The organism is Streptomyces sp. ISL-96 (assembly GCF_018614035.1).
Classification (GTDB): domain Bacteria; phylum Actinomycetota; class Actinomycetes; order Streptomycetales; family Streptomycetaceae; genus Streptomyces.
Genome location: NZ_JAGGPA010000041.1, coordinates 112,711 through 170,381, shown reverse-complemented (window position 1 = coordinate 170,381; position 57,671 = coordinate 112,711). Strand labels below are relative to the sequence as shown.

General features: G+C 69.2%; 45 protein-coding genes, 1 tRNA gene, 2 pseudogenes and 1 riboswitch (1 of these 49 running past the window's edge). Of the genes and pseudogenes, 20 read left to right on the top strand and 28 right to left on the bottom strand.

The genetic code is table 11. From position 1 onward, the window contains the following. Positions 1-25 precede the first annotated feature (25 nt). Positions 26-110, bottom strand: a tRNA-Leu gene (locus J7E96_RS25620). Positions 111-521: 411 nt separating this feature from the next. Here J7E96_RS25620 and J7E96_RS25615 point away from each other — a divergent pair. Further along, positions 522-1,298, top strand: coding sequence for an ABC transporter ATP-binding protein (locus J7E96_RS25615; RefSeq protein ID WP_215134230.1), 777 nt, complete (start codon positions 522-524; stop codon positions 1,296-1,298). A gap of 71 nt (positions 1,299-1,369) precedes the next feature. Then, positions 1,370-3,898 carry an ABC transporter permease gene (locus tag J7E96_RS25610; protein WP_215134228.1) on the top strand — a complete coding sequence of 843 codons (2,529 nt, stop codon included), beginning with the start codon at positions 1,370-1,372 and terminating at the stop codon, positions 3,896-3,898. A 60-nt stretch (positions 3,899-3,958) separates the two neighbouring features. Here J7E96_RS25610 and J7E96_RS25605 read toward each other — a convergent pair whose 3' ends face one another. From J7E96_RS25605 to J7E96_RS25540, 14 genes are all read right to left on the bottom strand, one after another. Then, positions 3,959-5,200, bottom strand: a complete 1,242-nt coding sequence (locus J7E96_RS25605; protein WP_251070396.1) for a phospholipase D-like domain-containing protein — start codon at positions 5,198-5,200, stop codon at positions 3,959-3,961. A 158-nt stretch (positions 5,201-5,358) separates the two neighbouring features. Beyond that, positions 5,359-6,678: a cyclopropane-fatty-acyl-phospholipid synthase family protein gene (locus J7E96_RS25600; RefSeq protein ID WP_215134226.1), complete on the bottom strand. Its 1,320-nt coding sequence runs from the start codon at positions 6,676-6,678 to the stop codon at positions 5,359-5,361. 221 nt (positions 6,679-6,899) lie between these two features. Beyond that, entirely contained in the window at positions 6,900-8,297 is a 1,398-nt protein-coding gene (locus J7E96_RS25595) for an NAD(P)/FAD-dependent oxidoreductase (protein WP_215134224.1), read from the bottom strand. Between the two features lie 347 nt (positions 8,298-8,644). Next, on the bottom strand, positions 8,645-9,586 hold the full coding sequence (locus tag J7E96_RS25590; protein WP_215134222.1) for a Ppx/GppA phosphatase family protein: 942 nt from the start codon (positions 9,584-9,586) through the stop codon (positions 8,645-8,647). Between the two features lie 29 nt (positions 9,587-9,615). Then, entirely contained in the window at positions 9,616-10,149 is a 534-nt protein-coding gene (locus J7E96_RS25585) for a DUF501 domain-containing protein (RefSeq protein ID WP_215134220.1), read from the bottom strand. A gap of 45 nt (positions 10,150-10,194) precedes the next feature. Continuing rightward, positions 10,195-10,677: a septum formation initiator family protein gene (locus J7E96_RS25580; protein ID WP_215134218.1), complete on the bottom strand. Its 483-nt coding sequence runs from the start codon at positions 10,675-10,677 to the stop codon at positions 10,195-10,197. 107 nt (positions 10,678-10,784) lie between these two features. Continuing rightward, a complete protein-coding gene (gene eno / locus J7E96_RS25575) occupies positions 10,785-12,071 on the bottom strand; it encodes a phosphopyruvate hydratase (RefSeq protein ID WP_215134216.1) in 1,287 nt (428 codons plus the stop codon). A gap of 225 nt (positions 12,072-12,296) precedes the next feature. Next, complete coding sequence (locus J7E96_RS25570; RefSeq protein ID WP_215134214.1) at positions 12,297-12,998, bottom strand: transglycosylase family protein; 702 nt, start codon at positions 12,996-12,998, stop codon at positions 12,297-12,299. A 3-nt stretch (positions 12,999-13,001) separates the two neighbouring features. Beyond that, a riboswitch (cyclic di-AMP (ydaO/yuaA leader) is annotated at positions 13,002-13,176 on the bottom strand. Positions 13,177-13,444: 268 nt separating this feature from the next. After that, the gene (locus J7E96_RS25565; protein WP_215134212.1) at positions 13,445-14,377 is read right to left on the bottom strand and encodes a transglycosylase family protein; all 933 of its coding nucleotides are present in this window, start codon (positions 14,375-14,377) and stop codon (positions 13,445-13,447) included. A 112-nt stretch (positions 14,378-14,489) separates the two neighbouring features. Further along, positions 14,490-15,743: a cytochrome P450 gene (locus tag J7E96_RS25560; RefSeq protein WP_215134209.1), complete on the bottom strand. Its 1,254-nt coding sequence runs from the start codon at positions 15,741-15,743 to the stop codon at positions 14,490-14,492. Positions 15,744-15,808: 65 nt separating this feature from the next. Further along, positions 15,809-16,795 (bottom strand): nucleoside triphosphate pyrophosphohydrolase, encoded by a 987-nt coding sequence (locus tag J7E96_RS25555; RefSeq protein ID WP_215134207.1) that lies wholly within the window; start codon positions 16,793-16,795, stop codon positions 15,809-15,811. Positions 16,796-16,844: 49 nt separating this feature from the next. Further along, a complete protein-coding gene (locus J7E96_RS25550) occupies positions 16,845-17,501 on the bottom strand; it encodes a SurA N-terminal domain-containing protein (RefSeq protein WP_215134205.1) in 657 nt (218 codons plus the stop codon). Positions 17,502-17,572: 71 nt separating this feature from the next. Then, on the bottom strand, positions 17,573-18,031 hold the full coding sequence (locus J7E96_RS25545; RefSeq protein WP_308296133.1) for a GtrA family protein: 459 nt from the start codon (positions 18,029-18,031) through the stop codon (positions 17,573-17,575). Further along, positions 18,028-19,008, bottom strand: a complete 981-nt coding sequence (locus J7E96_RS25540) for a glycosyltransferase family 2 protein (RefSeq protein WP_215134203.1) — start codon at positions 19,006-19,008, stop codon at positions 18,028-18,030. The genes J7E96_RS25545 and J7E96_RS25540 overlap by 4 nt, the downstream gene beginning before the upstream one ends. Before the next feature lie 200 nt (positions 19,009-19,208). Between J7E96_RS25540 and J7E96_RS25535 the strand changes: the two genes are divergently transcribed. Then, on the top strand, positions 19,209-21,926 hold the full coding sequence (locus J7E96_RS25535) for a YfhO family protein (protein WP_215134201.1): 2,718 nt from the start codon (positions 19,209-19,211) through the stop codon (positions 21,924-21,926). 63 nt (positions 21,927-21,989) lie between these two features. Continuing rightward, complete coding sequence (locus J7E96_RS25530) at positions 21,990-22,901, top strand: class I SAM-dependent methyltransferase (protein ID WP_215134199.1); 912 nt, start codon at positions 21,990-21,992, stop codon at positions 22,899-22,901. A gap of 5 nt (positions 22,902-22,906) precedes the next feature. Here the strand turns inward: J7E96_RS25530 and J7E96_RS25525 are convergent, their stop codons facing one another. From J7E96_RS25525 to J7E96_RS25515, 3 genes are all read right to left on the bottom strand, one after another. Continuing rightward, on the bottom strand, positions 22,907-24,451 hold the full coding sequence (locus J7E96_RS25525; protein WP_215134197.1) for a serine/threonine-protein kinase: 1,545 nt from the start codon (positions 24,449-24,451) through the stop codon (positions 22,907-22,909). Continuing rightward, the gene (locus tag J7E96_RS25520) at positions 24,448-25,101 is read right to left on the bottom strand and encodes a hypothetical protein (protein WP_215134195.1); all 654 of its coding nucleotides are present in this window, start codon (positions 25,099-25,101) and stop codon (positions 24,448-24,450) included. The genes J7E96_RS25525 and J7E96_RS25520 overlap by 4 nt, the downstream gene beginning before the upstream one ends. 129 nt (positions 25,102-25,230) lie before the next feature. Then, positions 25,231-27,282, bottom strand: coding sequence for an N-6 DNA methylase (locus J7E96_RS25515; protein WP_308296132.1), 2,052 nt, complete (start codon positions 27,280-27,282; stop codon positions 25,231-25,233). A gap of 201 nt (positions 27,283-27,483) precedes the next feature. On the opposite strand from J7E96_RS25515, the gene J7E96_RS25510 reads away from it, so the two are divergent. Beyond that, positions 27,484-28,323, top strand: coding sequence for a DUF4190 domain-containing protein (locus tag J7E96_RS25510; protein ID WP_215134193.1), 840 nt, complete (start codon positions 27,484-27,486; stop codon positions 28,321-28,323). A 61-nt stretch (positions 28,324-28,384) separates the two neighbouring features. Here the strand turns inward: J7E96_RS25510 and J7E96_RS25505 are convergent. Further along, positions 28,385-28,588 (bottom strand): annotated as a pseudogene (locus J7E96_RS25505) (DUF1524 domain-containing protein); the annotation flags it as partial. 83 nt (positions 28,589-28,671) lie between these two features. Here J7E96_RS25505 and J7E96_RS25500 point away from each other — a divergent pair. The 10 genes from J7E96_RS25500 to J7E96_RS25455 all read left to right on the top strand — a co-directional run bounded on the left by J7E96_RS25500 (position 28,672) and on the right by J7E96_RS25455 (position 41,620). Continuing rightward, positions 28,672-30,162: a tyrosine-type recombinase/integrase gene (locus J7E96_RS25500; RefSeq protein WP_215134191.1), complete on the top strand. Its 1,491-nt coding sequence runs from the start codon at positions 28,672-28,674 to the stop codon at positions 30,160-30,162. Further along, positions 30,159-31,967, top strand: a complete 1,809-nt coding sequence (locus J7E96_RS25495) for a hypothetical protein (RefSeq protein ID WP_215134189.1) — start codon at positions 30,159-30,161, stop codon at positions 31,965-31,967. Before J7E96_RS25500 ends, J7E96_RS25495 begins: the two co-directional genes overlap by 4 nt. Then, positions 31,964-33,496: a hypothetical protein gene (locus J7E96_RS25490; RefSeq protein ID WP_215134187.1), complete on the top strand. Its 1,533-nt coding sequence runs from the start codon at positions 31,964-31,966 to the stop codon at positions 33,494-33,496. The genes J7E96_RS25495 and J7E96_RS25490 overlap by 4 nt, the downstream gene beginning before the upstream one ends. 90 nt (positions 33,497-33,586) lie before the next feature. After that, positions 33,587-35,056: a site-specific integrase gene (locus J7E96_RS25485; RefSeq protein ID WP_215134185.1), complete on the top strand. Its 1,470-nt coding sequence runs from the start codon at positions 33,587-33,589 to the stop codon at positions 35,054-35,056. Next, positions 35,056-36,777, top strand: a complete 1,722-nt coding sequence (locus J7E96_RS25480) for a hypothetical protein (protein ID WP_215134183.1) — start codon at positions 35,056-35,058, stop codon at positions 36,775-36,777. Before J7E96_RS25485 ends, J7E96_RS25480 begins: the two co-directional genes overlap by 1 nt. After that, entirely contained in the window at positions 36,774-38,963 is a 2,190-nt protein-coding gene (locus J7E96_RS25475) for a site-specific integrase (protein WP_215134181.1), read from the top strand. The genes J7E96_RS25480 and J7E96_RS25475 overlap by 4 nt, the downstream gene beginning before the upstream one ends. Next, positions 38,960-39,421 (top strand): hypothetical protein, encoded by a 462-nt coding sequence (locus tag J7E96_RS25470; RefSeq protein ID WP_215134179.1) that lies wholly within the window; start codon positions 38,960-38,962, stop codon positions 39,419-39,421. The genes J7E96_RS25475 and J7E96_RS25470 overlap by 4 nt, the downstream gene beginning before the upstream one ends. Before the next feature lie 122 nt (positions 39,422-39,543). Then, positions 39,544-40,305 (top strand): metallophosphoesterase, encoded by a 762-nt coding sequence (locus J7E96_RS25465; RefSeq protein WP_215134177.1) that lies wholly within the window; start codon positions 39,544-39,546, stop codon positions 40,303-40,305. A 200-nt stretch (positions 40,306-40,505) separates the two neighbouring features. Continuing rightward, positions 40,506-41,093 (top strand): hypothetical protein, encoded by a 588-nt coding sequence (locus J7E96_RS25460; protein WP_215134175.1) that lies wholly within the window; start codon positions 40,506-40,508, stop codon positions 41,091-41,093. Continuing rightward, a complete protein-coding gene (locus J7E96_RS25455; RefSeq protein ID WP_215134173.1) occupies positions 41,090-41,620 on the top strand; it encodes a hypothetical protein in 531 nt (176 codons plus the stop codon). The genes J7E96_RS25460 and J7E96_RS25455 overlap by 4 nt, the downstream gene beginning before the upstream one ends. Positions 41,621-41,624: 4 nt before the next feature. On the opposite strand, the gene J7E96_RS25450 is transcribed toward J7E96_RS25455, so the two are convergent. The 3 genes and pseudogenes from J7E96_RS25450 to J7E96_RS25440 form a co-directional block, all read right to left on the bottom strand. Further along, complete coding sequence (locus J7E96_RS25450) at positions 41,625-42,134, bottom strand: NUDIX domain-containing protein (RefSeq protein ID WP_215134171.1); 510 nt, start codon at positions 42,132-42,134, stop codon at positions 41,625-41,627. Between the two features lie 64 nt (positions 42,135-42,198). Then, entirely contained in the window at positions 42,199-42,903 is a 705-nt protein-coding gene (locus J7E96_RS25445; RefSeq protein WP_374196719.1) for an HNH endonuclease family protein, read from the bottom strand. 184 nt (positions 42,904-43,087) lie between these two features. Then, a pseudogene (locus J7E96_RS25440) lies at positions 43,088-43,660 on the bottom strand (HNH endonuclease family protein); the annotation flags it as partial. Between the two features lie 193 nt (positions 43,661-43,853). Between J7E96_RS25440 and J7E96_RS25435 the strand changes: the two are divergent. Beyond that, a complete protein-coding gene (locus J7E96_RS25435) occupies positions 43,854-45,170 on the top strand; it encodes an SGNH/GDSL hydrolase family protein (protein ID WP_308296130.1) in 1,317 nt (438 codons plus the stop codon). 55 nt (positions 45,171-45,225) lie between these two features. Here the strand turns inward: J7E96_RS25435 and mfd are convergent, their stop codons facing one another. Beyond that, a complete protein-coding gene (gene mfd, locus J7E96_RS25430) occupies positions 45,226-48,756 on the bottom strand; it encodes a transcription-repair coupling factor (RefSeq protein WP_215134165.1) in 3,531 nt (1,176 codons plus the stop codon). Positions 48,757-48,966: 210 nt separating this feature from the next. Here mfd and J7E96_RS25425 point away from each other — a divergent pair, with 210 nt between their 5' ends. Together J7E96_RS25425 and J7E96_RS25420 are read left to right on the top strand one after the other, a co-directional pair. Then, entirely contained in the window at positions 48,967-49,212 is a 246-nt protein-coding gene (locus J7E96_RS25425; RefSeq protein ID WP_215134163.1) for a type II toxin-antitoxin system Phd/YefM family antitoxin, read from the top strand. Beyond that, positions 49,209-49,583 (top strand): type II toxin-antitoxin system VapC family toxin, encoded by a 375-nt coding sequence (locus tag J7E96_RS25420; protein WP_215134161.1) that lies wholly within the window; start codon positions 49,209-49,211, stop codon positions 49,581-49,583. Before J7E96_RS25425 ends, J7E96_RS25420 begins: the two co-directional genes overlap by 4 nt. Before the next feature lie 55 nt (positions 49,584-49,638). On the opposite strand, the gene J7E96_RS25415 is transcribed toward J7E96_RS25420, so the two are convergent. Beyond that, complete coding sequence (locus J7E96_RS25415; RefSeq protein ID WP_215134159.1) at positions 49,639-49,977, bottom strand: helix-turn-helix domain-containing protein; 339 nt, start codon at positions 49,975-49,977, stop codon at positions 49,639-49,641. Between the two features lie 356 nt (positions 49,978-50,333). Here J7E96_RS25415 and J7E96_RS25410 point away from each other — a divergent pair, with 356 nt between their 5' ends. Further along, positions 50,334-50,873 (top strand): phospholipase A2, encoded by a 540-nt coding sequence (locus J7E96_RS25410; protein ID WP_215134158.1) that lies wholly within the window; start codon positions 50,334-50,336, stop codon positions 50,871-50,873. Positions 50,874-50,972: 99 nt separating this feature from the next. Here J7E96_RS25410 and J7E96_RS25405 read toward each other — a convergent pair whose 3' ends face one another. Then, positions 50,973-53,552, bottom strand: a complete 2,580-nt coding sequence (locus J7E96_RS25405; RefSeq protein ID WP_215134156.1) for an ABC transporter permease — start codon at positions 53,550-53,552, stop codon at positions 50,973-50,975. Further along, complete coding sequence (locus J7E96_RS25400; protein WP_215134154.1) at positions 53,549-54,337, bottom strand: ABC transporter ATP-binding protein; 789 nt, start codon at positions 54,335-54,337, stop codon at positions 53,549-53,551. The genes J7E96_RS25405 and J7E96_RS25400 overlap by 4 nt, the downstream gene beginning before the upstream one ends. Positions 54,338-54,725: 388 nt before the next feature. Here J7E96_RS25400 and J7E96_RS25395 point away from each other — a divergent pair, with 388 nt between their 5' ends. Further along, positions 54,726-56,279 (top strand): MDR family MFS transporter, encoded by a 1,554-nt coding sequence (locus J7E96_RS25395; protein WP_308296138.1) that lies wholly within the window; start codon positions 54,726-54,728, stop codon positions 56,277-56,279. A gap of 53 nt (positions 56,280-56,332) precedes the next feature. Here J7E96_RS25395 and J7E96_RS25390 read toward each other — a convergent pair whose 3' ends face one another. Continuing rightward, the gene (locus tag J7E96_RS25390) at positions 56,333-57,226 is read right to left on the bottom strand and encodes a cellulose-binding protein (protein WP_215134152.1); all 894 of its coding nucleotides are present in this window, start codon (positions 57,224-57,226) and stop codon (positions 56,333-56,335) included. Between the two features lie 236 nt (positions 57,227-57,462). Next, positions 57,463-57,671, bottom strand: the end of a protein-coding gene (locus J7E96_RS25385) for an SUKH-4 family immunity protein (RefSeq protein ID WP_215134150.1). 2,455 nt of this gene lie beyond the right edge of the window; the window shows 209 of its 2,664 coding nt (coding positions 2,456-2,664); its start codon lies beyond the right edge, outside the window — the gene reads right to left on this strand; its stop codon occupies positions 57,463-57,465.

Sequence of the window (57,671 nt, the reverse complement as noted above, 5' to 3'; positions counted from 1 at the left end):
GGTCGGGCGGCCCATCGGCCGTGCGTGGTGCCCGGAACCGGACTCGAACCGGCACGCCCCGAGGGGCAGCGAGGTTTAAGCTCGCCGTGTCTGCATTCCACCATCCGGGCAAGGTGCGCGGCTCCACAATTCGCGGGTCAGAGCCTATCCGGACGCTTCCCCCGTACAGCGGAACACCGGGCTGATGTTGTCTTATTTTATTGGCGCCTGAGGGTGTGTCAGTGGACGAATGGGCTGTCGGCACATGCCGGGAGGGGTGGGCGGGCCTGAAGGGCCGCCCACGGGAAAGGCGGAAACTCGACTGCCCGCGCCGTTGTCTTTGCCCTGCCCGTGCCCCTTCCCGTACCTGCCCCGACTCGGGGGCGGCCTCAGGGACGGCGTCATACCAAAGGAGGACGGGCGTGCCCCGCGATGCGACTCAAGACGGCCACGGGAACGGGCACGAGGGCTGATCCGCGGGCGCCGATCGGACGGGACCATGAAGGAGTCCCTTTAAACGTCCCCGACAGGAGTGCCCTCTCGTGACCACCACCCCCACCGCCACCGCCCACCGCGCCACCGCGGTGGCCGCACGCGCCACGGAGCTTTCCAAGGTTTACGGGCAGGGCGAGACTCAGGTTGTCGCTCTGGACCGGGTCACGGTGGACTTCCGCCAGGGTGAGTTCACCGCGATCATGGGCCCGTCGGGCTCCGGCAAGTCGACGCTGATGCACTGCGTCGCGGGTCTCGACTCCTTCAGCTCCGGCTCCGTACGGATCGGCGAGACCGAGCTGGGCACCCTCAAGGACAAGCAGCTCACACAGCTGCGCCGGGACAAGATCGGCTTCATCTTCCAGGCGTTCAACCTGCTGCCGACGCTCACCGCCGCCGAGAACATCACCCTGCCGATGGACATCGCGGGCCGCAAGCCCGACCAGGAGTGGCTGAAGACGGTCATCGACATGGTGGGCCTGGCCGACCGGCTGAGCCACCGGCCCGCCCAGCTCTCCGGCGGCCAGCAGCAGCGCGTCGCCGTGGCCCGCGCCCTGGCGAGCCGGCCGGAGATCATGTTCGGCGACGAGCCGACCGGAAACCTGGACTCCCGCTCGGGCGCCGAGGTCCTCGGCTTCCTGCGCAACTCCGTGCGCGAGCTCGGCCAGACCGTCGTCATGGTGACGCACGACCCGGCAGCCGCGTCGTACGCGGACCGCGTGATCTTCCTGGCCGACGGCCGGATCGTCGACGAGATGCTGAACCCGACCGCGGACGGCGTACTCGACCGGATGAAGGAGTTCGACGCCAGGGGCCGCACCAGCTGACCACCGGCTGATCCCCGGCTGAGCGCCCCGTTCCTTCCCATCCGGCCGCCCCCACCCCAGGACTGACAGAAATGTTCCGTACCGCCCTGCGCAATGTGCTCGCGCACAAGGCCAGGCTGCTGATGACCGTGCTCGCCGTAATGCTCGGCGTGGCCTTCGTGTCCGGCACCCTGGTCTTCACCGACACCCTCTCCAACGCCTTCGGCAACCAGTCGGCGAAGAGCTACAAAGACGTCGCCGTAGCGGTCACGACGTACCCCGACTCCGAGAACAGCAAGAAGGAGCAGGGCATAGACGCCCGGACCCTGGAGAAGATCCAGGGCCTGGACGGCGTCGCCGCCGCCACCGGGCGCGTCTCCGGCTTCGCCGGCGTCGCCGACCCCGACGGCAAGCTCATCGGCAACGGCTGGTCCAACACCGGCGCCAACTTCGAGCCCGGGAAGGGCGGCAAGGATGCCGCGTACGACTTCACCGACGGCTCGGGTCCGGCGAAGGCCGGTGAGATCGCCCTCGACAAGGCCACGGCCGACAAGGGCAAGTACAAGACCGGTGACACCGTGCGGGTCGCGACCAACGGGCCGGTGAAGGAGTACACCCTCTCCGGTGTCTTCACCACCGAGGACGGCCAGGTCAACGCCGGCGGCTCGCTGGTGCTCTTCAGCACCCCCGTCGCCCAGCAGCTCTACCTGACGCCCGGTCACTTCAAGGACGTCACCATCACCGCCGCCTCCGGCACGTCCGAGCAGCAGCTGCTCGGCGCCGTCAAGCCGCTGCTGCCCGAGGGCGCCGAGGCCCAGACCGGCAAGGAGCTCGCCGACGACCAGGCCAAGATGATCGAAGAGGGCCTGAGCGCGCTCAACCAGGTGCTGCTCGGCTTCGCCGCGATCGCGCTCTTCGTCGGCATCTTCCTGATCTCCAACACCTTCACCATGCTGGTCGCCCAGCGCACCAAGGAACTGGCGCTGATGCGCGCCGTCGGCGCCTCCCGCCGCCAGGTCAAGCGCTCCGTGCTGCTCGAAGCGATGGTCGTCGGCGCGATCGCGTCGGTGGTCGGTTTCGCCCTCGGTCTGGGGCTCGCGACCGGGTTGCGTTCGGCGATGTCCGCCTTCGGCGCGAAGGTGCCGGCCGGTCCGCTGATCGTCTCGCCCACCGCCGTCGCCGCCGCCTTCGCGGTCGGTGTGCTGGTCACGATGCTCGCCGCCTGGCTGCCCGCCCGCCGGGCCGCCAAGATCGCGCCGGTGGCGGCGATGAGCAGCGTGCACGCCGTCGCGACCACCAAGTCGCTCGTCGTACGCAACTCCATCGGCGGCGCGATCACGCTGCTGGGCGCGGCCGGCATCCTCGGCGGCGCGGCGGTCGGCAAGGACGGCCGGATGCTCATCGGGGCCGGTGCGTTCTTCGCGCTGATCGGCATCATCGTGCTGATCCCGCTGCTGTCGCGGCCGGTGATCGCGCTCGTACGCCCGCTGATCAGCAAGCTCTTCGGGGTGTCGGGCACGCTGGCGGGCCAGAACGCGGTGCGCAATCCGCGGCGTACCGGAGCCACCGCCTCCGCGTTGGCGATCGGCCTCACCCTGGTCACCGGACTGTCCGTGCTCGGCGTCACGATGGGCCGGGCCGTGGACAAGATGACCACGGACAACATCAAGGCCGACTACATGTTCACGATGGCCGGCGGCGGTTCGCTGGACAGCTCGGCGCTCAGCGCGCTGGAGAAGGCGCCCGGCGTATCGGCGCTCTCCCCGCAGACGGCCGCCAATATCGAGCTGAAGGGTGAGTGGGCCGCGTTCTCCGGTGTCACGCCGGGCGACATCGAGCGGGTCATCAACGTCACGCCGGTCTCCGGCTCGCTGGACTCGCTGGCCAAGGGCGCCATCGTGGTCGACGACAAGACCGCGAAGAACGGGGACCTGAAGGTCGGCGACAGCGTGCCCGTGAAGTTCGCGGACGGCAAGGAGTCGAAGCTGACGGTCGGCGCGACGTACAAGGGGAATGAATTCCTCTCGTCGGTCCTGATCGACCAGAAGACCGTGAACAAGCACGAGGCCAAGCCGTACATCCGGGAGATCTGGGTGAAGACGGACGGCGGCGCGAGCGCGGCGAACGAGAAGGCGCTCGTGGACGCGCTGGGGCAGAACCCGGCGATCAGCGTGATGGACCAGCAGGACATCCGCAACCAGTTCGGCGGCATGATCAACACGATGCTGAACATCATGTACGGGCTGCTCGGCATGGCCCTGCTCATCGCGGTGCTCGGCGTCATCAACACCCTGGCGATGTCCGTCTTCGAGCGCCAGCAGGAGATCGGCATGCTGCGGGCGATCGGCCTCGACCGCCGCAAGGTCAAGACCATGATCCGGCTGGAGGCCGTGGTCATCTCGCTCTTCGGAGCGGTGATCGGCATCAGTCTCGGTACGTTCCTGGGCTGGGCCATCGGCCAGACGGTCAAGGACTCGGTCCCGGGTTACGCCCTGGTCGTGCCGTGGGACCGGATCGGCGTCTTCCTGCTGCTGGCCGGGGTGGTCGGCGTACTCGCGGCGATGTGGCCGGCGCGCAGTGCGGCGAGGCTGAACATGCTCGACGCCATCAAGGCCGAGTAGGCGGCAGCACGCTTGCGCGATGAAGGGCCGGTCCCCGGGGGACCGGCCCTTCGTCGCGTGTCAGGAGCCCGCGCAGTAGCTCATCAGCTGGGCGTGGTTCGTCTTGTACTGACCGAAGAGCGTCGCGTTGTCGATCTTCAGCAGCGTCTCGTCGTTGGCCCGCAGCGCGGGGTACGTGTAGTTGTGGCTTCCGGTGAAGACCAGCTGCTGGTCCGCCGCACCGGCGTACGTGCCGTCGATCAGCAGGTACTTGGAGTGCAGACCGGCCTTGGGCAGGCCCGCCCCGCGGTCCTCGTAGCACTGCACGCGCTCGGTGAGCTTGCCGTAGACGGCCGACTCGACGGACGCGCTCATCGAGCCCGGCGCGCCGTCGTGTGCCAGGAGCACCGAACAGCCCGCCGTCTTCAGCGACACGAGTTTCTTGGCGACCTCGTCCCGCGTGAAGAGGTTCGCCGCCATCCGGACCTGGGTGCCGCCCGTGCAGCTGACGTTGTCGAGGATCAGCTTGACGGTGTCGGTCGAGGCGTCGTTGTTGTACTCGGCGCCCGAGGCTTCCCGGCGCGGGAAGAAGTAGGTCTTGTACGCGCCGCTCGAGGGCGTCTCGTAGTAGTGGCTCAGCCCGCTCGCCGACGCCCCGTACTTCATCAGATCGGCGAAGTACGCCTGGTAGATGCCGTAGAGGCCGGCGTCGGTGATCGTCACCGCGTTGTTGAAGAGGTCGGTGCGCTGGGTGTTGGTCATGTTGGCCGAGGTCTGCACCACCACGTTCGCCGACCCTCCCACCGAGGAGAAGAGGAAGAACTTGTTGTGGTTGATCGGCCCGTCCGCGTCGCCGGGGAGCATCCGCGTGCCGATACAGCCGCGCCCCGCCGGACAGGCCAGCACCCACGACGGCTTCGTACGGTCGGTACCGAGCCCGGTGGCAAGGGTGTCGTACTCGCCGCCGGTCATGGTGGCGGAGGTGTGGTCGAGGATCACCTTGACCGAAACGCCGCGCTGCTTGGCGGCGACCAGGGCGTCGGCGACGGTGTCCTCGGTGAAGGTGTACATCGACACCGTGATCGTGGTGCCCGCCGCGGCCTGGTTGATCAGGCCGGTGATGTGGTCACGGACCCTGCTCTGTTCGGCCGCGGTTCCGGCGGGATTGTTGAAGGTGGCGCCGGTCGCGACGGCCGCCGCCGAGGCCGAGGCCGCCGGCCGGCTTTCCGGCTGCGCGGAGGAGGCTGCCGGGGCGTTCAGCAGGGCGGTGGTCATGAGCGTGGCTGCCAGGACGGGCAGCCACGCCTTTCTGAGGCGGAACAAGTGGGTCCCCCTTGGTTCGTGACGCATTCATGACGCTGCGGGCATGCGAAAAGGCGGGGCACAGGCCGGTCAGGTCCTGTGCTCCCGCCTCGTTCGCCAAGCCCGAAGTGCTGAACGTATCCAGCCACCAAAGGGGTTAGAAAGTCACAATCAGGCCGTTATCGGAATGTCGGATTCCAAGTCCGGGCACGCAGCGGCATACCCGACGCACCCCCCTCCCCCGGCCGTACGGCGAGGACCTGGTTGACGCCGATCTTGTTGCGCTCGAAGGAGAGCGCGGAGGCCGCCATGTAGAGCTGCCAGACGCGGGCCCGCCCCCGGGAGGTCGCCCGTACCGCCTCTGACCAGTTGGCTTCCAGGTTGGCGACCCACTGGCGCAGCGTCAGGGCGTAGTGCTCGCGGATGGACTCGACGTCACGCACCTCGAAGCCCGCCTCCTCCAGCGTCCCCACGGTCCGGCCGAGCGGCGCGAGTTCGCCGTCCGGGAAGACGTACGAGTCGATGAACTCGTCCACGTGATACGCCTCTTCGTTCGGCTCCGGGCGCCGCGCGATCTGGTGGTTGAGCAGCCGCCCGCCGGGCTTGAGCAGGGCGAACAGATCGTCGGCGTACTCCCGGTACCGCGCCGAGCCGACATGCTCGGCCATCCCGATCGACGAGATGGCGTCGTACGGACCGTCCCTGACGTCCCGGTAGTCCTGCACCCGGATCTCGATGCGGTCGGTCAGGCCCTCGTCGGCGATGCGCTTGCGGGCGTACGCCGCCTGCGCGGTGGAGATCGTGATGCCGGTGACGTGGGCGCCGTACTCGCGCGCCGCGTGCATCGCCATCGAGCCCCAGCCGCAGCCCACGTCCAGCAGCCGCGTCCCTTCCTTGAGCGCCAGCTTGCGGCAGATGAGGTCGAGCTTGGCGCGCTGGGCCTCTTCGAGGGTCCGCCCCTCAACGGAATCGGGGGAATCGTCGAAGTACGCGCACGAATAGACCATCGACGGGCCGAGCACTAGCCCGTAGAAGTCGTTGCCCACGTCGTAGTGGTGGCTGATGCTTTCCTTGTCGCGGCGCTTGGTGTGCAGCGGCCCCGTGCGGCGTCTGACCTCTTCGGCGGGCGGGGGCGGCGGTGGCCAGGGGCCCGCGAGTGCGAGCAGGCCACGGGCGGCGGCGCGCACACGGGGGTCGCGCACCGGGTGGATGGCGGACTTGGTCTCGGCGCCGCAGTCCCAGAGCAGTCCGGCGATACGGTCGAGGGCCTCGTACAGGTCGCCCTCGATGTCGAGCTCACCGGCCACCCACGCACGGGCCAGGCCGAGTTCGCCGGGCTTCCACAGCAGGCGGCGCAGGGCGCGGCGGCTTCGGACGACGAGGACAGGGGCATCGGCCGGGCCGGATTCGCTTCCGTCCCAGGCGCGGATACGGACAGGCAGGGGAGTCCCGAGAACTTCCTCGGCAAGCGTGGTCAGCCGCAGGGCGGCGTCGGCCATGGTGCACACCTCCGTGACAGTGTTGCCCGGATTACTGAGCGTTCACCAGAGATAACACCGACGGGGGTCTCGCAGCATCCCCATGGCGGGCAATGGATCAGCAAAGTACATGGCGTGCACATGCATCAGGGTGCGGATACGCCGAAGGGGCCGCCCGCACCACGGATGGCGGGCGGCCCCTTCGGGCTGCGCTGCTGTGCTTACTGCGGACTACTGGGGCGTCAGGACGCCTTGGCCTTCTCGCTGCCGGCGGGCGCGCCCGCCTTGGCGGCGGCGGGGGCCGGCGCCGGCTTGGCGGCCTCGTAGAACTCCTCGCGCGGAGTCTCCATGGCGCCGAGCGAGACGACCTCGCGCTTGAGGAACATCGCCAGCGTCCAGTCGGCGACGACGCGGATCTTGCGGTTCCAGGTGGGCACGGCCAGACCGTGGTAGCCACGGTGCATGTACCAGGCGAGACGGCCCTTGAGCTTGATCTTCATCTTGCCCATGACGATCATCGCGACGCCCTTGTGCAGGCCGAGACCCGCGACAGCGCCCTTGTTCGCGTGGCTGTACTCCTTCTGCGGGAAGCCCCGCATACCGGAGACCACGTTGTCGCCGAGGACCTTGGCCTGACGCAGCGCGTGCTGGGCGTTCGGCGGGCACCAGGCGTTCTCGACGCCGGCCTTGCGGGCGGCGACGTCCGGGACCTGGGCGTTGTCGCCCGCGGCCCAGATGTAGTCCGAGCCCTGCACCTGAAGCGTCGTCTGGGTGTCCACGTGGCCGCGCGGGCCGAGCGGCAGGCCGTAGCGGGCCAGAGCCGGGTTCGGCTTCACGCCGGCGGTCCACACGATGGTGTTGGAGTCGACTTCCAGCCCGTTGTTGAGCACCACGTGGCCGTCCACGCAGGAGTCCATGCCGGTCTTGAGGTAGACCTCGATGCCACGGCCCTCAAGGTGCTCCTTGCCCCACTTGCCGAGCTCGGGCCCGACCTCGGGGAGGATCTTGTCGGCCACGTCGACGAGCAGGAAGCGCATGTCTTCGCGCTTGACGCTGGTGTAGTACTTGGCCGCGTCGCGGGCCATGTCCTCCACCTCGCCGATGGTCTCGGCGCCGGCGAAGCCGCCACCCACGAAGACGAAGGTCAGCGCCTTGCGGCGGACGTTCTCGTCGGTCGTGGAGTCAGCCTTGTCGAGCTGCTCCAGGACGTGGTTGCGGAGGCCGATGGCCTCCTCCACGCCCTTCATGCCGATGCCCTGCTCGGCGAGGCCGGGGATCGGGAAGGTGCGGGAGACTGCGCCGAGCGCGACGACGAGGTAGTCGAAGGGCAGCTCGTAAGCCTCGCCGACGAGCGGCGCGATGGTGGCGACCTTGCGGTCCTGATCGATGGTCGTGACCCGACCGGTGAGCACCTCGGCCTTGGGCAGGACGCGTCGCAGGGGTACGACGACGTGCCTCGGCGAGATGCTGCCGGCGGCAGCTTCGGGGAGGAAGGGCTGGTACGTCATGTACGAGCGCGGGTCGACGACCGTGACGGTCGCTTCCGCATAACGCATCTTCTTGAGGATGCGTCGTGCTGCGTACAGGCCTACGTACCCACCGCCTACTACGAGGATCCTGGGACGCTCCGTGGTGCTCATGCCATCGAGTATCCACCCCTTGGAGGGGGGTGGCTCGTGAGCCCCTTCACAAGCTCCTTGCCCCCCTCTGCTACACTCCGCCGCCCACGTGACCCAGGTCATGGCGCGGCGGGGGAACCACGGTGTACGACCGGACGTTGAAAACCCCCCGTGAGCTGGACGCACGGGGGATTTCGGGGGGTGTACCACCGGCCCCACGCGGGTCCGGTTCACACTGGCGTAACGCTCCCGGAGGAGCCCGAAAGGGGAGCCGCACCGCCTAGTTGAGGCTCCAAAGGGCCTCTGGGCCCACATTCGTAGGCCAAGAGGCCCCAATTCCTTGTGAAGAACTTCACGAAGTTGCTTCGTCAGGCGATGGACCAAGCGATTCCGTCGAGGATGTCGTGCTCGCTGACCACCACTTCCCGGGCCCCGGTGCGCTCCATGATCTCCAGCAGTACGAGCGCTCCGGCCCCGATCACGTCGACCCGGCCGGGGTGCATGACGGGGATCGAGGCCCGCTCGTCGTGGGTCGCGGCGAGGAGCTCGCCGGTGATCTCCTTGACCTGCTCGTACGGGATGCGGGAGTGGTGGATCGCCGCCGAGTCGTACGCCGTGAGGCCCAGCGCGATCGCGCCCACGGTCGTCACCGAGCCGGCCAGCCCGACGAGGGTGTGCGCCTCGCGGATCGGCACCGTCTCCTCGGCGAGGTCGAGTGCGGCGCGGATGTCGTCCCGTATGGCGGCGATCCGGTCGGGGGTGGGCGGGTCGGAGACGACGCCGTCGCGCACGAGGTGGCGCTCGGTCATCCGTACGCAGCCGATGTCGACGGAGCGGGCGGCCCGCACGTGGCCGTCGCCGACCACGAACTCCGTGGAGCCGCCGCCGATGTCCACGACGAGGTACGGCCCCGACAGGTCCTCGCGGCCCGCCAGCTCCTTCGTCGCGCCGGCGAAGGAGAACTCGGCCTCCTGGTCACCGGTGATGACCTCGGGCTCGACGCCCAGGATGTCGAGGACGCCGCGCACGAAGTCTTCGCGGTTCCCGGCGTCGCGGGAGGCGGAGGTGGCGACGAACCTGAGCTTCTCGGCCCCGTGCTCCTTGATGATCTCGGCGTACTCGCGGCAGGCGGCGAAGGTACGTTCCAGCGCCTCGGGGGCGAGGCGGCCGGTACGGTCGACGTCCTGGCCGAGCCGGACGATCTGCATGCGGCGGTCGATCTCGACGAGCTCGCCGGTCTCAGGGTCGGCGTCTGCGACGAGCAGCCGGATGGAATTGGTACCGCAGTCGATGGCGGCGACGCGCGTCATGCGTGCTCCTGGTGTGGTGGTCGTGGGGTTCAGTCTGCCGCCGGGGCCTCGCACGGCGTCACGCACGGCCCCTTCGCCCACCACTCCGGCAGCAGCGCGAGCGCCTCGTCCCCGAACGGGTTCACGCCCGGCCCGGCCGCGAGCGAGTGGCCGACCAGCACGTGCAGGCACTTCACCCGGTCCGGCATGCCGCCCGCGCTCGGGAAGCCCTGAAGCACCTCGATCGCGTCCCGGCGCCGGATGTAGTCCTCGTGCGCCGCGCGGTAGGCCGCGGCCAGCTCCGGGTCCTCGGCGAGCCGGTCCTGCATCTCCTTCATCAGGCCCGAGCCTTCGAGCGTGCCGATCGCGCCGGACGCGCGCGGGCAGGTGAGGTAGTACAGCGTCGGGAACGGCGTGCCGTCCTCCAGACGCGGGGCCGTCTCGACCACGTCCGGCTGTCCGCACGGGCAGCGGTGCGCGATGGCGCGCAGTCCGCGCGGCGGGCGGCCGAGCTGCAGCTTGAACGCGGCGATGTCCGCCTCGGTGGGCTCGGTGCGCGGGGTGGTCGGGGGTGCGGCGTCCATGCGTGCGTTCGTGCCTTCGTGTTGGTGGGGGTGGGTGATGAGTGATTACTGCTGGTTTCCCGTACGGTCGGCCTTGTCGACGCCGTCCCAGAGGTTGCTGTACCAGGGGCGGTCGGCGCCGCCCTGGTCGTCGCGGCGCCTGTCGCGGGCACCGGGGTCGTAGACGGTGAAACCCGTCTCCCCCGGCCGTACGAGGTGAAGGTGCTCGCGGGCGAGGCGCTCGATGTACGCGTCGTCCTTGAGCCGGGCCTTCTCGTCGCGGAGCTCCTCGACGCGTCGGCCCGCCTCCCGCATCCGCTGCTGCTGGTCGGCGATCTCGCCGCGCTGCGACACGTACTGCCGCATCGGGTACGCGAGGGCCACGACGAGCGAGCACACGACCAGGACGAGAAGCGCGGCCCGGCCGGTGAGCCGGGAGCGGCGGGCCTGCCGGCGGGTCTGCGAGCGGTAGACACGGGCGGCGGTCTGCTCGCCGAGCAGCCGAATCCTGGTCGCAGTGGAGAACCGGTCCCGTTCCTTCCCGGCCATGTCTCCCGCCTCCCCTGCCGTTACGCACGTACGTCCCCGGACACGGTACGGGACCGCGGCCGGGGACGTACGTACGACTGGCTGAGCTGGGGTGTCAGCCCCTGCTGTCAGCCCCTGAAGCGGGGGAAAGCGGAACGGCCCGCGTACACCGCCGCGTCGTCGAGGATCTCCTCGATGCGCAGCAGCTGGTTGTACTTGGCGACGCGCTCGGAGCGGGCCGGGGCGCCGGTCTTGATCTGGCCGCAGTTGGTGGCGACGGCGAGGTCGGCGATGGTGACGTCCTCGGTCTCACCGGAGCGGTGCGACATCATGCACTTGAGGCCGCTGCGCTGCGCGAGCTCGACGGCGTCCAGGGCCTCGGTCAGCGAACCGATCTGGTTGACCTTCACGAGCAGCGCGTTGGCGGAGCCTTCCTCGATGCCGCGGGCCAGGCGCTCCGGGTTGGTGACGAAGAGGTCGTCGCCGACGATCTGGACCTTGTTGCCCAGCTTCTCGGTGAGGACCTTCCAGCCGGCCCAGTCGTCCTCGAAGAGCGGGTCCTCGATGGAGACGAGCGGGTACGCCGCCACGAGCTCCTCGTAGTACTCCGTCATCTCGGCGGCCGAGCGGGACTTGCCCTCGAACTCGTACGCGCCGTCCTTGTAGAACTCGGACGCGGCGGCGTCGAGCGCGAGCGCGACCTGCTCGCCCGGGATGTAACCGGCCTGCTGGATCGCCTCGATGATGAGGTCGAGCGCGGCGCGGTTGGAGTCCAGGTTCGGGGCGAAGCCGCCCTCGTCGCCGAGGCCGGTGGACAGGCCCTTGGCCTTCAGGACGGACTTGAGGGCGTGGTAGACCTCGGTGCCCCAGCGCAGGGCCTCGGAGAACGACTCCGCGCCGATCGGCGCGATCATGAACTCCTGGATGTCGACGTTGGAGTCGGCGTGCGACCCACCGTTGACGATGTTCATCATCGGAACGGGCAGCAGGTGCGCGTTCGGGCCGCCGAGGTAGCGGAAGAGCGGGAGGTCCGACGCCTCGGAGGCGGCGTGCGCGACGGCGAGGGAGACGCCGAGGATGGCGTTGGCGCCGAGGGAGGCCTTGTTCTCGGTGGCGTCCAGGTCGAACATGGCCTGGTCGATCAGGCGCTGCTCGGTGGCGTCGTAACCGACGAGCTCCGGGCCGATCTGCTCGATGACGGCGAGGACGGCCTTCTCGACACCCTTGCCCTGGTAGCGGTTCGGGTCACCGTCGCGAAGCTCAATGGCCTCGAACGCTCCGGTGGAGGCACCGGACGGAACAGCAGCACGACCGGTGCTGCCGTCGTCGAGGCCGACCTCGACCTCGACCGTGGGGTTGCCTCGGGAGTCCAGGATTTCCCGGGCTACGACGACGTCGATGGACGGCACGAGCATCTCCTTCTGGGATGTGACGCTAGGGGTGCAGGGTCACTTTGGCCTTGCGACAAGAGCCTAACCGGCTCGGGGACATCGGCCGGCCGTTCGCCCGCCCCGTGGGACAAGAAGAGGTCCGAATACCGCAATAGCGGACGTAACTCTTCTGGTGAGTACGGCAGAACCCCGGCCCGGCGCGTACGGGGGGAGCGCGCCGGGCCGGGGTGGTGTGGGGGTGTCGCCGGGTCAGCTCAAGTGCAGCTGCTGGCCCGGGTAGATGACATCGGCGTCGCTGACGATGTCCTTGTTCAGCTCGAAGAGCTTCTCCCAGCCGCCCTTGACCTTCTTCGCGTCGGCGATCTTGCCGAGGGTGTCGCCGGCCTTGACCTTGTACTCGCCGTCGCCCTTCTCGATGTTCTTGGGCGCGGCGGGCTTCGCGGTCTCGGCCTTGGGCTGGGCCTTGGGCTCGGAGCGGACCTCGCTGCGCGAGGCGGGCTGCTCGGCGGCGCGCGGGGCGGCCGGCTCCTGCGTCTTCTGCGAGGAGCCGGAGGTGTCGACACCCGGGTCGACACCGTCGTTGGTCAGACCGCCGGCACCGGCGCAGGCCCAGGCACCCGGGCCCTGCATGTCGAGAAGCTTCTCGGCGGTGGCGATCTGCTGCGCCTTGGACGCCTTGTCGGCGGTCGGGGCGTACTGCGTGCCGCCGGCCGCGGCCCAGCTGGACGCGGAGAACTGCAGGCCGCCGTAGTAGCCGTTGCCCGTGTTGATGGACCAGTTACCGCCGGACTCGCACTGGGCGACAGCGTCCCAGGTCTCGACGGAAGCGGCGGAGGCCGAGGTCGCGCCCATCAGCGGAACGGCGACAGCGACGCCGGTGACACCGGCGAACGCGGCGAAACGCATGGCCTTGGACGGGGCACGGTGCTTGGCCTTGCTGGAAAACAGCATGCGACATCTCCTCACCGACGCCTACGAGGTGAGCTGTCGGGTTCGGGCGCAGTGAGTGCCCGGCCGCACGACGACCTGCGTCGCGCGGCTTTACCCCAAGCCGGTTCCGTTCGTCTTCCGACGTCCGGGCCCGGCGCTTACCTGGGTCCCCCGCTCCTGCCTACGGCGCTTTACGCGTCAGTTCCCCCCGGCCGCCGGCAGGATTCGGCGTGACGGTCGACGGGGCCCGCGGTGGCGAGCGCTCTGACGGTAAACACATGAGCCCTTGATGTTCAAAGAGCCACATCAGGGAGATATCACCCTTCCCTGCCCTTACCTGACCCACATCCACGCAGGTCAGGGGCGGAACGAGCGGACTGTCCGGGCCGCGCCCGCCAGTTGAGGCAAAGAGACCCTTGTCTCACTTGCTTCAAACTGGACATAGCGGCCCGAACTGCCCCCCGAAATCAGCCCAGATCGAGGCTCTGGCCAGGGACGATGAGGTCCGGGTCGGAGCCGACGGTCTTCTCGTTCGCCGCGTAGAGCGCGGCCCAGCCGCCGCTCACGTCGTGCGCGTCGGCGATGGCCCAGAGGCTGTCGCCGGCGCGGACGGTGTACTCGCCGTCGGCGCCGGGGGCGCCGGCGGCGTCACGTGTCGATCCGTCACCGCGGGAGGCGTGGCGGCCCGAATCGCGCCCGATGCCCGGATCGCCGGATACGGCGCTGCCGCCTTCGCGGGCCTCTTCGCGGCGGTGCTTGCCCTTGGAGGTGCCCTCCTCGGCGGTGGGCGAGGCGGCCTCCGAGGAGGGGGCCTCGGGGGCGTCATCGGCCCCGGACGCCGGGGGCGTCGTCGGGGCGGCGGCCTTCCCGGACTCGCCTTCGTCGCCTTCGTCGATCTTCACGCTGGCACCGTCAGACCCGGCGGTCGCCTCGGCCGGCTCCTGGGTCCCGGAGTTCTCCGGCGTCGCAGTCGACGTGTCGCCCTCCGGCTCGGCGGTCGCACCGCCACTCGGGGCGGCGTCGTCACCCTCCGTCAGGCCGGAGATGAGCGCGCAGCTCGGCCACGCCTGCGGCCCCTGGTCGGCCAGCACCTTCTCGGCCACCTGGATCTGCTGGGAGCGGCTGGCGAGATCGGCGCGCGGCGCGTACGCCGTACCGCCGAACTTCTGCCAGTTCTCCGGGGAGAACTGAAGCCCGCCGTAGTAGCCGTTACCGAGGTCGGCGCTCCACATGCCACCGCTCTCGCAATCGGCGACGCGGTCCCAGGTCGTGGCTTCGGCAGCGTTCGCGCCGGTCGCGCCGAGCAGCGGGATGGCGATGGCCGATCCGGCGACTCCTGCCGCGACGACGAGAGCTGGAGCCTGACGCGGGCGGCGGTGCTTACCGTTCCCGGAGCGCATGCGGTGGCCTTTCGAGTGACGGCTGAGGTTGACGGTGAACGTAGCCGTACTCGAACGTTTGTTACAAGTCGATGCAGCGTAGATCACGTGAAGGTCTCGAATTGACGTGGCGTCACCCTGTTTTGGCGTCGAACTCCACGGGCAAGGTGCGCAGTCCGCGCATGATGAGGCCGCCGCGCCACCGCAAATCGTCAGGTTCCACCGCAAGTTTCAAGTCCGGAAGGCGTCGCAGCAGCGTCGCGATCGCTACCTGCCCTTCGAGCCGGGCCAGCGGCGCGCCGAGGCAGTAATGGATGCCGTGTCCGTAGCCGAGGTGCTGGTTGTCGCGGCGCGAGAGGTCGAGCGTGTCCGGCTCACTGAAGCGCTCGGGGTCCCGGTCGGCGGCGGCGAGTACGACGAGCACGGGATCGCCGGCCGCGATGTCCTGGCCGCCAAGGGTCAGCGGCTCGGTGGCGTACCGCCAGGTGGCGAGCTCCACCGGCCCGTCGTAGCGCAGGAGTTCCTCGACGCCCGTGGCGAGCAGCTCCGTGTCGCCCTCGGCGAGCGCGCGCTGGAGGCGTTCGCGCTGCTCCGGGTGGCGCAGGAGCGCGTACACGCCATTGCCGATGAGATTGACTGTCGTCTCAAATCCGGCAAATAGGAGGATAAAGGCCATCGCCGCCGCCTCATTCTCGGTGAGGTGCTCGCCGTGATCGCTGGCGCGAATGAGGCCCGAGATGAGGTCGTCGCCCGGTTCTTCCCTTTTACGGTGGATGAGTTCGGCGAGGTAGTTGCGCATCTTCTTCACCGACCGGGCCACGCCCCCGCGCGGCCCGCCCCCGTGCCGGATCATCATGCCCGCCCAGTCACGGAAGTCGTCCTGGTCCTCGCGCGGTACGCCGAGCAGGTCGCAGATCGCGTAGATGGGGAGCGGGAAGGCGAAGTCGTGGATGAGGTCCGCGCTGCCCTCCGCGATGAAGTTGTCGATGAGCTGGTCCGTAAGCTCCTGCACCCGCGGCGCGAACTCCGCCACCGTGCGCGGCGTGAAGGCCTTCGACACCAGACGCCGCAGGCGCGTGTGGTCCGGCGGGTCGATGTTCAGCAGATGCGTCATCAGCTCGGCCTTGCGCTCACCCGGAATGCCGGTCCTGCCCCTGGCGTGCGCGGAGCCGGCGTGGTGGGCCGGGTCCTTCGAGAGCCGCTGGTCGGCGAGCGCCTGCCGCGCGTCGGCGTACCGCGTCACCAGCCACGCCTCGACCCCGCTGGGAAGGGACGTCCGATGTACGGGCGCGTGCTCACGCAGCCAGGCGTACGCCGGATAGGGATCGGTGGCGAACTCCCAGGTGAAGAGTTCGGGCATGGGAGTGGGGTGAGGCTGGTCGGGCATGCCCCCGACAGTATCGGCCGCCCTCGATACAGCGACGGCGAAGTGCGCCGGCAGTCCAGCGTCTGCTACTCGGCGTGGCCCTCCGCCGCTCGGATCGCGTCGCGGTACGTGCGGGCGGCGGCACGCAGCGCCGCCTCCGGGTCCACGCCGGACGCCTCGGCCCGTACCGCCATGGCCAGCAGTTCGTAGCCGATGCCTTCGCCCGCCGGGAGGGGGACGTCGAGGTCCGCGTTGCGTACGCGGGAGGAGAGCTTCGCGGCGAGGGCGAGGCCCGGCTGGCCGAGGGGCACGCCGTCCGTGACCGAGTCGCGCTGCTTCTCGTCGGCCTTCGTCCGCAGCCAGTGCGCCTTGACCTCTTCGGGGGTCTCGGCGGTGTCGTCGCCGAAGACGTGCGGGTGGCGGTGGATGAGCTTGTCGACGATGGTGCCGGCGACGTCGTCGATCGAGAACGGCTCGTCCGGATCCTCCTGGGCGATACGCGCGTGGAAGACGACCTGGAGGAGTACGTCGCCGAGCTCCTCGCGCAATTCCTCGCGGTCACCGTCCTCGATGGCCTCGACGAGTTCGTACGCCTCCTCGATGCCGTACTTCGCGAGTCCCTTGTGGGTCTGCCGCGAGGACCACGGGCATTCGAGGCGGATGCGGTCCATCACCTGCACCAGGTCGAGGAGGCGCGCGCCCGGCAGGTCGTACGAGCCGGGCAGCAGCTCCAGGTCGGGCATCTGGACCCGGCCCGAGCCGGCCAGGCGGGCGAGACCGTCGGTGAGGGCCTGGTCGCCCTCGCCGGACGGGAGGACGACCACGGTACGGCCGCCCTCGCACGCGTCCAGCAGCTCCTGGGCGGTCGGGGCGGCGTGCTCGACCGTGACCCCCGCCTCCCGCAGGTACGGCAGCTGCGGGTGCCCCGCGTCGGCGCACAGCACGAGGTCCGCCGCGCGCAGCGTCTGCCACGCCGGCCAGGACAGGAGCCCGGGCGCGACGCGGTGGCTGGCGGTGAGGAGGACGATACGGCCGGGGGCGGCGGGCTCGGATGCGGATGCTTCGCTGGTCACGTGTCGAACGTACCTCGGCGGTACGACAGCCCGGGGGCCAGCCCTCCTGCTACGCGCCCGCCTCCGGCGCCTGGGGGACCGCTTCCTTCGTCACCTGGGTGATCCACGGCGCCTTGTAGTCGCCCAGCTGCATCTTTTCGTCGTCCCACGTGCCGTAGCGGGGGTTGACGTCGATGTCGAGCGCCTTCGACGCGGCGACGAACGCCTCGTTCACCTTCTGCTGACCCTCCGGGGTGTTCGTCGCGCCGATCTTCGCGGCGAGCTTGCCGACCAGTACGTCCCTGCGCAGGGCGTCGTCGATCTGGTCCGGGGCGACGCCACGCTGCTGGAGGTACATCGCGGCCAGCTGCTCCTCGCCGCCCGCCTGCTCGGCCGCGTCCGCCCGCGCCTTCTGGATCTCCTTGCGGCTCACGCTCGCCCCCGCGTCGTCCGCGGCCCGCTCCACGATCTTGTCCACGATCAGGTCGTAGAGCTTGGCGCGGCCGAGCTGCCCGGTCGAGCCGATGAGCTGGGCGGCCTGCGGCGATGCCTGCTGGGCCTGGCGTACGTCCTTGACCTGCGCCTGGAGCGCGGAGACCTCGATACGGCCGCCGCCCACGACGGCCGCCGCTCCTGGATGCGCCTCATTGCCGCACGCGGCGAGAAACGGCGCCGCGGCCAGAAGCGCGGCGGAGAGGGAGAGCGCGGTGCGACGGCGGCGGTGCAAAGGGTGCCTCCCGGCGGTGATCGTGCGGCATAGCAACGACAGTGCGACGAACGACCTTGCGGTGATCGATGTTAGGCAGTCGGAGTGGTCCGGGCCACTGATTCGCCCAACGATTCGTTCGTGTTCGTGGATGCGCTGTCCCGGGAAGGCCGGGAATTCCGTACCGGACCGCCCAGCATGATCGTGCGGGAGACGACGAAAGTGACCGGGATCGCGGCCGACGCGGCGATCAGCGGGGCGTACGTGCTGTTGAGGCCCAGGACGCCCACGAGGAGATAGACGCCACTCGTCGTGATCACGAAATTCGCGGCGTTGGTGAGCGGGAAGAGCAGAAACTTCCGCCACGTGGGCCGCGTGTTGTAGGTGAAGCGGCAGTTCAGGAAGAAAGAGCCGGTCATGCTGACGGCGAAGGCAAGAACGTGCGCGGCGACGTACGGCAGCCAGGGCAGGAGCAGCAGGTAGCAGGCGTAGTACGTCCCGGTGTTCACCACTCCCACCAGGGCGAACCTGACCAGCTGGCGGCGGATCACCGGCGTACCAGCTCCCGGCTCTCGGTCAGCGGCGACGCGGCGGCGGGCGCCGGCTCCACATTCGTCGCCTGCACGAGGAAGTGCGGGCGGCGTTTCACCTCGTAATAAATGCGGCCGACGTATTCGCCGACTACGCCGATCAACAGCATCTGGACTCCGGCAAGCGCCGTGACGGCGACGAGCAGCGTCACATAGCCGGGGGTTTCCACTCCGTTCACGAGGGTGACACCGACAATCCACGTCGAATACGCCATGGCGACGGCGACCAGCAGCAGGCCGAGATAGAGCGCTGCCCGGAGCGGCTTGTCATTGAAGGAGATGAGACCGTCGAGTCCGTAGTTGAGCAGCTTCGAGAAGGTCCATTTCGAGCGGCCTTCCTCGCGTACGGCATTCTCGTACTCGAAGGTGACGGTGCTGAATCCGACCCAGGCGAAAAGACCTTTGGAGAACCGGTTGTACTCGGTGAGTTCGAGTACGGCGTCGACGCTGCGGCGCGACAGCATGCGGAAGTCTCCGACGCCGTCGACGAGTTCGACGTCGACCAGGCGGTTGATGAGCCGGTAGTACGCCCGGGCCGTGAGCGTACGCGTGACCCGGTCGCCCTTCCTGGTACGGCGGGCGACGACCTGGTCGAAGCCCTGCTCGTGCAGTGCCACCATGCGGCGGACCAGGGCCGGCGGGTGCTGGAGGTCGGCGTCCATGATGACGACCGCGTCGCCCGAGGCGTTGCGCAGGCCGGCCAGCATCGCCGCCTCCTTGCCGAAGTTCCGGCTGAAGGAGACATAGCGCGTGCGCGGGTCGGACTCCGCGATCTCCTGGAGGATCGCCAGCGTACGGTCCGTGCTTCCGTCGTCGACATAGACCAGTTCGAGTTCGACCGGACTGTTCAGACTGCCGAGTTCCTCCGTCACGTGCTCGTGGAAGCGGCGGACGATCTCCTCTTCGTTGAAACACGGGACGACAATTGAGATGAGCACAGCTCTCCCCCGATGGTCAGTCAGCTCAGCGAAGAACAGCCGCCGGATATGGCGGACTCCAACTCTCCACATGACGGGCCGGCAACCAACGCGTGAACTCACCGGGTTTTGTGCGTTTTTAGGCGGCCGCGGTGTCATTGAGATCTCTTTTTCCGTCACATGCTGGCTTATTGGGTATCGGGCGCAGTAGAAGGATCAACATGTCGATTACGGAATCAGCCAGAGGCCGTGCGGCCGCACTGTCCGCGCTGATAACAGTGGTCTCGGTGTGCGCCGGTGACGCGATCGCCCGCTCCTTCCCCTTCGGGCCGCGCACGCGCGCCGTCAACGACCTCGGCAACCAGTTCGTGCCGTACCACGCCCACCTGTGGGATGTCCTGCGCGGGCGTGCGGACGGCGGGGTCCTGATCAACTGGCAGTCCGGGTACGGCACGAGCTTCCTGCCCGACATCGGTACGTACGTCAGCAGCCCTTTCGCCCTGCTCGTCGCACTCTTCCCGCGCGACGAGACCGACCTCGCGGTTTACGTCATCACCGTGCTGAAGATGGCAGCGGCGGCGGCAGCGATGACAGTGCTGCTGCTCGTGCTGAGGGAGGGCGGGAGCCGGTGGTGGGCCGCGGGGCTGCTCGGGTCGTCGTACGCGCTGTGCGGGTGGGCGGTCACCGAGGCGGTCTACAACCCGATGTGGATGGACGGGCTCGTCGCGTTCCCGCTGCTGTGCCTGGTGGGGGAATGGGCGCGTACGGGACACCATCGCGTCCTGGGGCCGGTGATCGTGGCCGTGGCATGGGCCGCGAACTTCTACACGGCGTACATGGCGACGCTGGGCGCCGGCCTTGTTCTGCTGCTCCGGCTGCTGACCGACGGAGCCTCCACATCTGTACGGGAGCGGCTGGGCGTACTGCTGCGCGCCGCCTGCACCACGCTGCTCGGCATCGGCCTTGCGGCGCCGGTGCTGGCTGTCGTCTTCCTCGGGTCGACGCACGCCTACCCGGGCTGGAGGCGGGAGTTCGCGCCGGCGGGGTGGGCCGATGTGTTCGCGCGGGCGCTCCCGGCGACGTACGGCTTCTTCACGCCCGCGGTCTTTCTCGGCACGGGCACTCTGGTGCTCGCCGGCACGCTGCTCTTCAACCGGACGGCGCCCCGGCGCGAGAGACGGGCGTGGACGCTGCTCGTCGTCGCGGTGGCGGTGTCGATGCAGTGGGGGCCGACGCACCTGGTCTGGCACGTCTTCGCCACGCCGAACGGCAGCCCGTACCGGCAGACGTTCGTGCTGGCCGGCGTGCTGGTGATCGCGGCCTGGATCTCGCTCTCGTACGGCTGGCCGGGGCCGCAGGCGCTGCTGGGCGGGACGGGGGTGGTCGCGCTGCTTGCCTTGGGTGCGGCGACGAGCCCTCGGATCACCGCTTGGACATATCCGCTTGCCGTGGCGGGGGTGGCGGCGACGGTGGGCGGGGTGCTGCTGGCCATGCGGGCGGATGTTGCCGCTCCCGACAACCTGTCAGCCCCTCCGGCGTTTGAGGAGCGGGGTCTGGGGCGGAGCCCCAGTTTCGGGAAGGGGCGGGTAGGGGAAAGCCCCGCAGGGTCGCCCACCCCCCGCGCCGGGGCTCGCAGAGCGCTCGTGCTGAGCGCCGCGCTGCTGCTGATCGGCGCCCAGATCGCGCAAGCCACCGTCACCACCGCCTACGCCGACCGCCAGCGGCTCGCCAAGCTCGACGACTACGCGCCCTGGGGCGACCGGCAGCAGACCCAGGCGGACGCGGTGGCGGACGTCGACGGGTGGCCCGCCTACCGGACGGAGCCCGGCCGTGAACAGACCACCGCCAACGACCCGCTGACCGTGGGCGGCCAAGGCGCGGCGTACTACAGCAGCCACACCCCCGACGTCCTCACCCGCACGCTCGCCGCGCTCGGCGCCGGCTGGACGTCCAACGGCCGCGCCGTCCAAAGCCTCGACAACCCGGTGACCGACGCCCTCTTCTCCGTCGGCGCCCGCGTGCACATGCCACGCGACCCGCATCACAGCTGGTCACGGCCCGACGGCCGCAAGGTGAGGGTGACGCGCGCCGCGGTGCCGCAGCTGGTCACCGTGCGCCCGCCCGGCCCCGAACCGCGCTTCGGCGCCTCCCCCTTCCGCAACCAGGAGAAGCTCCTCGGCGCCCGCGTCTACACCCTCCCGCGCACCGCAGTGCGCACCGAACTACGCACCGAACTGCAAGCCGAACTGCGCGCCGCCACGCTGACCGCCGCCTGCCCCGCCCGCAGCGAGGTCTTCCTCTGGGCTCCCGGCTTCTCCGGTACGGCGAAGCTCGGCGGCAGCCACGGCCCCGGCGGTACGGAGAGCGAGCTGCGCGGCAGCATGCCCGCCCGGCGTGCCGCGATGCAGCCGCTCGGCACCGTCCCGGCCGACGGCCGGGTCTCGATCGCACTGAAGGGCGCCGGCGCGGGCGCGGCCGTCGGCAAGCTGCCGCGCCAGAGCGTCGGCTGCCTGGACCGCGACCGGCTGGCCACCGCCGTGGACCGCCTCCGGTCCACCGGCGCCACCTCCGTGCGCGTCACCGACAGTGGCGTACGGGCCACCCTGCCGCCCGGCGCGAGCGGAACCGCCGTCTTCGCCATGCCCCGCATCGCCGGCTGGAGCTGCCGCGCGGCCGGCGCGAAGGCCCGGCCGGCCGCCTCCCACCTGGGGCTGGTCGCCGTAGACCTGCCCGGCCGCGACAGCCGCACAACCACTGTGACCTGCGACTTCAGCCCCCCGGGCCTGCGCATCGGCACGCTCGCCGGCGGCCTGTCCCTCCTCGTCCTCGTCGCGGCGGGCATCCTGCCCCGGCTCCTGCCCCGACTGCCGTCACGGCGTCGCAGGAGCCACACGAAGACTTCACCCGAGGACCATCGGCTCGTGGCCCGCACGGCATGAGCCGCGGCGTACGGTCGGCCGCCTGCCCCCCCACTCACAGGACCGAAGCCAGAGGCGAACCGCATGCCATCTCTGCTGAGCAACCGGCTGACGAAGTGGGCCCTAAGCCCCGTCGCCGCGCTAGTCGACCAGCGCATCTCACGTCACACCGCGGGGCTCCGCCGTGAAGTCACCGAACTCCGGCGCAAACAGCACGGCATCGGCATGCTCCTCGACCGCACCGGCCGCGGCCAGCACCGGATGCCGACGCCCGAGCAGATCGACACGCTCGTGCGTGAGGTCGGCGCCGCGACGGACGCGGGCGAGCACGCCCGCCGCAACGTGACCGTCGCCTACCGCAATGTCGTGGCTCTGGAGGCGCTGGGCGTCGGCCGGATGGCGGGCGGCACATCCAACGTGTGCGGCAAGCTCGCCACCGTCCCGCTGCTCGCGCGGCCGCAGGGCAAGGACCGCGACGTACTCGAAGTACTCGAAATCGGCACCCTGCACGGGCTGTTCGCGGCCGCTCTGATGCGGATGCTGCACCGCACGGGCGTCGAGGCGACGCTGACGATCGTCGACCCGCTGGCGGGCTCGCAGCTCCAGCCGGGCACCTCCGACTACGAGGAGCCGACGGGGACCCCGGTGCGCGAGGACGTCGTACGGGCCAACCTGGCCCTCGGCGGCGGCCGTCCCGGCACCGGGGCGCGCATCCGGCAGGGGTTCTCGGGGGACCCGGAGGTACGGGCGGCGGTCTCCGACCGTGAGTACGGCGTGATCGTCATCGACGGCGACCACTCCTTCGAGGGCGTCCTCGCCGACCTGGAGTGGGCGGAAACGATCGCCGCGCCCGGTGGGGTCGTCGTCCTCGACGACTACGGCGACGGGCGCTGGCCCGGAGTCAAGAACGCCCTGGACAAGCACCTGGCGGGCGGCGACAGCCGGCTCACGATGGTCGGCCGGGTCGCCACCTCAGCCTTCCTGCGAGCACGCTGACCGACTCAGAGGTCCCGCATCCGCTGGTGGCGGTCGAGGGCTCGGCGGACGTCGGCCGGCAGCGGGTGGTACGGGCCGTACGCGCGCTCGGCGTCATAGAGCAGGCTCTGCAACTGGGCGTGGGCGGCCGCATGGTCCCCCATCGCCAGCAGCAGGTTCGCTATCCGGTGGCGGATGTCGAAGGCGCGGGCGGTGGCGTCGGTCGCGGTCGCCGCCGCCGGGCCGCCTCCCCCGTACTGGTTCTCGTAGTAGGGCAGCAGGCCGCGGTACTCGGCCAGGGCGGCGGCCGGTTCGCCCAGCTGCTCCAGGCACTGCGCCGCGTCGTACCGGAACTGGAGCGCCTGCGGGTCGGCCAGGCCGGACTCGGCGGCGCGGTCGTCGGCGAGGCGGCGGAGCTCGGGCAGGGCGCGGCGGTACTGGCCGTCGTCCAGCAGCGTCGCGGCGTACTGCTTGCGCAGGATACGGACGACCGGGGAGCGCTCGCCGTGCTGGGCGGCAGCCGCCGGGAGGATCCCGCCGAGGATGTCGACGGCCTGGGTGATGCGCCCTTCGCCGAGGAGTTGCTTGACCTCGTCCACGGCGCCCGCGACGTCCGGCTGCGCCTGCGCGGGGGTGGGCTGGGCGACGGGCGGGGTGGTGGCGCGGTCGGGCCAGGGGGCGTGCGGGCGCAGGAAGGGGCGGGTGGGGTCGAGCGGGCCCGACGGCACGCCACCGTGCGCGGGCAGCAGCGGGACCAGCGCCTCGTAGACCTCCTGGGCGGAGGACGGGCGGTGCTGCGGGTCCTTGGCGAGCAGCCGCAGGACCAGCGCTTCGAGCGGTTCGGGGATGTCCTGGCGCAGCTGTCGGACGGGAAGCGGCGGCTCGTACAGGTGACGGTGAAGGACACCGAGGACGGTCGACCCGGCGAAGGGGACGTTCCCGCTGAGCAGTTCATGCAGGAGGACGCCGAGCGCGTAGAGATCGGTGTACGGGCCGACCGCGCCGCCCATCGCCTGCTCGGGCGCCATGTAGGCGGGGCTGCCGATGGGCGAGCCGGTGTGGGTGAGGCGGGTGGTGTCGGTGTCGAGGACGGACGCGACGCCGAGGTCCAGGACGGTGACCGTGCCCTCGGGCTTGACCATGACGTTGCGCGGCTTGAGGTCGCGGTGGACGATCGGCACGGCGTGTACGGCGGACAGCACGGCGCAGAGCTGGGCGGCGACCGCGACGGCCCATCGCCAGGGGTACGGGTCGTGCTCGGCCAAGTGGTCGGCGAGGTCGGCGCCCTTGACGTACTGCATGACGAGGTAGAGGTCGTCGTCCTCGCTGCCGGCGTCGTGGACGGTGACCAGGCCCGGGTGGTCGACCTGCGCGGTGACGCGGCACTCGCGCACGAAGCGGCGGCGCATCTCGTCGGCCGCGGTGGCGGCGGCCATGCGGTCGGGGCGCAGCAGCTTCACGGCGACACGGCGGTCGAGGCGCTGGTCGTACGCCGTCCAGACCTGGCCCATGCCGCCCTGGCCGATGACGGTGGACAGCTCGTAACGCCCCGCGATGATCCGTCCGTTCACCGGTCCTGGTCACCCCGCTGGTCCTTGCGCAGGAGGTCGCTGAGCTCGTCGAGCTCGGCGCGGACCTGGTCCATGCGCTGGGGATTTTGCTGGGGCTGCGGCTGGGGCTGCGGCTGCGGCTCGTACGGCGTTTGGTGCAGGTGGGGGTGCCCGTGTGCCTGTGGTGGCTGTTGCGGAAGTGGGGTCGGCGCCGGGTTGACCACCGGGGTGCTCGCGTACGGGTTCGGGTAGCCGTACTGCGGCGGGGCGGCCTGCGTCTGCTGGACGTACGGCCCGTAGGGGGCGCGTGGGCCGGTGACGGCGTGCCCGCCGCCGCCGCTCGCCTGGAGCCGCGCGTAGTACCGGATGTCGAGTGTCAGGAAGTACCCGGCGGTCGCGGCTCCGAGGAGCAGGATGAACGACAGGGCTATGTCGGTCCTCACGTCGCCCTCAGGCAGCGTGCCGACGACGGCGAAGGCCGAGATCGCCACCGGGATGCTCGCCCAGGCGACCGCCCAGTCGAACCAGCGCCCGCGCAGGATCGCGATGCGGAACAGCGGAACGCAGGACAGAATGCCGCAGCTGAAGACGGCACAGAGGGGGAACAGCACACGCATGGTGATGACGACGCCGTCATTGCGGACTGGCGGCGTGTTGCCGGAGCCGTGCATGGCTGCTCCTGAAGACCTGGTGAACGTATGTGGGGACACTGGGGGCGGTATGCGCTTTGAGCGTATACACCGACACTGACAACGGCCCCCGGGTTGTACGGATCCACTGTGGCACGCCTCACCCCGCACTCACTCCGGTCGTACCGTCCCGTCCGTCAGGCCGTCGTACAGCCCCTGCACGAGTTGTTCGCCGAGCCGTCCCGCCCGCCGCAGCGCGTCCTCGAACTCGGCCAGGGTGCGGAAGCGTTCGCCGTACTGCCGCTGGTCGGCGAGCGGCAGCCGGGGCAGCTGGAGGCGGCGCACATCGAGCCGGGTCGAGGTGGAGGCGTAACTGCTGGCCTGCCGGTTGTTCGCGGTGCCGCGCAGGAAGCCCGCGAGGAACCAGGGGTCGAGGGCCGCCGGATCCGGGCGCAGCAGCTGGAGGCTGCGGCCCAGTGCGGCGCCCGCGGTGGCCTCGTCGACGACGCGCGCGACCGAGCCGCCGCCGAGCACGGGCACGACCACGTCGCCCACTGCCACCAGCACGGGGTCCTCCGCCGCACCTTCGGGGAGCGTGCCCGACGGCGCGCTTCCGGCGAGCACGTCCTGCTCGGTGAGGACGCGTTCCCCGGAACCGGCTCCGGCGCCGCCCGCGCGCAGCACGAGCGCGCCCGCCCTGGCGAGTTCGCCGACGGTGGTGGTGGGCCAGCGCGACGGCTGCGCGGACTCCCCGGTGGCGGGCGTGAGTTCGGCCGTCTGCCGCAGCGTGTCGGCCAGCTGCTCTCGTACGCGCGCGAGTTCGGCGGCGCCGCCGCCGGCGGCCGGGGGCGGCAGATGGCGGGCGGGGGCGAGGTCCACGTCGTCGTCGAGGAGCTGGATGACGGACACCGAACGGCTGACGCCCGGGCGTTCCTCGACGCTGCCGTCGCGGTCGAAGGTCTGCCAGGTGTCGAGGACGGTGGTGTGCAGGGCCGGCCAGTCAAGCTTGTCGCGGCCTGCGGCGGAGAGGTCGGCGGTGTCCACGAGGAGGAGTTCGTGGGAGGGCCGGCCCTCGGCTGCGGGCTTGCGCAGGACCCACAGGTGGAGCGGGATGCCGTACGGGGGTGCGGCGCCCGCGGGCAGCGAGACGACGGCGCGCAGGGCGCCGCGGCGCAGCAGGTCGGCGCGGATCCGGCGCCCGGAGCGGCGGGAGGCGGCGGCGGGCGGCATCAGGAGGACCGCGGTGCCGCCGTCGCGGAGGCGGGCGAGTGCGTGCTGGACCCAGGCGAGTTCGGATTCCGTACGGGCCGGGAAGCCGTACTCCCAGCGGGCGTCGTACGCCAGCTCGTCGTGGCCCCAGTTGCGTTCGTTGAACGGCGGGTGGCAGAGCACCGCGTCGGCGGCGAGCTGCGGGAAGGCGTCGGCACGCAGCGAGTCGGCGGCGGCCACCCGCACTTCGGTCGTGCCGGATTCGGTCTGCAGGGCGAGGCGCAGCGCGGCGAGGGCGGCCAGGTCGGGGTCGGCTTCCTGGCCGTGGAGGGCCCGCCCGTCCTGTACGGCGGTGGCCTGTGCGACGGCGCGCAGCAGTGTTCCGGTGCCACAGGCCGGGTCGAGGACGGTGCGGGGGCTGCCCGCGAGGGCGGCCATCAGGGCGGCGGGGCCCGGCGGGGTGAGCGTGTACTGGCGCGGGTTGGCGTCGAGGTGGCGGCCGAGCAGGAACTCGTACGTCTGGCGGGCCCCGAGCTCGGCGGCGAGCTCGGCGGTCGCGCGCAACAGGGGCACGGAGGGGCCGAGTTCGGGCGTGCCCGGGGTGTGAACGGCGCGCTGCGGGCCGAAGCGGGGGGCGAGGATCTCCTCCAGGGCGGGCGGCAGCAGGAAAGCGAGTTTCTCGTCGGAGACGGCTGAGAGCTGGAGCCACGCGGTCGGCCTGTCGCGTACGAGCAGCAGCACGCAGCCCGCGTGGATGAGGGCCGGGACGGCGCCTGCGGGGTGGCCGGCGAGTTGCTGCCAGACGCGCTCGCGCAGGGGCACCTCGGCGATTTTGCCCTGGTCGCGCAGCCACTGCTCGACCTCGGCGAGGGCGAACGAGGGGCTGGTCTCGGTGCCGCCCACGGGCTTGGGGAAGTCGGGATGCCGACGGCGCCAGTTGCTCACGGCGGCACGTCCGACCCCGGCGAGCCGGGCGATTCCGGCGGCGGTCACCTCTGCTGCGTTGTCCGACACCGGGTCGGCTCCCCTCGTACACCTGCGCCTGCTTGTGGCACCGAGCATACCCATGTGCGCAAGAGAGGCCGCTTCACGACGTGAATCGAAGTCCATGCGTGAATCGTGTTGACTCGGTTCACAAGCTCTGTTGTGATTACGTCATCGCAGCAGAACGGGGCGGCAAGGCAGTCCCGAACACACCTTGTCCGGAGGACATCCATGTCTCAGTACACGCAGCAGCCGCAGTTCCCGCAGGGTCCGACGCCTGCGGCACAGGCCCGCAACGGACTGGGCACCGCCGCCCTGATCCTCGGCATCATCGGCGCGCTGTCGGGTCTGATCCCGTTCCTGTTCTGGCTCGCCGGCATCCTCGGCGTCATCGCGCTGATCATGGGCCTGGCCGGCCGGGGCCGCGCCAAGCGCGGTGGAGCGACCAACAAGGGCGTCGCCCTGGCGGGCGCCATCCTGGGCCTGATCTCCCTGATCATGTCGGTGGTCGGCGCGGTCATCCTGTTCAAGGCCGTGGACGACGCGGTGGACGACATCAACAAGGCGACCAGCGGCTCGTCGGCGAGCAAGGAGCCGGGCGACAGCTCCTCAAAGGGCAAGGGCACGGGCACGGAGAAGGGGAAGAGCAAGGACAAGGGCGGCGAGTCGGGCACGGACTCCGAGACGCTGGCAGCCGGCGACTCGGCCGTCTACGACGACAAGCTCACCCTCACCGCGTCGGCCCCCGAGGCGTACTCCCCCGGTGAGTACGCGATCGGTCACACCAAGGGCAACAAGGCCTACAAGGTCACGGTCGTCATCGACAACGCCGGCAAGGAGAAGTTCGACGCCGCCCTCGTCACCGCCGAGGCCCGCGCCGGCAAGGACGGCGTGAAGGCCGAGCAGATCTTCGACGAGAAGGTCGGCGAGGTCTTCACCGGCACCGTCATGCCGGGCAAGAAGGCCACCGTGGTGTACGCCTTCGACACCCCGGCCGACGCCGAGAACCTGGTCGTCGAGATCTCCCCCGACTTCACCCACAACCCCTCGCAGTGGGACCTGAAGCTCTGATCACCAGCACCACCGAAGTACCGGGGGGGCCGTCCGAGGGGGACGGCCTCCCCAAGCCGCGTCAGCGGTCCCCTCCGCACTGAGCGAGCATCATGCGCTTGTCCGCAGCGGTCACCGGCATCCCGTACTTGAGGGCGACCTGGCCGAACCGGACGACGTACGCGCACCGGATCGCCTTGTTCGGCGGGAGCCAGGACGCCGGACCCGAATCGCTCTTGGCCGAGTTGGTGCGCCCGTCCACGGGAAGCAGATTCAGCACATCGTTTATGTCGGCACCCGTAACTGTCTCACCGAGCTCCCAGTTATGTAGGCGTTCAGCTTGTCTCATACGGGGAGGGTGGCGTGCGCGTGACGGACTCTGGAGAAGCCGACGCCGATTCGGACGCGATGGTGCTGCTGCACAGGACCACGGCAGGCGGGACGTCCCCCGCCGATCCGCTCCCCTTCGACGGAGACTCGGTGCTCCGACGAGCCGGTGCTGACGACGGCAGGCCGTTCATCCTCGGCCCGGACGGGAGCTACGACCGCGACCTGAACCGCTTCCTGCGCGACCTGGAGAGCTGGGGCGTGCGGGCGGAGAACAGCCGGATCGCGTACAGCACCGACGTCATGCTCTACTGCCGCTTCCTCCACGAGTCGCGTGCCGGCAAGTCGATCTGGGACACGGATGGCGCCGATCTTCGCGCGTACAAGTCCGTACGGCTGCGCGGCGACGGCCCGGGCAAGGTGTCCGCGGCGACCTGGAACCGTTCCATCGCGGCGCTCGACAAGTGGGTGCAGTGGTCGCTGTACGAGGAACTGCTGCCTGCCGAGCCGTTCCGGTACATCGACAAGACCGTGATCTCTCCGCAGGGGCCGAAGCGGGTACGGGTCAACGCCGACGCCGAGCCCGAGGTGCCCCGGCAACCGATCCGGTTCCTGTCGCACGAGGACTTCATGCTCTGGCGGGACGTCGGCCTGAGGGGGCTGCTGCCGAACGGCTCCCCGGACTCCAGGTGGCGGGGGCGCAACGGCGAACGCAATGCCCTCTTCGCCGACCTCCTGATCTGCACCGGCATGCGTCTGGGCGAGGCGGCCGGCCTTCTGACAGCGGAACTGCCACCGGTCACCCGCAGACGTGTGATCGGCGACATCACCGTCCCGGCCGCCGTGGCGAAGCGCAACAAGGCACGGACGGTGTACGCACGCCCCCGGGTAGTACGCGACCTGCACCACTACCTCGCCATCGAGCGTGACGAACTGGTGCAGCGGCGGCGTGCCGAGGGCATGTACGAGGCGTATACGGACCGGTTGCCGGTGCGCCGGGCGAACCGCCACGCGCTGGCGGTCGAGGGCGGCACCACCTGGTCGTACTCGCGGATCGGTACAGCGGACCGGGTGCGGCTCGTGCAGGTCGACGGTCAGGGGTCGGCGGTTGGGCCCCTGTGGCTGTGGCTGGGCGAGAACGGTCTGCCGCTGCGGAGCGGTACCTGGCAGTCGGTCTTCCGGCGGGCGAACGAGCGATGTGCGGGCTTCGGGCTGGACTTCGACGTCCACCCGCACACCCTGCGGCATTCCTTCGCGGTGCACATGCTTGGCCTGCTGCTGCGGCAGACCGTCCGGGCGCTCGGCATGCGGGAGGACCGACGGTTCACGCACGCCGAGGTGAAGCGCCTGCTCATCGGCAATCCTCTGCGCAAGCTCCAACTTCTGCTCGGCCACCGTCACGAGGCGACGGTCTACACCTATCTGGACGTGCTGGACGACGCCCAGGAGATCGTGTTGGCGGCTCTCGACGACTGGGACGAACAGGCCGCCGCCATCGAGCAGATCCGCCTGGACGCGGAGGAGGAGCGGTGAGCCCGCGCCGCGTCCGCTTTCCCTCCGCTGTCGACACCCCTGCGGCAGCGGACCCCGTACCGTCGATCGGCCCGGTCGTCTTCACCGTGGATCTGAACGGGAGCCCCGAACATATCGACCTGTCCGGGCTCCCGTGCCCGCGCCTCACCCGGGCCCTCGCCACCGCCTTCGCCGAGGTCATCAGCAGTCCCGGCACCCTACGTCTCCGCAGTGGCGTCCGCTATGTCGCCAAACGGGTCCGGGAGTTCATCGACTTCACCGCTGCGGCTCTCCCTGATTCCGCCGCTGACCTGCGTCTGAGTGACCTGGAGCCCGATCTCCTGGACGCTTTCGAGCTGCACCTGATCGCTCAGTACGAAGAGGCGAGCAAGGAGCCGTACCTCGCCATGACGTACCTCGTGCGGCTGCTGAAGCAGGTCCACGAGGCTCACCCGGACGCCTTCGACGCCGCGTTCCATGCCCGCCTGGGGTACACCTCGGCATCGGCCAACAGGGCGACGAAGCCGCTCGACGCGTATCCGTTCCCCGTGCTCGACGCCCTGGAGAGTGCGGCCCGGGATGACGTCGCCCGGATTCGCGACCGGATTCTGGAAGGCGAGAGACTCGCCGCCACCGGCCGCGATCCGCATCAACACGGCTGGGACCGGCTGGAGAACGTGCTGTGGCACATCCTGAATCACGGCCCGCTGACCGCTGACGACATCTCGTACAAGGTCTTGCGTCCCTTGGGCGGCAGGAAGGAACTCAACGGCCGCCTCTACCTCACTGCCCTGGACCTGGTGCCCTTCCTTCTGCTGCTGGCCTGCCAGACGGGCATGGAACCCGAGTGCATCCGGCAGTTGCGGTCCGACTGCCTGGCAAGCCCTGCACGCGGTTACGTGAGCGTCGCCTACGTCAAGAGACGCGCGGCGGGCGCCGCACACAAGACGGTCAGGGTCGCCGACGGCGGCTCCCTGCGCTTTCCCGGTGGCGTGATCCGACTGGCTCTGCGTCTGACGAAGCGGACCCGCGAGCTGATCGGAACCGATGCGCTGTGGTGCGATGTCACCGCGGCCGGGCAGCCTCGCGCGCCCTTCGACAGCCTCTACGGATGGTCGGCCTTCACCCAGGAATGGATGGCCAGACACGGGCTCGACAACCTCACCGACCGCGGCGGCCTGCCGGTCGCCCTCGATCTGCGCCGGGTCCGCAAGACCGTCAAGTCCCGGCAGTACCTGCGCGCCGGCGGAGCACTGGCGGACTTCGCCTCGGGCCACACCCGGCCGGTCGCGGCGAAGCACTACGCGGACATCGACGCCCACAGCGAGACACACGAGCAGGCGGTGGAGGCCGGCCTCGCGCAGGCGCTCGGTGCCGCGCTGGCTCCGCCGGTGGTGCTGTCCGACGACGGCGACCGCCTGGACGACGGTGAGTCCGAGCTGAGCGAGCAGGAGATCGAGTCCGCGCTGTCCGGCGAACGGGACGTGTGGCTCGCCTCCTGCCGCGACTTCTTCGCCTCCCCGTTCGCGCGCAAGCCGGGTGCTGCCTGCCCGGTCCCGGCCTGGGGCTGCCTGGAGTGCCCGAACGCCGTGTTCACCAGCCGCCATCTGCCCAGCCTGCTGTCCTTCCTGGACTTCCTGGAGCGGCAGCGCGAGGAGTACCCGGCCACCGAGTGGAGCGCGCGGTTCGGGCTCGCGTGGGACCGCGTCGTCCACGGTGTCCGGGCCCGCTTCAGTACCCGCCAGATCGCCACGGCCCAGACCATCGCCGAGGCCGACGGCAACCGATTGCTCCTGCCCGCGTCGTTCCTGGAGGTCATCGCATGACTGCCGCCCCGAGGACCGAAGCGGAGCAACCGGGCCCGTCATCGTCCGAGAAGTACGTACTGCCGAAACGGCTCACGGTCGGCCTGCCGAGCCGGGGCCCGCTCCTCACCGACGACATCTGGGACCTGCGGTGTGTGCTTCCCCGTACCTGGCGGACCTGGCGGCTCGACTTCACACAGGTCAGTGATCCGGTGATGCGACGCACGGCGAAGGAGTATGTCGCTTCCCGCCTCCGCCGGGGATCACTGGGACTGGGCCCGCTCAAAGCCACTGCGGCGGCCGGAGAGCTCCGCTCCTTCACCGCCATCGTCAAGGATCTGCGGGAGGCGGGCGCCCCGCGGCTGTCCGACGTGGACCGCACCCACCTGGACACCGTGCTGAAGAAGTGGAAGGGCAGTCCGCACACCGCCACCCGTAACGTCGCCCTCCTCAAGCACCTTTCGGCGCACGGGCCGTTCCTGTCCGAGGACAGGCTGAACGTCCTTCCCTGGAACGGGCGTAGCGCCTACGGCGTCGTCGGAGTGCGGCGGGCCAGAGGCGAGAACATCACGCCCCGCATCCCCGAGGAGGTCCTCACGCCCCTGCTCAGGGCTGCAGTGTTCTACGTCGAGACGGCATGCCTGGACATCCTCGCCGCACAGCGTGAAGTCGCGGCCCTCGATGCGGCGCGCGAGGGCCAGACCCTGGGGCACGACCAGGCACGAGCGCGTGTGCTCGCCTTCATCGCCGCACGCCGGACCGCTGGGCGCGGTATCCCTGCTGTCCCCCTCGGCAAAGCGCACACCGTTCCACGCGCCATGGTTGTCAACAGCGTGATCCAAGCCCCCAACCACACTCTGGTGTCGCTCCTCGCCGGCTGCGGACGCGCCAGCCACCTGCGGTCTCTGTTGGCTGAGGCGGGCGAAGAGATGGGTTTCGAGGACGGCGGGCTCGATACACCGATGTCGGTGTGGCCGGGCACCGGCATTGCATGGCGGCCACGGCTGAGCCCTTTCACTCTGGCCAACGAGCTCTCGTTCCTGCGCACCGCGTGCTGGATCGTCATCGCCTACCTGTCGGGGATGCGGGACGCAGAAGTGCGTGAGCTGGGCCGCGACTGCACGATCACCGAACCAGGAGCCGACGGACGGCCCCGGTACAAGATTCGCGGCAGGGTCTACAAGGGCAAGGGGCGCAAGCTCGACGGGGAAGAAGCCGAGTGGGTGGTACTGAACGTCGTCCACCAGGCCGTTGCCGTACTGCGGGAGATCAACGACGATCCCGGCCACCTCTTCGGCTACGACGGTGGCGGACGCAACGGCCACGTCCTGCTGAGCAACATGCCCCGGCGTATCCGGGCCTTCCGGGACCACCTCAACGAGCTGTTCAGCACGTCGGACGGACTCTATGTGCCCGTGCCCTCCACGTCCCCGGAGAACGACGCCTCGTCCCCGGAGGAGACCTCCCTGGAAGCTGAGGACACCGCGGAGTCCACCACGCTCCCCTGGGCCTTCGACACGCGCCAGTTCCGCCGCATTGTCTCCGCTTAGTTTCCGTGTGGCGATTGACATCAACTGGGCTGGTGGCCTGGGGGTTTGGGCTTTGCGCTTAGCTGTGTGGTGTTTCTACTGTCAGCTCTCATGATCCTGAACTTCTTCTCGTCTCGGGGCTGGCAGTCCTGGGACGTCGAGCATCGGCCATTGATTCCCGAGGGGATGCCCGTGCTCATCGACGACGACCTGTGCTTCGAGGACGGCCCGGCTGTGCCGCGTCCGACGGCGGTGGTGAACCGGTGGTTGCGTGAGCTCCCGGCCAGCGGGGCGCCGGCGCCGAGCTCGTGGGAGAACTACGCGCGGGTGGTCAAGGAGTGGATGGAGTTCCTGGCCGAGCACGGGGTGGGGTTGTTCGACTCGCGGGTACGGCTGAAGGCCGCGTTGAGCCGGTACGCCGAGCACCGGGCGGCGGGCCCGCTGAAGGCTCGGTTCGCGGCGACGACATGGGGCCAGCACATGAGCATCCTGTCGCTGTTCTACCGGTGGGCGATGCACGAGGAGTACGCGACGGCCGAGCCGTTCACCTACCGCGCCGCGCGAGCCCTGTTCGCCGGGACCGGCCGGGAGGTGAGAGTGAACTTGGCGGTGCGCCGCACCCCCAAGCCGCACGTGACGATCAAGTACTTGGAGCCGGACTTCACCGAGCTGTTCCGCAAGGGGCTGCGCGGGCTCGCCCCGGACGGCTCGCAGGACACCGGTTTCCACGGGCGGGAGCTGACCCGCAACGCGGCGGTCGGGGATCACGCGCTGGCCACCGGGATGCGGCTGCAGGAGTTCACCTATCTGCTGCCCTGGGAGATCCCCGCGCTGCCGCCGAAGCCGACTGCGGTTCCCATCCCGTTCCCGGTGCCGGCCGGGATCACCAAGGGCAAGAAGTTCCGCACCACGTGGACCTCTTACGAGGCCCTGGCTGGGCTGCACGATTACGTCGAGCTGGACCGGGCCGCCACGACGGACAGCTCACTCTGGCGGCCGCCACGACGCTGGGGCGAACCGCTGATGGTGACCGAGCCGGACGCCCGGGGAGGACTGATCAACGGGGTCCGGCGGCCCTGGGGGTCTCTGACGCCGGCCGAGCGGCGTCGCCTGGTCGCACCGGAGGGCGGTTCATGCTTGCTGGCGGTGAAGAACGGCGGCGGCCCGTTCACCGCCTGGGCCACGGTCTTCGAGCGCACATCGGATCGGATACGGGCCCGCTTCGAGCCCCGTTTCCCGCACGTCTGGCCCCACCGATGCCGCCACACCTTCTCCATGAGGACCTTGGAATACCTGGTCACCGGCCACTACCGGCAGGCCGCGAAACTCGTACGGGACACCGATGCCGACGCCGCCCTGGTCTTCTACCTCAGCAAGGCGGACCCACTACTGGTGCTTCGTGATCTTCTAGGACATTCCACCGTCCTCACCACGGAAAAATATCTTCGGCGCTTGGACACGACCCGCATCTACCGAGAGGCATACGAGAGGGCCGGAGCCGCTGCCGGGCTGACCGAGGATGCGGCCTCCGAGCGAGAAGCCGCGGCCGAGTTCGACGATGACATGGCAGAGGCGATCTGATGCCCGCGACGGTACTTGCGGATCCTCCGGGCATCCAGTGCATGTTCAGCGACGGCTCCACGGCCGAATTCAGGCTGGAAGGGCTGCCCTGCCCGCAGTTGGTGAGCGATCTGCTGACCGGGCTGGTCGAACTGATCCACCCGCACGGCAGTCTCGACTCGGCGAACTCGGTCGACCTGTGCCTTCCCCCGATTCGCAACCTCGCCCAGGGGCTGGCCGCGAAGGGGTTCAGCCGCGGGGCCGCGGAACTGCGACGCGGCGTGCTGATCGAATACTGGATGGCGACCCGCAAGTTCCGCTGGGAAGCGTTCATCCGGCGGATGCTGAGGGGCTACGACACCGCTACGGGCCGCCTCGATCCCGGAGTGCGGGAGCTGTTGACCGGCCGCGCTTACACCCAGGGTCCGCCTCGGCAGGCCCTGCCCCCGTATTCGGAGTCGGAATGGGACCGCCTCACGACGGTCTGCACGACGATCGTCGGCGAGTCGTACGCCGCCCACCGGCAGGCGCTGACGGCCGAGGCCCGGGGAAGGACACCTACGGTTGAGGAGTGGACCAGCGACAATCTCGTCTGGTTGCTGGCCCGGCTGGGCCCCGTGGGGACGCCAGGCGTCGCCAAGCATCTGGGATGTTCCCTCAATACGGTGCAGAAACGGGGTGGGGTCCCGGCCGCGAGTGCGGCAGCGTTCCCGCACCTGACCGTGGTGGTCGCCTACCGACTGCTGTTCGGTATCTACTCCGGCATCGTGCCCGACGGCATCGACGACCTGGGCATTGAGGACGTCGACTGGGCCGGGGACTCCACAATCTTGCTCTCCTACATCAAGGGCCGCACCGCGGGCGAGAGCGCGAACCTGCCGAAGAGGGCAGTGCGGCTGCTGGAACAGTGGCTGGCCCACTCATCGCTGCTGCGAAGTCACGCCGATCCCGAGACAGCCCGTCAGATGTGGCTGGGCGTCGCCCGGCCGGGAACCGCAGGGATCTTCAGCGGCACGATCCACCGCAACACCGTCAAAGCCTGGACTCTTCAGCGCGGGCTGACCGGCGATGACGGCGAACCGCTGAAGATCCACCGGGGAAGAATCCGTACGACGCATCTGGCGATGCGCGACCGTCGGGCCTGGAGCGGACAGGGACGGGCAACCATCGACCCGAACCACAGTCCCCAGGTGGAGGGCGACCACTATCTGACCGCCGCGACGCCGTCCCAGCAGCGGGCGGTGGAGGCGCTCGTCGAGGATGCTCAGCACGACCTGCTGCGACGAGCCCATCCTCCGGCCGTGATCACAGATGAAGACGCTGCTGTCCTGGCTCGGGACTACCCCGGGCTGGTCAACGGCCTCCAGCTCGACGACAGCGTGGTCGGCGAACTGATCGGCGGGGAACGCGATGTGTTCACCGCGGCCTGCGCTGACCAGCTGTCCGGGCTGCACGGCCCCAAGGGCAAGCCGTGTCCGGCCCGGCCGTGGGTGTGTCTGCTCTGCCCACTGGCGGTGTTCGCACCTCGCCATGCCGCCAACCTCCTGCGGCTGAAGGCGTTCTTCTCCCGGCAGTGGCAGCAGATGCCCGCCGCCCAGTTCATGGCCGTGTTCGGCCCGTACTCCCAGCGGATCGGCCAGGTCCTGGACCGATTCGACCCGGCCGTGCTGGCGGATGCTGCCACGGCCGTCAGCGACCATGACGACGAGCTGCCGCTGCGGCCCGAGGAGGCGACACGATGACCATCCTGCACGCGTTCACCAACCTCACCTCGATCTCGGTGTTCGCCGGAGCCGATATCTGCCGCGAAGCCGGTCTCACCCTGCCCGACGCAGTGCGGCGGCCCGTCTTCGAGGACGATCTGTGGGATCTGGCTGAGGTCGTCGGCCTCCCGATCTCACTGGCACTTCGGCACCGGCGTTTCAACTTCGCCGTCATCGACAACCCTCGTTGGCAGCTGGTCGCGAAGGAGCTGGTCATGGCCCTCCTCGCCCCGCACCACGAGGCGGTGGCAACGCTTGCGCGGGCCTACAGGACCCCACTGCACGTCAGTACCAGTCACGGCCGGCTCGCCGAACTCATCCGCTTCATGAAGTGGCTCACCGCACGCGGTGTGACCAGCCTCGAAGATCTGAACAGCATCGACTGCGACGCCTACCTGGCCCATCGCCGCTATGAGCGGGACGAGAACGACGTCGTCGTCGGTGAGCGAAGCACGGGCACTCGCCAAATCGCTGCAATGATCGTGACCGACCTGCTCAGCTACCGGGACCTCTTCGCCGCCGACCGCGTCCCGGCGGACCTGCGGCTCTGGGGCGGAGCCACACCCTCGGCGATCGCCGAGAACAACAGCCGCGGCGCGCAGAACAAAACCCCGCCGGCCTCGGACGAGGTGCTCCAGCCGGTGCTGGCCGCAGCCCTGCACCTGGTGCACGTGATCGGCCCGCACGTCGTGGAACTCGCCGGCCAGGTCCGTCTCGCCGACCGGGACTGGTCGACCAAGACCGATGACCTCAAGTCGGCAACCCGGGTCCCGGTCACGGAGATCACCCGAGTGCTTGCCGACTACGAACAGGCTGGTGAGCCGCTGCCGTTGGTGCGCCCGCACCATATACAGGACAGGATCGACGCAGGTTGGGCAGCCGAAGACCCGCTGGCCCCGATCGCCTTCAGCGTCCTGGCCCGCCAGGCCGGGTTCCGGCAGTTCCATACCGCATGGCTACCGACCCTACGAGGGCCGGTCGAGGCGACGTTGAAAACTGTCGGCGCGGAACGGCCCTTCGCCAGAGCAGCCGCCCACGTTGAGAAGGCCGACGGCAACGGCACCCTTCCCTGGACGCTCCCGCTGCACCGGGAAGAAGCGACCACTCTGATCGGCGTCGTTCGGACCGCGGCGATCCTCACGCTGGCGGCGGTCACCGGGATGCGCGCGAGTGAGCTCATGGAATTGCAGGTCGGCTGCCGACGTCCGCCGGAAGAGTACGGGCCCGACCTGGTCCGCTACCGGCTGGCCGGCAAGCTCATCAAGGGCCAACCCCTCGGCGGAGTTCACGACGAATGGGTTGTGGTCCACGATGCCTACCAGGCGGCTGCTCTTGCCGAGCAACTTCACAACGACCCCGAAACCGGCACCCCTCTACTCGGCCGGTTTCACTTCCACTCCCGCTACCAGTGGTTCCGCGACTGGGTGAACGGCCCACACGGGCAGCGACTTGGGCTCGCCCCGATCCCCAACGAACGTCTGACGCTGAGGATGCTGCGCAGAAAGCTGGCGATCGAGATTGCCTACCGACCAGGCGGCCTCCTGGCAACCAAGATCTACCTACACCATGTGAGTACAGCAACTACCGAGGGTTACGCTTCGCGCCCCGGAGGAGCCCAAGCCGAGTTGTTGGCCGAGGTCAACGACCACGAACAGCAACGCAATCTGGAACTGATCCTGGCCGAGTTCCACAACTACCAGCAAGGCATCCTCCCGGCGGGCCCCGGCGCCCGCAGCCTCACTGAGTTCTTCGCCAGCATCGACGAGAAGCTCGAGTCCGCAGCAGCGGCGCCGAAGATTCAGCGCAGCGACCGCGACGTGCTCAACCTGCTGACCAAACGCGCCATGGTCCTCCACCTCGGGCCCGCGAACTACTGCTGGTTCACCGACCCGTCCCGGGCGCTCTGCCTCAAACTCGCGGGCACCCCAACCGCTGACCGTCCGCTGATTGGGATGTGTGACTCCGCCCGCTGCCCGCAGGCCACCCACCACCCCGGTCACCGCCCCGTCTGGGCCGAGCACGCCGACAGAACAAAGATCTTCATCGGCCAACTCGGAACAACCCGCAAGACCGAACGCACCCGACTCCAGGCCGACTACGACCGAGCCCTCCGCGTCGTCGCCGAGATCGACGCCGCCAGCACCATGGACGAGGAATCCGCATGAGAATCTCCGCAGCCCAGCGCACCGAGAACGAGAACCGCATCCGGGCCGCCATGGACCGGCTCCTCCGAGGCGAGATCCCGCCCGGCGGAAAGTGCGACATCAAGACCCTCGCCAACGAGGCTGCAGTCGACCGCACCGCGTTCTACGGCACCCGCCCCTACTCCCACCTCCGCACCGAGTTCGAACGGCGCCTCCAGGCACTCCAAGATGCCGGCGAGATCCCCGACCCTCGCGAGGCCCAAATCTCCCGGCTCAAGGCCGAGAACGCCAAGCTCCAGGAACGGCTCGCCAAGTCCGAGCAGACGATCGACGAGCTCACCGACTTCCGCGGCCAGGCCCTGGCCCGGCTCGCCGCCCAGCACGAGGAGATCGTCCGGCTTCGCGAGTCCGCCGCCGGGGCAAGCCGCGTGAGCCGCCTGCCCGCTCCGCGAAGCACGGTGATCGGCAGCTGCAGTTGAAGGGGAGGACCCCGAAGAAGTACGCGCCCCAAGAACACACGCGCTGAAGCAGTCACCCTCTTGAACTACGCGTCCGGCGAACGGTCCCGCCTCGGGGTGAACCTCATCCCACAGTGGTGACCATGTTGAATCGAGTAGCCGTCCTGTCCGACATCCATGGAGTCCTGCCTGCCCTGGAGGCTGTGCTCGCCGAACCAGACGTGAGCGCCGCCGATCGCATCGTGCTGACCGGTGACATCACCGCTGGCCCGCAGCCGACCGAGGTCCTCGACCTGCTGGTCAGTCTCGGCGACCGCATCGTCTGGATCAACGGTAACGCCGACCGTGAACTCCTCGAATACCGTCGCGGCCAACGCGACTCGATCCCCGATCCGATTGCTCCCTGGGCCGCCGAACAGCTACGTGAAGACCACCTCGACCTTCTCGGCCAGCTGCCCTCATCACTCTCTCTGCCAGTGCGCGGCCTGGGGAAGGTGCTGTTTTGCCATGCCACCCCTCGTGACGATGAAGAGGTCGTCTTGGTGGACTCACGCCTTGACCGCTGGCGAGAGGTGTTCAGCGAGCTCGACTCCGATGTCCGCACGGTGGTCTGTGGACATACACATATGCCGTTCGTCCGCCTCGCCCACGGCCGACTCGTGATCAATCCCGGCAGCATCGGCATGCCCTATGGGCGAGCGGGAGCCCACTGGGCGCTTCTGGGCCCCGGCGTCGAACTGCGATCGACCGGCTTCAACGTGGAGGCTGCCATCACCCAGGTCACGCGCGACTCCACTTACCCCGAAATCGCCGAGTGGGCCGACTACTTCCTTCATGCCCGGGCGACCGACGCAGACGCACTCGAAGCCTTCGCGCCACGGGACGGGCGCAGTGATGCACCGTGACATCGCCTCTTGAACCACCCACCAAAGGGTGTGATCTGCATCGCAATCATGGACGGGGAATGCAACACAGCCGACGGACTGCGTCACGAAAGGAGCGGCATCGACACGCCTGCTCAATCGCTACACGGGGTCATCCGCACACGGCCTCTGCGGACACAAGACGAACCCTCGCCTGGCACATCGCCCACCAGCCGTTCGGTGTGGTCGCGGGAGCCCGCCAGTACAAGCACGCGGCGATCACCATGTTCGAGGGGTACGCGGGAACCTCCGCCTCCGGCTTCGCCGACGAAGTCGCCGCCGAAGAGGCCGTCGCCAAACTCGACTACGTCGAGGACCTCTACCACGACTGGAACGAAGGCGGACGCTCCGCGGGCGGCGCCACCCAGCGGATCGAGGCCGAGTTCGACCGCATCCGCAGCGAACTCGGCGACCTGCCGGGCGCGGTGGCCAGCCCCGCACGGCTCAGGACGCTGCTGCAGCACCTGACGAAGACCCTGCACCCGGGTGTCCTCAACGACTGCTTCTACCAAGCCGAGACGGCCGTCTGCCGCAAGCGCGCCAAGCCTCTGGGGCGCCCCGTCCCCATGCTCGACATGTGCATGCGCTGCCCCAACTCACGTCGTACCGCCGTCCATATGCCCCGCCTGGAGCGAGCACGCGCCATGGCCCAGGCCGAACTCGGCGAAGCCACCGGTCTTCCGCAGCTCCAGCAGCTCGCCATCGCCGAGCACCTGGCCACGCTCACCCGCCTGATCGCCGAGATCGACCACGAGGACACCCGACGATGACCGACTCCACGGACGAGACCCTCCGAGCCGCCCGCACCGCCTTCGCGCGTCTGGCCCGGGAGAACCCCGGCCTGACCGACATCGACCACAAGATCATGCACGCCTTCGAGCAGCTCATGCTGGGGCGGCCCGAGATCACCGACGGCCGGACCTCGGCAGTGAACATCTGCGCCGAGGCCGGTGTCTCCCGGGCCTCGTACTACCGCTCACCGGTCTCGGCGGCGATCAAGGAAGTCCTCGGCGCCCCGCAGGCCAAGCGGCCCGAGGCCGACGAACTCAGGCAGGAGATCGCCCGGCTCAAGAAGACTGCGCAGGAGCTCCGCATCGAGAAGGCCGCCGAGATCCGGGAGCTGCGATCGACCGTCGCGGCGTACGCGAACCAGATCCAGATCCTCACGCTCAGGAACGCCGAGCTGGAAGCGGACGCCCACCGGCTGCGAGCCCAACTCGTCGAAGAAAAACACGGAGTGGTGAAGCAGCTCCGGAATTCCCCGACATCCGCCGGGTCACGGTCGGTTCAGTCGTGATTCATCAGACCGTCCCGGCCGTGCCTTGCTGCCGCTGGAGGTAGAGCCTCAAGGCATCGACACCGTCCTCCACGAAGCTCCATCGCTGCCTCGCCTCCAGGAACTCTTGAGGAGTGAGCCATTCATGCCAGGCGATCTCCGATGGGTCGACAACGACCTCTCCCTCGATCACCACTTCATGGAGCCCCAGCCAATAGGGACTGATAGCCCCCCGGCACAGGTACTTGAAGACGAACTGCGGTGAGGCGCTGACACCCAGCTCCTCGGCGAGCTCCCGCGCAGCCGCCTCCTCGTAGGACTCGCCGACGTCCACGGCCCCGCCCACGAGCCAGTTGTACTGGCCGGGGAACCGGGACACGTTCTGTGGCCGTCGATGCACGAGGATCCTGCCGTCGGGGCGGCGACAGACGGTCGTGGCAACGCGGTGTAGCCACCCACTCCGGATGGCCTCGCCACGCTCGACAACTCTCAGTATTCGATCCTGATCGTCGACCTGCTCCACCAGTTCACCCATGGCGCACACAGTTCCACACAGCTCTGACAGCGCCTGTATGCAGGCCTGCTGGACAGCCTGCCACTCAACCGCCGCACTGCTTGAGCATCGTGCTCTTGTCCGCCGCCGTAACGGAAAGCTCGTACTTCTCCGCTACCTGCGCGAAGCGAACCGCGTACGAGCAGCGGATCACCTTGCTGGGCGGCAGCCAGGACGCCGGCCCTGAGTCCTGCTTGGCGGAGTTCGCAGGGCCCGAGACCGGCCGAAGATTCAGCACGTCGTTGGCCAGGCGCTGCCGCTTCTGCTTGTCCCAGCGGGCTGCGCCCATCTGCCAGGCGTACGACAGCGGCACCACGTGGTCTATCTGTACCTCGGTGGCCTTCGTCTTCTTCCAGGCGATGTCCTTGCCCGTATACGGGTCGTGCAGCGTCATCGACACGACCACGCAGTCCGAACCGGTACGGAACTCGACTTCCCGGCCGTCGAGTTTCAGCAAGTCGTTCCGGGTATCGCAGCCATTCCGGGCCAGCGGCACACCGTCCACCGTGTCCATCCAGGCATAGCCGAACTCATCACGGGCGTACCCCGTCTTCGGTCCCCGCCCCTTGGTGGACAGCTTGGAGATCAGCTCACGCGCCGCCGTCTTGTCCTCCCCGGAGGAGATCGCGGCCAGCCCTGGCTTTGTTCCCTCCGGGTTCGCCAAGGGGCTGGTTCCCTGCCCGCCGGAAGCCCACGTGCCCTCGTCCGACGGACCGCTCTCGCCGGGCAGGCCGCCTCCCGTGCAGCCCACCAGGGCCACCCCGAGAGCCAGTACAGCACCGGCAGCACGCCCACGAGCAGCTCGGACCGTTCGTCCCGTCACATCACGCCCTCCGTCGGCCGTCAGGCGAGATATCGCCTCGGGTGAGACACCGCCCAGGCGCTTGGCCGCTCTGTCCCTGAGACACATCACCGTGAGACACCTAAACCGCCAACATAACATCGTTGGCCAGCTGCTCACGCTTGCTCTCGGGCCAGCGGGAAGCGCCCATCTGCCAGCTGTACGACAGCGGCACCACGTGATCGATCTGCACCTCGGTGGCCTGCCGCTTGCGCCACTCGATGGTCTTGCTGGTGTACGGATCGTGCAGCGTCATCGCCACGACGACACAGTCCGAACCGTCGCGATAGCGCAGATCCCGCCCATCACGGGCCAGGAGATCATTGCGCGTGTCACAGCCATTGCGCGCGAGCGGCACCCCCTCGGCGGTGTCCATCCAGGCGTAGCCGAACTCGCGCCGGGCGTAGCCGGTCCTGGGCCCCCGCCCCTTGGTGGACAGTTTGCCCAACAGCTCGCGCGCCTCGGCCCGGTCCCCGTCCGCCGTGACCGGAGCGAGCCCGGGCCTCGTCCCGTCAGGGTTGTCCAGCGGGCCGGCCGCCCGCCCGTCGGAGGCGGCCGGTCCCGGCCCCGACGGGGAACCGCCCCCGCCGATCGCCTCGCATCCCGTCACCGCGAGAACGGCGGCGAGCTCGGCGACGGGAAGGGCGATTCCGGGCTTACGTATCAAGGCGTTCCGTCCTGGGGCCAAGGGCCGGCTGGTGGCCGGGTGAACATGGGCGCTCACCACAATCTCACGGCCTCCCGAACTGCCCGGCCTCCGCGCCCCGGGAATAGCCGGAGTCGATCCGTGCTTGATCAGTTCGTGTGCACGTGACCGACTCCGTGCACACCGGTACACGACAGGGGTGGGGAACATGAACGTGAAGACTTCAGTAACTTCCTTACGGCGTACGGGAGTCGCAGTCCTGTCCGCAGCCGCACTGGCCGCACTGCCGGTCGTCGGCGGGGCAGGACCGACCGGCGGTTCAGCCGCTGCCGTGGCCGCCGAGCACAGCATCAAGTCCGGTCAGGAGAAGGGGGGCTGGCAGGGCGGCTGGGCCACGTCGCCGCAGCAGCCGACCGCCCCCTTCGAACCGAACTGGTCCCAGGAGGGCTTCTCCAACCACACCGTCCGCCAGGTGGTACGGGTCAGCAAGGGCGGCACCAAGGCCCGCATCGAACTGTCCAACCGCTACGGCAAGACGCCCCTGCGTATCACCGGGGCGACGGTGGCCCGTACGGACAAGGGCGCTTCGGTGCGGGCCGGTTCGGTCCGCCGGCTGTCCTTCGACAAGGCGCGTTCGCTGACGATCCCGGCCGGCGGGACGGCGTACAGCGACGGTGTGCCGTTCAAGGTCAAGGCCCTGGAGTCGGTGACCGTCACGCTGTATCTGGCGGCGAAGACCGGCCCCGCCACCTTCCACACGTTCTCCTCGGCCACCAGCTACCGCGCCGACGGCGACCACCGCTCGGACCGCGACGGCGCGGCGTTCAAGGAGACCAGCGACTCCTGGTACTACCTCACCGGCGTCGAGGTCGGCGGCGGGGAGAGGTCCGGGCGCCGCGACGGTGTGGTGGCCTTCGGGGACTCCATCACCGACGGCGTCGGCTCCAGCCCGAACACGGACAACCGCTACCCGGACGAACTCGCCGAGCGCTTCGCCGCCACCGGCAAGCCGCGCAGCGTCCTCAACCACGGCATCGGCGGCAACCAGGTCACCAACGACACGACCTGGGCCGGGGAGAAGGGCATCGCCCGCTTCAAGAAGGACGTGCTCAGCGAGCCGGGCGTCGGCACGGTCATCGTGCTGGAAGGCATCAACGACATCGGTGGCAGCGGCTGGCAGGGCGTGCCGGGCGGCCCCACGCCCGAGGTGTCGGCCGAGCAGCTCATCGAAGGCCACCGCACGGTGATCCGCCAGGCGCACGCCAAGGGCATCAAGGCGGTCGGCGCGACCCTGACGCCGATCAAGGGCTCGGGGTACTACACCGAGGTCAACGAGGCCAAGCGCGACGCGGTCAACCAGTGGATCCGTACGTCCGGTGAGTACGACGCGGTGGTCGACCTGGACCGCGCCCTGGCCGACCCCGCCGACCGGGACCGCATGCTCCCGGCGTACGACTCGGGCGACGCCCTGCACCCGAACGACGCCGGGTTCCGCGTGATGGCCGAGGCGCTCGACCTCGACACGCTCTGACGGAGCCGGCCCGTCCGCCGTGGCCGGCCGCGGCCGGCCACGGCGGACGGGGGTGTTACGACCCGAGGATCGTCGTAAGGAACTCGCCCGTCCACGCCAGCAGTTCGCGGCCGACCACCGGCTTGCCACCGATCTGACCCGTCGTCGGACGCGGGACCAGGATCTGGTGGGTGGCCGGCTTCAGGACCGTACGCGGATACAGCCGCTTCAGCCTCAGCTCCTGCGACTCGCGCAGCTCCACCGGCCCGAAGCGGATGTTGGGCCCGGCCAGCGTGATGTCCGCGACGCCGCAGGCGCGCGCCAGCATCCGCAGGCCCGCGACCAGGAGCAGGTTCTCCACCGGCTCGGGAAGCTTGCCGTACCGGTCGGTGAGCTCTTCCCGTACGGCCCGGATGTCGTCCTCGGAGTTCGCCGAGGCGATCGCCCGGTACGCCTGGAGACGCAGCCGCTCGCCCGGCGCGTAGTCGTGCGGAACGTGCGCGTCCACCGGGAGCTCGATCTTGACCTCCAGCGGCGGCTCCTCCTCGACCTGGCCGTCCACCGCCGCGCGGTAATCGGCCACGGCCTCACCGACCATGCGGATGTACAGGTCGAAGCCGACGCCCGCGATGTGACCGGACTGCTCACCGCCCAGGAGGTTGCCCGCGCCACGGATTTCGAGGTCCTTCATGGCCACGTACATGCCCGCGCCCATCTCGGTGTGCTGGGCGATCGTCGCGAGCCGCTCGTGCGCGGTCTCCGTCAGCGGCTTCTCCGGCGGGTAGAGGAAGTACGCGTACCCACGGTCGCGGCCACGGCCCACCCGGCCACGCAGCTGATGCAACTGCGAGAGACCGAAGTTGTCGCCGCGCTCGACGATCAGAGTGTTGGCGTTGGAGATGTCGATGCCGGACTCGACGATCGTCGTCGACACCAGGACGTCGAACTTCTTCTCCCAGAAGTCGACGACCACCTGCTCCAGCGCGCTCTCGCCCATCTGACCGTGCGCTGTAGCGATCCGCGCCTCCGGCACGATCTCACGGAGCTTCGCGGCTGCCCGGTCGATCGACTCGACGCGGTTGTGGATGTAGAAGACCTGGCCCTCGCGCAGCAGCTCACGGCGGATCGCGGCGCCGATCTGCTTCTGCTCGTACGGTCCGACGAAGGTCAGCACCGGGTGGCGCTCCTCCGGCGGCGTCGTGATCGTCGACATCTCACGGATGCCGGTGACCGCCATTTCGAGCGTGCGCGGAATCGGCGTCGCGGACATCGTCAGTACGTCGACGTTGGCGCGCAGCTTCTTCAGCTGCTCCTTGTGCTCGACACCGAACCGCTGCTCCTCGTCGACGATGACCAGGCCCAGGTCCTTGAACTTCGTCTCGGCGGAGAAGAGCCGGTGCGTACCGATGACGAGGTCGACCGAACCCTCGCGGAGCCCCTCCAGCGTCGCCTTCGCCTCCGTGTCCGACTGGAAGCGGCTCAGCGCCTTCACCACGACCGGGAACTGGGCGTACCGCTCCGAAAACGTGCCGAAGTGCTGCTGCACCAGCAGCGTCGTGGGGACGAGGACCGCGACCTGCTTGCCGTCCTGCACCGCCTTGAAGGCGGCGCGGACCGCGATCTCCGTCTTGCCGTAACCGACGTCGCCGCAGACCAGGCGGTCCATGGGGATGGACTTCTCCATGTCCTCCTTCACCTCGGCGATGGTGGACAGCTGGTCGGGCGTCTCGACGTACGGGAAGGCGTCCTCCAGCTCGCGCTGCCAGGGGGTGTCCGGGCCGAAGGTGTGGCCGGGCGCCGCCATGCGCGCCGAGTACAGCTTGATCAGGTCGGCGGCGATCTCCTTGACCGCCTTCTTCGCGCGCGCCTTCGTCTTCGTCCAGTCCGCGCCGCCGAGCCGGTGGAGGGTCGGGGCCTCGCCGCCGACGTACTTGGTGACCTGCTCCAGCTGGTCGGTGGGGATGTAGAGGCGGTCGCCGGGCTGGCCGCGCTTGGCGGGGGCGTACTCGACGAGCAGGTACTCGCGGGTCGCGCCCTGGACCGTGCGCTGGACCATCTCGATGTAGCGGCCGACGCCGTGCTGCTCGTGGACGATGAAGTCGCCGGCCTGGAGCGTCAGCGGGTCGATGGTCTTGCGGCGGCGGGCCGGCATGCGGCCCAGTTCCTTGGTGGCGGTGCGCTGGCCGGTGAGGTCGGTCTCGGTGAGTACGGCCAGCTTGAGGCCGGGGTCGACGAAGCCGTAGTCGATCGAGCCGCACGCGACGTGGACGACGGACGGGCCGATCTCGGCGAGGTCCGCCTCGAGGCGGGCGGGGATGCCCTCACTGCCGAGGACTTCGACCGTACGCGCCGCCGGGCCGTGGCCCTCGGTGACGTACACCGTGCGCCAGCCGTCGGCCAGCCATCCCTTGGTGTCGGCGAGCGCTCTGGCCGTGTCGCCGCGGTACGCCTCCGGGGCGTGCATGCCGAGCTTGAGCGTGTCGTCCGACAGCTCCTCGTCGGCGGCGAACGGCGCCACCGACCACCACAGCATGTCCAGCTCACGGGCGTGTTCCCGTACGTCCGCGATGCCGCGCAGCGAGGCCGCGCCCACGTCGATCGGGGCGTCGCCGCCGCCCGCCGTGGCGGCCCAGGACGCCTGGAGGAACTCCTGGGAGGTCGCCACCAGGTCCGCCGCCCTGGTCCGTACCCGCTCGGGGTCGCACACCAGCGCCATCGACCCCTTGGGCAGCACGTCGAGCAGCAGCTCCATGTCGTCCACGAGGACCGGAGCGAGGGACTCCATGCCCTCTACGGCGATCCCCTCGGCCAGCTTGCCGAGCAGCTCGCCGAGCTCGGGGTGCGCCTCGGCGAGGGCGGCCGCCCGCTCCCGCACGCTGTCGGTCAGCAGCAGCTCGCGGCAGGGCGGCGCCCACAGCCCGTGCTCGGCGACTTCGAGCGAACGCTGGTCGGCGACCTTGAAGTAGCGGATCTCCTCGACGTCGTCGCCCCAGAACTCCACCCGCAGCGGGTGCTCCTCGGTCGGTGGGAAGACGTCGAGGATGCCGCCGCGCACCGCGAATTCGCCGCGCTTCTCGACCAGCTCTACGCGCGAGTACGCCGCTGCCGCGAGCGCGGCGGTCACGTCGCCCAGGTCGGCGCTCTGCCCGGTCCGCAGCGCCACCGGCTCCAGGTCGCCCAGCCCTTTGACCTGCGGCTGGAGTACGGACCGTACCGGCGCCACGATCACGCTCACCGGGCCGGCGGACGGGTCGTCGGCGCGGGGGTGCGCGAGGCGGCGCAGGACTGCGAGGCGCCGGCCCATCGTGTCGCTGCGGGGCGACAGCCGCTCATGCGGCAGCGTCTCCCACGACGGGTAGTCGACGATCCCCTCCTCCGGCAGCAGCGTGCGCAGAGCAGCCGCCAGGTCCTCGGCCTCACGGCCGGTGGCCGTGACGGCGAGCACGGTACGCCCGGTCTCGCGGGCCAGCGCGGCCACCGCGAAAGGCCGCGCGGCGGGCGGGCCGACCAGGTCGATGTGCATGCGGTTGCCGTCGGTGGCGGCCTTCACCGCTTCGGCGAGCGCCGGGTCTCGTACTACGGCATCGAGCAGACCGTGCAGGCTCATGAAGGGCTTCCGTCCGGGTAACGAGGTGAACAAAAACAGCTGTGGGCAACGCGAAGGACCCGACACGTCTCACGGGCCGGGGTTCTCCCAGCCTACGACGCCGGTCCGTCACCCGCGTGAGGGAACACTGTGGCTCGGACGGCCGTATCGGCGCTACGCTGGATCTGAAGCTAGTCCACTGTTAGTCCCCCGGCTCCCTGTGAGGCAGTCATGGAAGCAGCCCGGCAGTACAACGTCCACGAGGCGAAGACGCACTTCTCGCGGATACTGCAGCAGGTCGAGACCGGTGAAGAGATCGTGATCAGCCGGGCCGGCCAGCCCATCGCCAAGGTCGTGCCGCTGCGCCCCAAGGTCGACCGGACCGATTACGGCGCCCTCAAGGGCCAGATCCACCTCCACGACGACTTCGACGAACTGCCCGACGACATCGCCGAAGCCTTCGGGATGCGCGGATGAAGCTGCTCCTCGACACGCACGTCGTCCTGTGGTGGCTGAACGCCTCGCCTGAGCTGTCCCCGGCCCTCAAAGACCTGCTGCGCACCGAACCTGACGTGTACATCAGCGCCGCAACGCCGTGGGAGATCGCTATCAAGCATTCCCTCGGCAAACTCGACAGCACTGAAAACCTGGCCGAACGAGCCAGGGACCTGCAGTTCATGCCGCTGCCCATCACCGCGGCCCACGGGGTGCGCGCCGCCCGGCTGCCATCGCACCACCGGGACCCCTTCGACCGCGTGCTCATCGCCCAGGCGCAGATGGAAGAACTCACCCTCGTCACCCGCGACAAGTCGATCCCGCAGTACGACGTACAGATCATGGCGGCCTGACAAAGACAGCGGCCCGGGCCGGGGTGTTCGCAGGAACACCCCGGGGCCGGGCCCGTCACCGCACTGGCTCCGCCACCGCTACTCCGTGGCAACGTTCATCCGCCCCGCCCCGCCCGGGCTGGTCAGCGAACGCGCGGAAGTTGACGGACACACGACGGCGGGGTTCGATCGCCACGAGAAGCACCGAGTTCAGCGCTGCCGCGACTCGCTCCAGTAAAGGGAGCGTCGGCATACATTTCCCGTGCTCCAGTCGGGATATCGCCGCCTGCGACATTCCTGTCAATTCTGCCAACTGCGCTTGAGTCATTCCAATCTCACGGCGCCGCGCTCTCACCGCTCGGCCGAAGAAATCTTCCAGCCCCGGCTTGCGGTGCCTGCTGCCAATAGGTTTCATCTGGCCTGGCTCCTCTCGATCGTGTCCGTCGTCGCACCCCGGCAACAGGCGGCAGCCTAAAGCGTAGTAAGCGGTCCACCACACCTAGCTCTTTTGAGCACAATCTGAGCTTCCACGGGAGCGCACCCGACCGAGGAAGCCACGCGGTGAGACCTTGGACGGCAGCCCATGCGGCGAATCTCCGCATACCAGAAGTGGCATAACCGAAGGCCGCCCCGAGCGTTATTGCTGGCCAGAGCCAACGGAATGCCAGCCTCCGAATTCCTTCACGTCTCTGGTAGGCCTTAAACGGTTGCCTGCGCCACACGCCACATGACAGTGTTACCGCCGACGCCAACAGGAAAGGAAACGCAACCTTGACCACCTTGCGTAATTCAATTTCCGGAGCAGCGCTGACAAGCGTGCTCGTCCTCACAGCAGTGACGCCGGCCTTAGCCGATTCCGCTCGCGCAGCCGAACCACTTGCCCCCCAGGCGACCAAGGCCCAGAAGCTGTCGAAGATGAAGTCCGTCACCGCGGAATCTGCCGCTTCCCAAGATCGGTGGTTCGCGGCACTCGGAAAGCGAAATACTCCCTCCATCAAGAAGTACAGGTTCACATGGGACACCGATAGCTGCTCCTGGGCACCGGACAAGCTTCCCGGGGGATACGACCTCAAGTTTCCGTGTTGGCGACATGACTTCGGCTACCGCAACTACAAGAGAATCATCGGCGCACCGGCGTTCCGCAGGGACCACAAGAAGCGCGTGGACAAAGCCTTCCTGCATGACATGAACCGTGTGTGCGACAAATTCGTCTGGGCAGACCCGTTCACCCCTGCCCAGCGCAAGGAGCTCAAGGCAAACTGCAAGAAGACCGCAAAGAAGTACTACTCCACCGTGCGGTCTTTCAACTGACCGACCAGGGAAACCGGTAAACGCGGGCAGTCGGCAATCCATTCGGATCACCGACTGCCCGCTTACATTTCGTCCCGCCCCAAAGCGGCGCCGCCCCCCTCACTCAGTCGCGATCGCTTTCAGAACATTCATACGGCCCGCTCTGAAGGCCGGGATCACTGCGGCGAAGAGCCCCACGAATGCGGAACCTACAAAGACTGCCAGAATTGTCGGCCAGGGAATATCAAGGACCTTCATACCCTCCAGTGCGAGCAGCACCTGAGCCGCTGCACCCCAGCCCATGCCAAGACCGATACCCAGCAGTGCGCCGAAGACCGCGATGACAATCGATTCCAGCCGGATCATGCTGCGCAACTGTCGGCGGGAAAAGCCGATAGCACGCATGAGGCCAATCTCCCTGGTGCGTTCCACGACTGACAGAGCCAGTGTGTTCACGACGCCGAGGATCGCCACAATGATCGCGAGCCCGAGCAATCCGTAGACGATGTTCAGCAGTTGGCCGACCTCGTCCTTCAGCTCCTGCTTGAAGTCCTTCTGATCCAGGACCTTTACCGTCGGGTCGGATTCCACCGCGGCCTTGAGCGATTCGTATGCCTGACTCTGTTTACCGGGCGCTGCCGTTGCGAAAAGAACGCTGTCCAACGGCATGCGGTCGGCGGGGACGTACTGAGCGGCGGTCGTGATGCTCGTATACATCGCACCCTTGTCGACCGAGACATCATCGGACGTGATGGCAACGACCGCCAGCCGAGCCGTCCTGCCGTGCTCGAAGGCGACCTTCAGTTCGTCCCCGACGCCGACTCCGTGGCGTTCGGCGAACTCGGAGCCGACCGACATGGCGTCCTTGCCATAAGCAGCGGAGAGACTGCCGGAGAGCGTCTTCCGGTGAAGGTCCTCCATGTACGTCGGGTCGGTGGCGACCAGTTCCTCGGTCTCGGTCGCGCCCTCCGGCACCGTCACTCTGACCGGCACTTCCTTCATGTGCGTGACATGAGCGGTGTAGGGCGCACGTTCTACGGCCTGCGCCAACTGCCGACTGACCGGCTTCCTGCCGTCGCCGTCACCTGCCTGGATGATGAAGTCCGCGCCAACCGACTTGTCGAGCTCCTGCGTGGCCGAGGCGACCATCGAGGACCCGACGACGGAGAGGCAGGCGACCAGGGCGAGGCCGATCATCAGTGCGGCGCCCGTAGCGCCCGTACGCCGGGGGTTGCGCAGCGCGTTGCGCTCGGCCATCCGGCCGACCGGGCCGAACATCCGCAGCACGACGGCACTGATCGCCTTGACCACGACTCCCGCGAGGAGCGGGCCGACGACTATGAAGCCGATCAGGGTCAGGACGACACCGCCGCCGAGGAACAGCGAGCCTTCGCTCGCCTTCTCCGCCCGCGTCGTCAGCAGGAGCAGCGCGCCGCCCGAACCGGTCAGCACCAGGCCGATCCCGGCCCGTATCCAGCCGGCCTTGCCGTCCGCCGGTGTCCCGGCGTCGCGCAGCGCGGCCATCGGGGAGACCTTGCCGGCCCGCCGGGCCGGGATGTAGGCGGCGACGGTGACGACGATGCCGAGCGCGAGCCCGACGACCGGGGTCGTCCAGGCCACGGTCAGGTCCTTGGTGGACAGCTCCATGCCCATCGAGCCCATGAGCTTCATCAGGCCGACGGCGAGGCCGACACCGGCGCCCACGCCGAGGATCGAGCCGACGACGCCGAGCAGCAGCGCCTCCACCAGCACGCCCCGGTTGACCTGCTTGCGGCTGGAGCCGATGGCCCGCATCAGGCCGATCTCGCGGGTGCGCTGGGTGACCAGCATCGAGAAGGTGTTGACGATGAGGAAGATGCCGACGAGGAAGGCGATCCCGGCGAAGCCGAGCATCGCGTACTTCATCACGTCGAGGAAGGAGCCGACTTCCTCGCGGCCCGAGTCCGCGGCTTCCTTCGCGGTCTGGAGCTTGTACGGGCCGTCGAGCGCGCCAGCGAGCCGCTGCTTCAACTGCGTGTCGCTGACGCCCTCTTCGGCGGTTACGGAGACGTGCGTGAAGAGGTCCGGCTTGCCCAGCAGCTTCTGCTGCGAGGTCGCGGTTTCGAAGAAGACGACGGTCGCGCCCGGGTTGGTCATCTTGAAGGAAGCGATGCCGGAGATCTTGGCCTTGATGTCGCCGGTGACGGCGATCGTACGCAGCTCGTCGCCCAGCTTCAGGCCGTGCTTGTCGGCGGTGTCGGCGTCGACCATCACCTCGGTGGGCCCGCGCGGGGCGTGTCCGGAGGTGATGTCCATCGACTTGAGGTCGTTCTTCGTCCAGTTGCCGGCGATCGTCGGGGCGCCGCTGTCGGAGCCCATGTTCTTGTTGTCGCTGTTGACGACGGTCACGGACATGCTGACGACGGCGCCCTCGGCGGACTTCACGCCGTCCGTCTTGGTCACCTGCTGAACGAGGGAGGCGGGGAGCGCCTCGGGCCTGCCGGTCCGCGGCCCGTTGTCCTCGTCCTCGGCCGCCTTGGGGCTGACGGTGACATCGGCGGAGCCGGCGGCGAAGAGCTTGTCGAAGGTGGTGTTCATGGTGTCGGTGAAGACGAGCGTGCCGCACACGAACGCCACCGAGAGCAGGACCGCGACGGCGGAGAGCGCCATCCGTCCCTTGTGCGCGACGAAGTTGCGCATGGAGGTCTTGACGACGGTCATGACGTCCGCCCGCGTGCGTCGAAGTCCTTCATACGGTCGAGGACTTGCTCGGCGGTCGGCGAGAACATCTCATCCACGATCCGGCCGTCCGCGAGATACAGCACCCGGTCCGCGTAGGAGGCGGCAACCGGGTCGTGCGTAACCATGACGATGGTCTGGCCCAGCTCGTCGACGGACTTGCGCAGGAAGCTCAACACCTCTGCCCCGGCCCGCGAATCAAGGTTTCCGGTCGGCTCGTCACCGAAGATGATCTCGGGGCGGGCGGCGAGGGCCCGCGCCACGGCGACCCGCTGCTGCTGGCCGCCGGACAGCTGGGTGGGCCGGTGCTTGAGCCGGTCCGCGAGGCCCACCGTCTCCACCACCTGGTTCAGCCACGGCGCGTCCGGCTTGCGGCCGGCGATGTCCATCGGCAGGGTGATGTTCTCCAGGGCGTTGAGCGTAGGCAACAGGTTGAAGGCCTGGAAGATGAAGCCGATACGGTCCCTGCGCAGCTGCGTGAGCTTCTTGTCCTTGAGCTTGGTGATCTCGGTTTCGTCGAGGTAGATCTCGCCCGAGGTCACGGTGTCCAGGCCGGCGAGGCAGTGCATCAGCGTGGACTTGCCGGAGCCGGACGGCCCCATGATGGCGGTGAACTGCCCCCGGTTGATGTCCACATCGACGTGGTCGAGCGCGACGACCCTGGTCTCCCCCGCCCCGTACGCCTTGACGACCTGCCGCGACCTCGCGGCAACGGCCGTACGCCCTCCAGTGCCCCCGTGCCTGGGAATGGTCATAGCCGTTGTCACGGTGAGTCTCCTAAGTGTGTGATCAAGTGCTTCGAGTCTGGCGGCCGGAAACCCCCCGCACACTGGTGCGCATCTCCGTATTCGCCCTGGGGCCAGCCCCACCACCGACGTGCGGTGGCCCGTAAGACCAAGCTAAAGAGCGGGCGCGTTCTCCTCGTCCTCCACCGGGACGAACACCCCCTGGCCAGAAATAAGGAGAAGCCCCTAGGTGCTCTCCACCCGCAGGTGGACCCCGACTCGGGGGAGCCTGCACCCTCCCGCTGCGTGACCTGCAAGTGAGAAGGTGTCGAGGACCAGATACGTGCACGGTGAAGGGATCTTGGTGAGCGGCGCGGGAAGCAGTGCGGGCAGTACCGGACCCGCCGGAAATACGGGCAGCGCCGGCGCGATAACCGGAGGCAGGGGTTCCACCGGCCTCGCCGCTCCGAACGCGAACGCCCGCCGCGGCCCCGTCGTCGCCGCGCTCATGCTCGGCATGGCCCTCGCCGCGCTCGACGGCACGATCGTCTCCACCGCCGTCCCCCAGATCGTCGGCGACCTCGGCGGCTTCGCCGTCTTCTCCTGGCTCTTCTCCGGCTACCTCCTCGCCGTCACCGTCACCCTCCCCGTGTACGGAAAGCTGTCCGACACCTTCGGCCGCAAGCCGGTCCTGATCGCGGGCATAGTCCTCTTCCTCATCGGCTCACTGCTCTGCGCCGCCGCCTGGAACATGGGCAGCCTGATCGCGTTCCGCGTCGTCCAGGGACTCGGCGGCGGCGCCATCCAGGGCACGGTCCAGACAATCGCCGCCGACCTCTACCCCCTGAAGCAACGCCCGAAGATCCAAGCCCGACTGTCGACCGTGTGGGCGGTGTCGGCCGTCGCGGGCCCGGGGCTCGGCGGGCTGCTCGCCGCGTACGCCGACTGGCGCTGGATCTTCCTCATCAACCTGCCGGTGGGCGCGATCGCCCTCTGGCTCATAGCCCGCCACCTGCACGAACCGTCCCGTCCCAAGTCGGCGCGCGCCCGCCCCCGTATCGACTGGGCCGGCGCCCTTGCCGTATTCGCCTGCGGCGGCCTGCTGCTCTTCGCGCTCGTCCAGGGCGGCGTCGCCTGGCCCTGGCTCTCCGCGCCCTCACTCGCCCTCTTCGGCGCGAGCGCCATCCTCGCCGCCGCCACCGTCTTCATCGAACGGCGCGCCGCCGAGCCGATCATCCCCGGCTGGGTGTGGCGCAGGCGCACCATCGCCGCCGTCAACCTCGCCCTCGGCGCGCTCGGCCTCCTCATGGTCGCGCCGACGGTCTTCCTCCCCACCTACGCCCAGGCGGTCCTCGGCCTCGGCCCGATCGCCGCCGGCTTCGTCCTCTCCGTCATGACCCTGAGCTGGCCGCTCTCCGCGGCGCTCAGCCAGCACGCGTACAACCGCATCGGCTTCCGCCTCACCGCCATCACCGGCATAGCCTGCGCGACCCTGATCCTGCTCGCCTTCCCCCTCCTCCCCTTCCCCGGCGCGGCCTGGCAGCCGACCCTGATCATGCTGCTGCTCGGCGCGGCGCTCGGCCTCTTCCAACTCCCCCTCATCGTCGGCGTCCAGTCGACGGTCGGCTACGCGGAGCGCGGTACGACGACCGCGTCCGTACTCTTCTGCCGCCAGGTCGGCCAGTCCGTCGGCGCGGCCCTCTTCGGCGCGATAGCCAACGCCACGCTCGCATCGAGGCTTTCCGCCGCCCCGGACGACATACGAGCCGGCCTCCCCGACGACCTCGACTCCGTCTCCCACGCACTGGCCAACCCGAACTCGCTCACAGCCGAAGCGGCCGACTACCTGCGCCGAGCGGTGGACACGGCGGTCGACCACGTCTACATCGGCGCGGCAATAGCGGCCACCCTCGCCCTGCTGGCCCTGGTCTTCGTCGCGCCCCGCCGCTTCCCCGTCATAACCGAGGAAACCCCGGCCAAGTAAGCCGGAGCGGTGCACGGCGGCGCGCAGGCTATCGCGAAGCTGCTGGCTGCCCGTCAGCTTTCTGCCGGGGCGCGGCCGGTCAGGGTGGCCAGGCTGGTGCGGACGTGCGTCATGTGCGCCTGCATCTCCTCGCGCGCGTCGTCGTGCTCGCGCAGCACGCGCTCCGTCTCCCGTACGACGCGCTCCTCACGCACCCGTGCCTCGGCGAGCAGTTCGGCGGCGCGTGCCTCCGCGTTCTCCTGGCCGTGACGGGCCGTCTCCTCCTCGGCGGCCAGCGCTCGCTGCCCGTCCGCGAGGCCGCCCTCGGCGCAGGCCGCGCGTTCCGCATGACGCGCGGTCAGCTCCGCCTCGCGCCCGGCGAGTTCCCGCTCGGCACTCTCCCAGCGCTCCGCGTGCTCCTTCTCCTGGCCGGCGAGCAAATCCGCCGCACGCCGGCGCATCTCCTTCAGCGCCGCGATCGCCTCACCTCGCCGCGCCTTCACGTCCCGGCGCGCGTCGGCCCTCGTCTCGTCGGCGGTGCGCTGGGCGACGAGGAGGATCTGCTGAGCGCGGGCATCGGCCTCGGCCAGTACCGTCTCCGCGTGCTCGCGGGCCGCCTCGCGGGAAGCGGCGGCCGCCGCTGCGGCCGCGTCGCGCAGCGCCTGGGCCTCATCGCGGGCCGAGGCCACCACTTCCGCGGCCTCCTCCTCGACCACCGCCAGGAGGTGCTGGGCGCGCTTGCCGAGGGCCTCGTACGTCTGCGGAGCGAGGCCGTCCGCCTGTTCGCGCATCCGCGCCGCCTCGGCCTCCATCTCCTTCGTCAGGACGGTGAGGCGCGCGGCGCGCTCCCACGCGGCGTCGCGGTCCTGGGAGAGCCCGGCGGCGTACCGCTCCACCTGGTCAGGACGGTAACCGCGGCCCCGCCCGACGGTGAAGCCGTGAGGTGACGGTGAAACCGATGCACTCATCCTTGAAGCCTCTCTCCGACGCACAACACAATCCGTGGCAATCTTGACGGATGAGCCGCAAGTGCTCAAAACCCGACACTCCGCCCGATCGCACCGGTCAAGGATGCGTCAATTGCTGTCAGAAGTCGGAATCGAGGTGCCGTCGCGCAGCGCGCCGAAGAGCTTTCCGGCCGACGACCGGGACGGGCGCCCGACCCGCACCGCAGGTCGAGCGCCCGAACGTACCCCTCAGCCGGTCAGAGCAGGCCGTCCCACATCTGCTCCAGCAGCACCGACCACCAGCTCTCCGGCGACGCCAGCGCCGCCGGGTCCAGCGCGGCGAGCTGCGCCTGGAAGTCGACCGTCCAGCGGCCCGCCTGCTCGGGCGTGAGACCGAAGCGCAGCCGCCACATGTGGCCGAGGAGTGCCAGCGAGCGCGTGAACTCCGGCAGCCCGGTGTTCACGA

What these genes read in the sequence shown, in the direction of transcription:
- eno (WP_215134216.1), bottom strand. Translation starts at nt 12,071, where the DNA reads ATGCTCGTGCCGTCCATCGACGTCGTCGTAGCCCGGGAAATCCTGGAC.
- J7E96_RS25560 (WP_215134209.1), bottom strand. Translation starts at nt 15,743, where the DNA reads ATGCCCGACCAGCCTCACCCCACTCCCATGCCCGAACTCTTCACCTGG.
- J7E96_RS25415 (WP_215134159.1), bottom strand. Translation starts at nt 49,977, where the DNA reads ATGAAACCTATTGGCAGCAGGCACCGCAAGCCGGGGCTGGAAGATTTC.
- J7E96_RS25420 (WP_215134161.1), top strand. Translation starts at nt 49,209, where the DNA reads ATGAAGCTGCTCCTCGACACGCACGTCGTCCTGTGGTGGCTGAACGCC.
- J7E96_RS25490 (WP_215134187.1), top strand. Translation starts at nt 31,964, where the DNA reads ATGACTGCCGCCCCGAGGACCGAAGCGGAGCAACCGGGCCCGTCATCG.
- J7E96_RS25520 (WP_215134195.1), bottom strand. Translation starts at nt 25,101, where the DNA reads ATGCACGGCTCCGGCAACACGCCGCCAGTCCGCAATGACGGCGTCGTC.
- J7E96_RS25585 (WP_215134220.1), bottom strand. Translation starts at nt 10,149, where the DNA reads ATGGACGCCGCACCCCCGACCACCCCGCGCACCGAGCCCACCGAGGCG.
- J7E96_RS25570 (WP_215134214.1), bottom strand. Translation starts at nt 12,998, where the DNA reads ATGCTGTTTTCCAGCAAGGCCAAGCACCGTGCCCCGTCCAAGGCCATG.
- J7E96_RS25580 (WP_215134218.1), bottom strand. Translation starts at nt 10,677, where the DNA reads ATGGCCGGGAAGGAACGGGACCGGTTCTCCACTGCGACCAGGATTCGG.
- J7E96_RS25390 (WP_215134152.1), bottom strand. Translation starts at nt 57,226, where the DNA reads ATGAGTGCATCGGTTTCACCGTCACCTCACGGCTTCACCGTCGGGCGG.
- J7E96_RS25590 (WP_215134222.1), bottom strand. Translation starts at nt 9,586, where the DNA reads ATGACGCGCGTCGCCGCCATCGACTGCGGTACCAATTCCATCCGGCTG.
- J7E96_RS25480 (WP_215134183.1), top strand. Translation starts at nt 35,056, where the DNA reads ATGCCCGCGACGGTACTTGCGGATCCTCCGGGCATCCAGTGCATGTTC.
- J7E96_RS25510 (WP_215134193.1), top strand. Translation starts at nt 27,484, where the DNA reads ATGTCTCAGTACACGCAGCAGCCGCAGTTCCCGCAGGGTCCGACGCCT.
- J7E96_RS25530 (WP_215134199.1), top strand. Translation starts at nt 21,990, where the DNA reads ATGCCATCTCTGCTGAGCAACCGGCTGACGAAGTGGGCCCTAAGCCCC.
- J7E96_RS25485 (WP_215134185.1), top strand. Translation starts at nt 33,587, where the DNA reads ATGATCCTGAACTTCTTCTCGTCTCGGGGCTGGCAGTCCTGGGACGTC.
- J7E96_RS25425 (WP_215134163.1), top strand. Translation starts at nt 48,967, where the DNA reads ATGGAAGCAGCCCGGCAGTACAACGTCCACGAGGCGAAGACGCACTTC.
- J7E96_RS25455 (WP_215134173.1), top strand. Translation starts at nt 41,090, where the DNA reads ATGACCGACTCCACGGACGAGACCCTCCGAGCCGCCCGCACCGCCTTC.
- J7E96_RS25565 (WP_215134212.1), bottom strand. Translation starts at nt 14,377, where the DNA reads ATGCGCTCCGGGAACGGTAAGCACCGCCGCCCGCGTCAGGCTCCAGCT.
- J7E96_RS25450 (WP_215134171.1), bottom strand. Translation starts at nt 42,134, where the DNA reads ATGGGTGAACTGGTGGAGCAGGTCGACGATCAGGATCGAATACTGAGA.
- J7E96_RS25405 (WP_215134156.1), bottom strand. Translation starts at nt 53,552, where the DNA reads ATGACCGTCGTCAAGACCTCCATGCGCAACTTCGTCGCGCACAAGGGA.
- J7E96_RS25535 (WP_215134201.1), top strand. Translation starts at nt 19,209, where the DNA reads ATGTCGATTACGGAATCAGCCAGAGGCCGTGCGGCCGCACTGTCCGCG.
- J7E96_RS25465 (WP_215134177.1), top strand. Translation starts at nt 39,544, where the DNA reads ATGTTGAATCGAGTAGCCGTCCTGTCCGACATCCATGGAGTCCTGCCT.
- J7E96_RS25600 (WP_215134226.1), bottom strand. Translation starts at nt 6,678, where the DNA reads ATGGCCGACGCCGCCCTGCGGCTGACCACGCTTGCCGAGGAAGTTCTC.
- J7E96_RS25470 (WP_215134179.1), top strand. Translation starts at nt 38,960, where the DNA reads ATGAGAATCTCCGCAGCCCAGCGCACCGAGAACGAGAACCGCATCCGG.
- J7E96_RS25595 (WP_215134224.1), bottom strand. Translation starts at nt 8,297, where the DNA reads ATGAGCACCACGGAGCGTCCCAGGATCCTCGTAGTAGGCGGTGGGTAC.
- J7E96_RS25475 (WP_215134181.1), top strand. Translation starts at nt 36,774, where the DNA reads ATGACCATCCTGCACGCGTTCACCAACCTCACCTCGATCTCGGTGTTC.
- J7E96_RS25610 (WP_215134228.1), top strand. Translation starts at nt 1,370, where the DNA reads ATGTTCCGTACCGCCCTGCGCAATGTGCTCGCGCACAAGGCCAGGCTG.
- mfd (WP_215134165.1), bottom strand. Translation starts at nt 48,756, where the DNA reads ATGAGCCTGCACGGTCTGCTCGATGCCGTAGTACGAGACCCGGCGCTC.